Origin of the sequence: Pseudomonas laurylsulfatiphila (assembly GCF_002934665.1) — a bacterium.
Lineage (GTDB): Bacteria > Pseudomonadota > Gammaproteobacteria > Pseudomonadales > Pseudomonadaceae > Aquipseudomonas > Aquipseudomonas laurylsulfatiphila.
Genome location: NZ_NIRS01000003.1, coordinates 1 through 57,671, shown reverse-complemented (window position 1 = coordinate 57,671; position 57,671 = coordinate 1). Strand labels below are relative to the sequence as shown.

Below are 57,671 nucleotides of genomic sequence, written 5' to 3'. Positions count from 1 at the left end.
GAATGGCGGATACGTCACGAACTTTGGCCAGGGTTTCTTCCAGCGTGTCGCAGAGGACCGTGCATTGTCCCTGGAGCTCTTCGGGCATCCGGCGTTTGAGTCAGTCACTTTGCAATTTGGCGGCGGTCAGCAATTGACCGATGTCGTCATGCAGTTCGCGGCTCAGTCGGTGACGCTCGTTTTCCTGGACCTGCAACAGCCGGTCGGCCAGCTCCTGAGGCTGGAATTTGATCGATTTACGCGAGAGGCAGTACTGCACGGCAACACTGGTCAGCGCCGCAATGTTGAGCACCAGCAATGACAGGGGCAGCGGAATGGACAAGCCATGGACCAGCAAACTGCCGAGGGTCGAGCAGGCGCATACCAATAGCGTGAGTCTGCGAGCATTTTCTCGGGAGGGTGGCCACTTGGCGATTGACTTGAGGCTGGCGTACATAGCGGATGGAGCCAATGGATGTTCGCTGCGGGCTGACCGGTCATGCTGGCTGACAGGCCCCTGTTTTTTATGTGGAGCGCCGACGAGTTCGGCTGCGATCACACAGCCATTAATTGGCGTCAACTAACAGGCGGCATAGTAGCACTTAAGATACCGTGGGTCGCGTCCGTATGCATGTCCGAAAAGTCAGGAATCCAGTCGTTTAGAAGATGCTTCCATAATGGAGCAAGTTGGCTGTTTCCGTCGCAAAATGCCGTAGTCCCGGGGTTTTGCTTTTGATGCCAGGCAATACCTGATCAAGGCGGGCGCGCTATTGTCGTTGGACAATAGTGATTGTTTTAAGAATGTCGCTTATAGCTATGAAATGTTCATTTGCGACATATGCGCACTCAAGTAACAGTGCGGTACTGATAACCAAACCACGGGCATAGTTGGATTAGTTCAAGCCCGTCGTTCCGAATACGGCACGAGGGTGAGCGGCCTGGAATTGACCGGTGGCTGAAACCGGCTTTGCCCGACCTGGAAGGCAAAGGCTTCGATAAGGGTGACCTGCTCGCTGTCGTCGAGGCTGAGCTGCCCGGTGGTCTGGTCGATGAGTTCGAGTTGCCAAGCAACCAGGGTCAGACAGTCTTTCAGGGCGCTCAACGCCTCGTCGTGCAGGCTCATGGTGTTCTGTGCGTGGTTTAGCAAACCATGAATATGCAGTGAAAACTCCGACACGGCCGCCAACGCCAGGGCATCGGCCTTGTTGGCCAGCTTGAGCAGCGTGCTGAGCATGCAGTCGATGGCGTCCTTGTCATTGCTGATCAACTGCAGATGACTCAGGCATTCCTCTGTCTTGGCCAGGAGTGTTTCAGCCTCGACGAGAAACTCCGGGAGCCGCTGGGCCCACTCTTTACGGTCGTTCGGCATACTTATCTCCACAACGTCATGTCAAATGAGGGGATATCGTGTGTGTCGACGAGGGCGTTCGGAACCCCGGCATTGCCGAGTCGTCGGGTGAACGAACGACGGCTGACCCGGAGGCAGGCTGGGGAACACGAGAGGGTGGTTGGCCACTGGCTTGCGATCGCACACAAAAGCCTGACTCCGTTCATGCAATGAGAATGGCGTCACATTAATGGCTATTGGATATTGCGAATATCAGGTTTCACCTGATTGTTGATAGGGGAATCCCTTACGCAGCGGAACCTTTCACGAGAACCAGGGTCGCGCGGCGCAGAAGTGCAGCGGATGTAATCACAGCATCAGTAAAGCATGATGTTAATGTGACATCAATGCCTGTGCGTGGCATTTTAGAGAGGGTCAAGCTTCGGCAAAAACAGCCGATAACCTTCTCTAAGTGAATTCATCCGAACAAGACCAGGAGTCATTGATGGCCGGCATTCTCGACACGGTAGACCAACGCACGCAACTGGTGGGTGAGAATCGCCTGGAAATTCTCATGTTCCGGCTCGCCGGACGGCAATTGTTCGCGATCAACGTCTTTAAAGTACAGGAAGTCCTGCAGTTGCCCAAGTTGACGCTGATGCCGCAGCGCCATCCTTTTGTCTGCGGCGTGGTCAACCTGCGCGGCCAGACCCTGCCGGTGATCGACCTGTCCCAGGCCATCGGCATGCGCCCGCTGGTGCCGGGGCCTGGCAGCACGATTATCGTCACCGAATACAACCGTTCGGTTCAGGCCTTCCTGGTCGGTGGTGTGGACCGGATCGTCAACATGAACTGGGAAGCCATCCTGCCGCCCCCGAGCAGTGCCGGTCGCCAGCATTACCTGACTGCTATCAGCAAGGTCGATGATCAACTGGTGGAAATCATCGACGTCGAAAAGGTCCTGGCCGAAATCGTTCCGTACAACGCCAAGGTCTCCCGTGACAAGCTCGAAGATCCGGTACTGGAACGCGCCCGTGGCCGTGAGGTGCTGCTGGTGGATGACTCGAACGTGGCCCTGGCGCAATTGCGCGATACCCTGGGACAGCTGGGCGTGAAGATGCACATCGCCAGCGACGGATTGAAAGCCTTGAACATGCTCAAGGCCTGGGCCGACACCGGCGTGGACATGACCGAAAAACTGCTGATGGTCTTCACCGATGCGGAAATGCCGGAAATGGATGGCTATCGCCTGACCACCGAAATTCGCAACGATCCGCGCCTGCGTGGCTTGTACGTGGTGCTGCACACTTCTTTGTCAGGCAGCTTCAACGACTCGATGGTGAAAAAGGTCGGCTGCGACAATTTCCTCTCCAAATTCCAGCCGGACAAACTCGTCGACGTGGTGCGTCAGCGCCTGATGCTTGACGAAGTACCGGCCTGAATAAAACAGCGGACAACCTGTGGGAGCGAGCCTGCTCGCGAAGGCGGTGTGACAGTTGGCTTGGTTATCGACTGACACTCCCGCTTCGCGAGCAGGCTCGCTCCCACAGGGGGGGAGTGTTTGATCGTCACTCTTTGATTCGGCGTTCAAGCTCGTATAGGGTGGCGTTTTGCCTAACAGGGAGCTGGCCATGTTGCGTCTGAGCGCGCTGTATCGTTATCCATTGAAGTCCGCCAAGGGCGAGACGCTGCAACAGATCGGTCTCGATAAACTCGGTCTGGACGGCGATCGCCGCTGGATGCTGGTGGATGAAGCCAGCGGTCGTTTCCTGACCCAGCGTGCGGTGGCGCAGATGAGCCAGTTGTCGGCGTTGTGGAATGCCGAAGGCGGCTTGACCCTCAGTGCGCCTGGTCATTCGCCGATCGACGTAGCCTTGCCCGGCCTCGATGCAGAACTGCGTGGCGTGACGATCTGGCGCGATACCTTGCGGGTCCCCGATGCAGGGGATGCAGCCGGAGCCTGGGTCAGCCAGTTCATTGGTAAACCGACACGTCTGGTGCAAGTGCCGCTGGATCGGGCGCGGATGACGGAGGCGGGCTACGGCAAGGATGACGACCAGGTGGCGTTCGCCGATGGCTATCCGCTGTTGCTGATTGGACAGGCCTCCCTCGAGGACTTGTCGAAACGGGTCGGGCGTCCGTTGGAGATGCTGCGTTTCCGGCCCAACCTGGTGATCGAAGGCAGTGAAGCTTTCGCCGAGGACGGCTGGAAGCGTATCCGCATCGGCGATGTCGAGTTCCGCGTGGTCAAGTCCTGCTCACGCTGCATCCTGACGACCATCGACCCGCAAACCGGCGAGCGCAGCGACGACCGCGAACCCCTGGCAACCCTGCAGAAATATCGTTCGCAGGCGGACGGCGCGATGTTTGGCCAGAACCTGGTCAACGACGGCAACGGTCGACTCGAAGTCGGTATGCCGGTGGAGATCCTCGAATAATTTTGCGCAGAACAAAAAAATGCCCGTGTCGAAAAACACGGGCATTTTCATTGCGCTGACCTTTATTTCGGCAAAGCCTGCGGGTTTAGCCGCGGTATTCACACAGGTAAGCGGTGTCGACGGCGACTTTCAACTGGAACTTGCTGTTGGCCGGCACGTTGAACTGGCTGCCGGCGGCGAAGGTTTCCCAGTCGCTGCTGTCTGGCAGTTTGACGGTCAATGCGCCGCTGACCACGTGCATGATTTCACGCTGGCTGGTGCCGAATTCGTATTCGCCCGGAGCCATGACGCCGATGGTCGCTGGACCTTCTGCGGTGCCAAAGGCGATCGACTTGACGGTGCCGTCGAAGTACTCGTTGACTTTAAACATGGGCGATTCCTCGAAAAGGGCTAAAAAGGGCCGGCCAGTATGCACAAGGCCCTGAGTGTCGTCACCTGTCTAAAGCGGAAGAACCAGTGGCAGCAGGCGTGCGGTATTGCGCGCATCTTCCAGCGCCCGGTGTTGCTGGCCGGTGAACTGCAGGCCGGCCAGTTGCAGGGCGCCGTTGAGCCCCAGCGGGCGTTCCAGGCGTCGGGCCTTGGCAAAGCGCTGTTTGAGGTTCATGTGGGGCACGTTGGCCAGCACACTGACGAGTCCCATTTGCTGCCAATCCTGAAGCAGTTGTTTGCGATCGTAGTCGCCCCAACTGGCCCAGCCTTCAAGTCGCGTGTGGTGGTGGCCGAGCCAGCGTTCAAACGCCGGCCAGACTTCGCCCAGCGGTTGCGCGGCATCGATGTTGGCTTGGGTGATGTGCGTCAGCTCGCGGCAAAACGGCGTCAGCAACGGCCGCCGCAAGGGGCGGACGAAGCGCTGGAACTGGTCCAGTTCACGTCCCTTGCGGTCCACCAGGGTGGCGCCGATTTCAATGATTTCCATATCCGTTACGGGCCATCCACCCTCATCGGTGGTGGCCTCCAGATCAATGACCAGCCAATGAGGCATTGCAGGGTTCCTGGTATCCGCGTCCTGTAGGGTTTGAGCGTAGCCAAACCCGGCGGTTCCGCCTAGCGCCTTATTCGACCTCCAACAGTATCTGCCGGTTTTTCACCTGATCCCCGACTTTGACCTGCAAGCGTTTCAGGACACCGTCGATGCCTGATTTCAAGGGGTGCTCCATTTTCATCGCTTCCAGTACCACCAGCAGCTGGCCCTTGGTGACCGGGCTGCCCTCATTGACCAGGACGTCGACAATCGCACCGTCCATCGGGGCCTTGAGGGTGCCGGAACTGACACTGGCCCGGCTGGAAACCTGCGCCTGAGTGCGATCGGAAAACTGCAAGCTGCCTGGCCGGCTGAACAGCCAGAGTTGCCCTGCCTCCAGGCGATAGGCGTGGCGCTGGCGGATGCCATCGATTTCGAGGGTGGCCTGGCGCCCGTCGCAGTGGAGGACCTTCAGCTCGAGGCAGCGTTCGGCGACCTGAATGCGCAATGGTTCACCCGGGATTGCCTGCAACGTCACCACCCAGTCCTGATCCTCAAGGCCGATGCGATAGTGCAGGGGCACGCTGGCATTGTTGCGCCAACCGCCCAGCGGGGCGGGATGAGCCTGTGCCGAAGCCTGATAGAAGAGGGCGGTTGCGATGGCCAGGTGTTGCGCGCCCGGGGCATGGGACTGTAGGCAGGCATGGTCGGCAAAGTGCTGCGCGATGAACCCGGTACTGAAGTCACCGCTGGCGAACTGCGGGTGCTCCAGCAGGCTTTCGAGCAAACGCTGATTGCTCTGCACGCCCAGCAGCACGCTGTCCTGTACCGCCCGCAGCAATTTGCGCCGGGCCTCCTCGCGGGTGGCGCCATGGGCGATGAGCTTGCCGAGCATCGGGTCGTAGAAGGGACTGATGAGCTGACCTTCGATCAGGCCGTGGTCGATCCGCACGCCCTCCTGCAATCCCGGTTCCCAGGCCACGACGCGACCGGTTTGCGGCAGGAAACCCTGGGCCGGGTCTTCGGCATACAGGCGCACTTCCATGGCGTGGCCCGTGAGATGCACCTGGTCCTGGCGCAAGGGCAGTGGTTGCCCTTCGGCGATGTTGAGTTGCCAGGCCACCAGGTCTAGCCCGGTGATCAATTCGGTCACCGGGTGCTCGACTTGCAGTCGGGTATTCATCTCCAGGAAATAGAACTGCCCGCGGGCATCCAGCAGAAACTCCACGGTGCCCGCGCCGACGTAATGCACCGCTAGGCCGGCCTTGAGCGCTGCTTCGCCCATGGCCTGCCGCAGTTCAGGGGTCATCACCGGGCAAGGTGCTTCCTCGATGACTTTCTGATGCCGGCGCTGCACCGAACAATCGCGCTCGCCGAGGTAAATCAGGTTGCCATGCCGGTCACCGAACAGCTGAACCTCGACATGACGGGGTTCGATCAATGCCTGTTCGAGAATCAGTTCGCCGCTGCCAAACCCGTTCAGGGCTTCGGAGCGCGCAGTGCGAATCTGTTCCAGCAGATTGCCGGCTTCGTGCACCAGGCGCATGCCGCGTCCACCGCCGCCAGCGCTGGCCTTGATCATCAACGGATAACCGATGCGCGCGGCTTCGCGGCTCAGGGTCTCGTCATCTTGCTCGGCACCTTGATAACCGTCGATGCAGGGCACACCGGCTTTGATCATGGCGATCTTCGACAGGCGCTTGCTGCCCATCAGTTCGATGGCCTCGGGGCTGGGGCCGATGAAGGTGATGCCAGCGTCCTGGCAAGCGCGGGCAAACTCTGCGTTTTCCGAGAGGAAACCGTAGCCCGGATGGATCGCATCCGCCCCCGTTCGCCGGGCGGCGTCGAGGATTGCCGGGATGTTCAAATAAGACTGTTGCACCGTGGCCGGACCGATGTTGACTGCCTCGTCGGCCATCTGCACGTGCAATGCATCGGCGTCGGCGTCGCTGAACACGGCTACCGTGCGATAGCCCAGTGCTTGGGCCGTGCGCTGGATGCGGCAGGCGATTTCACCGCGGTTGGCGATGAGGATTTTCTTGAGTCCGGGCATGGGCGGTGTCTCTCAGATTGTGCGGTGTCTGTTCGGGCTTCATCGCTGGCAAGCCAGCTCCTACAGTGGATTCATGTCACACACAAACCCTGTAGGAGCTGGCTTGCCAGCGAAGCTTTTAAATGGCCCAACCCGGTTTGCGTTTTTGTACGAAGGCCATCGTTCCCTCGACGCCTTCTGCTCCGGTCACCGCTTCGCTGAACCATTCGGCAGCCTGATCCAGCAGGGCATCCGACGGTTGTCCGGCACTCGCCAGCAGGAGTTTCTTGGTTGCCGCATTCGCCCCCGGCGCACAACACAAGACATGGGCCAACACCTCATCGAGACGCTCGGCCAGGGCCTGCGGATCATGCTCGACAAAATGCACCAGCCCCATGCGCCGTGCCTGGTGGCCATCAAAACGCGCCGCGGTCAGGGCCAGCCGCCGGGCCTCGGTCAGGCCTATGCGCTGGACGACGAATGGCGCGATTTGCGCCGGCAGCAGACCCAGGCTGGTTTCCGGCAGGCCGAATTGCGCCTGGTGATCAGCCAGGGCGATATCGCTGACGCAGGCCAGGCCGAGACCTCCGCCGAGTACCGCGCCTTGCAACACCGTGATCACCACTTGCGGTGCGTGTTGCACCTCTTGCAGCAGCGCGCCGAACACCCGGTTCAGGTCCCGATGCGCAGTTGGGCCCTGAGCGCGGGCGTTGGCCATGTCCTTGATGTCGCCGCCAGCACAGAAGTGCCCGCCGACGCCACCGATCACCAGTGCGCGTACCCCTGGTTTATCGCGTACCGCCGCCAGCACCGCGCGCAACTCGGCGACCATCTGCAAGCTCATCGCATTGCGGCATTCCGGGCGGTTGAGGGTGACGTGCAACACGCCGTTGTGCAGTTCCAGCAGCAAGGTCTGGCAAACCGGCAGGTTGTTCATTTCTTTTTCCCCGGCAGGATGCCCATCAACTTGCAGATGATCCCCAGCATGATTTCGTCGGCGCCGCCGCCAATCGACACCAGCCGCACATCGCGGTAAGCGCGGGCCACCGGGTTGTCCCACATGAAGCCCATGCCACCCCAATATTGCAGGCAGCTGTCGCTGACTTCGCGGCCTAGCCGCCCGGCCTTGAGCTTGGCCATCGAGGCCAGGCGCGTGACGTCCTGGCCTTTGACGTATTGCTCGGTGGCCTGATAGACCAGCGCCCGCAGGCATTCAATCTCGGTTTGCAGTTCAGCGAGACGGAAGTGGATGACCTGATTGTCGATCAGCGCATTGCCGAAGGTTTTGCGTTCCTTGCAGTATTCGATGGTGCTGTCGACGCAATATTCCAGGCCCTTGATCATGTTGGCCGCGCCGAACAGACGCTCCTCCTGGAACTGCAGCATCTGCATCATGAACCCCGCGCCCTCATGGCCGATGCGGTTGCGCTGCGGCACGCGCACGTTGTCGAAAAACACCTGGGCGGTTTCCGAACTGCGCATGCCGAGCTTGTCCAGGTGCGAGCTCAAGCTGATGCCGGGCGTCTTCATCGGCACCATGATCAGCGACTTGTTGATGTGCGGCTTGTCGTCCGACGTATTGGCCAGCAGGCAGATGAAGTCGGCGCTCGGCGAGTTGGTGATCCACATCTTGCTGCCGTTGATCACATAATCGTCGCCGTCCTTGCGCGCAGTGGTTTTCAGCCCGGCGACGTCGGAACCTGCACCGACTTCGGAAACACCGATGCAGCCGACCTGCTCGCCGCTGATGGCCGGGCGCAGGAATTCGTCGCGCAATTCATCGGAGCCGAAACGGGCCAGTGCCGGTGTGCACATGTCGGTCTGCACGCCGATGGACATCGGGATGCCGCCGCAATGGATGGTGCCGAATTCTTCCGCGGCGACGATCGAATAGCTGTAGTCGAGCCCCATTCCACCGAATTTTTCCGGTTTGGATATCCCCAGCAAGCCGAGATCACCGGCCTTGCGGAAGATGTCGTGGATGGGGAAGCGCCCGGCCTTTTCCCACTCCTCGACGTGCGGGTTGATCTCGTGCTCGACGAATTGGCGCACGGTGCGGCGCAGTGCTTCGTGTTCCTGGGTGAAGATCATTTTTATTGTTCTCCTTGAGCCGGCCTAGAGCCGGGCTACGCCAAAACTGTTGGCTTGCAATGGCCGCACCTCGGCCTCGTGACAAATGTCCAGCAAGTAACCGAGCAAGGTCCGGGTATCGCGCGGGTCGATCAAACCGTCGTCCCACAGATTGGCGCTGCCGTAGAGCGCCGTGGACTGGCTGTCGAGTTTCTGCGCGGTGACCTGTTCGAGCATGTCGAGCATTTTCGGATCGGGCACCAGGCCGTCCTTGGCCTGTTTGGCCTCGGTGACGATGCGCAGCACCTTGCCCGCTTGCGCGCCGCCCATCACGGCGGTGCGGCTGTTGGGCCAGGCGAAGATGAAGCGCGGGTCGAGGCCGCGCCCGCACATTGCATAGTTGCCGGCACCGTAGGAGCCGCCGACGACTATGGTGAGCTTCGGCACTCGTGCGTTGGCCACCGCTTGAATCATCTTCGCGCCGTGTTTGATCACGCCCTGCTGTTCGGATTCGGTGCCAACCATGAACCCGGTGGTGTTGTGGAAAAACAGCAAAGGCGTCTGGCTCTGGTCGCACAGCTGGATGAACTGCGCGGCCTTGCTCGCGCCCTTGGGCGTGATCGGGCCGTTGTTGCCGATGAAGCCACAGGCGCGTCCCTGAATTTTCAGGTGACCGCAGACGGTCTGCTGATCGAACTCGCCCTTGAACTCAAGAAAGTTCGAAGCGTCGGCAATCCTGGCGATGATTTCGCGCACGTCGTAGGGTTTTTTCGGGTCATCCGGGATCAGGCCGAGCAGTTCGTCGATGGGGTACAGCGGCTCCTCCCAGCGTCGTTCGGGCGGTTGGGGCAACTGCTCGTTCCACGGCAGCAGGCTGACGATCTCTCGTACCTGTCGCACACCGTCGGCGTCGTTTTCAGCCAGGTATTCGGCGGTGCCGGCGATTTGTGCGTGCATCTCGGCGCCGCCCAGTTCTTCATCGGTCGCGACTTCGCCGGTGGCGGCCTTGAGCAGTGGCGGCCCGGCGAGAAACAGCTTGGCCTTGCCGCGCACCACCACCACGTAATCCGACAAGCCCGGCTGATAGGCACCGCCCGCCGTGGCCGAGCCGTGCACCACAGTCACCTGCGGCAAGCCCATGGCCGACATCCGTGCCTGATTGGCAAAGCTGCGCGCGCCTTCGACGAAAATCTCCGCCGCGTAATTGAGGTTGGCGCCGCCGCTTTCGGCGAGGGTGATCACCGGCAGTTTGTTTTCCATGGCGATCTGTTGCAGGCGCAGGGATTTCTTCAAGCCGGTGGGGGAGATGGTCCCGCCCCTGATCGCGCTGTTGTTCGCCACCACCAGCACGCGCACGCCAGACACATAGCCGATGCCGGCGATCAAGCCGCCACCGGCGGAGCTGCCGTCCTTGTCGTCGTGCAGCTTGTAGCCGGCCAGGCTCGCCAGTTCGAGAAACGGCGCACCGGGGTCGAGCAGCAGATTGAGGCGCTCGCGGGGCAATAACTGACCGCGTTTTTCAAACCTGGGTTTGGCTTCTGCGGCCTTGTCCAGCAGGTTCTGTTCGAGTGCGCAGACTTGTTCGATGGCGCTCAGCATCGCCGTACGGTTCTGGACGAACGACTCGCTGTGGGGGTCGAGTTGCGACTGAATCACCGGCATGGGTTATTCCTTGTCCTTCAACACGTCGGGTATGTAGGCGCGGTGGAAACCGTTGTACGACTCACTGTTGGTCGCTTTATGGATCGGCCAGGCACGCCCGCCGAGGCTGGCGGCGCCGTCGATGCGCAGGGTGCTGCCGCTGACGAACGCCGCTGCCGGGCTGAGCAGGAAAACGATCGCCGCGCTGACTTCTGATTCGGTGCCGATGCGCTTGAGCGGTACGTGTTCGCGCAACGTCGGGATCACGGCCTTGAAGGCGCCTTCGTAGGTGTCCATGCCGCTGGAGGCAACCCAGCCGGGCGCCACGGCGTTGACCCGCACGCCGGCATGACCCCATTCGTACGCGGCGGTCTTGGTCAGGTTGTCCATGCCCGAACGTGCCGCGCCGGAGTGGCCCATGCCGGGCATGCCGCCCCACATGTCGGCGAGCATGTTGACGATGGCGCCGCCGTGCTGGCTCATGGACTGGTTGAACACTTCCCGGGCCATCAGGAAGCCGCCCACCAGATTGGTGCGCATCACGGTTTCGAAACCCTTCTGGTTGATCGAGGCCAAGGGCGACGGGTACTGCCCACCGGCATTGTTGACCAAGCCATGGATCGGACCATGCTTGCGAATGAGCTCGCTGACCAGATGCGTCACCGCTTCTTCCTCGCGGATATCGCAAACGGCCCAGTCGGCCTTGCCACCGTCTTCGGCGATCTCGGCCGCAACGGTTTTGAGCTTGTCGGCCTTGCGCCCGACCAGCAGCACATGGGCGCCGAGGGCCGCCAGTTCGTGGGCGGTGCAGCGGCCGATGCCACTGCCGCCACCGGTGACGATGATGTTTTGGCCGGCAAACAAATCGGCTTTGAAAATCGAATCGTAGGCCATGGCGGCAATCCTCTAGTTGAACTGGTCGGCGATGCGCTGCGGCACCGGGATCTGGATTTCCAGCAGTTGCTGGGCGAAGGCTTTGCCTTGCGGGTCGATGCGCAGGCTGGCGACACCGCCGCCGCCGAGGGCGTTTTCCAGCAGGAAATTCAGGCTGTGGCTGGCGGGCAAGTACCAGCGTTCGACCCGCCCGTGGATGGGATCGAGGACGTGGCCCATCCAGTCGACGATCACTTCCGGGGTCAGGGCTTCGGCGATCCATGGCAGGAATTCGGGATCGCGGGCCATGACGCCGATGTTGCTGTGGTTGCCCTTGTCGCCGGAGCGGGCGACCGCGAGTTTGACCAGAGCCACGCTGGCGTCGGCCTGGCCGGTCGGCTTCGGCGCAACGAACGGGGCTGGCAGGTCCAGCGGGTCAAGCGTATCGAGGGCGGGCAGGGCACACGGGTGGCGCTGGCCCATGAAATCAATGTCCAGCGTGCAGGCGGTTTTGTCGATGAGGAACGAGAACAGTCGGATCAGCGGATACACCGTCGGCCGACCACCGACAATGCCGGTCAGCCCTGGCGCCATGCCGGTGGCCGCCTGGGCAATCTCCCGGGAGAACACAATCAAGGCCTGCTTGTCCGGATGGCGCACAGCGAGTTTGATCACCACTTCGCGGCTGTCCTGCCGCTGGCCGTGGGGGCCATAGGTGGCCTCGCTGCCCAGCAACTCGATATTCACCTCGCTGTACGGCGCCCAGCCGCGCTGGCTGAACATTTCCGAGGTCTTGTTGATGATCGCCGCGCTGACTCGGCGCGCCTTGTCGACGGCATCGATGCCGGCAATCAGGCAACTGGCGGTACAGCGAAAACCATCGGGGTACGTGGCGCTGACCTTGTATTGAGCCGTCGGCGGCAGGCCTTTGGCGCCGTGTACCTGCACCGCGTTCTTGCCTTGTTGCAGCAGTTTGACCTGAGTGAAATCGCACACCACATCGGGCAGCAGATACGCACGCGGGTCACCGATTTCATACAGCATCTGTTCACCCACCGTCAGTGGCGTGACCAGCCCGCCGGTACCTTGCGGTTTGCTGACGATGAACTGGCTGTCGGCGCTGACTTCGACGATGGGAAAACCGATGTGTTCGTAGTCGGGCACGTCGCGCCAATCGGTGAAGTTGCCGCCCGTGCACTGGGCGCCGCATTCGATGATGTGCCCGGCCAATGCCGCCTGGGCAAGCTTGTCGTAGTCGTGCCACGACCAGCCGAACTCATGCACCAGCGCGGCGCTGACCACGGCACTGTCGACCACGCGCCCGGTGATCACGATGTCCGCGCCCAGACGCAGGGCTTCGACGATGCCGGGTGCGCCGAGGTAGGCATTGGTCGAGACGCACCTCGATGGCAGGGGCGCACCGCTGAACATTTCATGAATGCCTTGGCTGCCCAGCTGTTTGAATTGCGGTTGCAGGTCATCACCCAGCAGCACGGCGATTTTCAGCGCCACCCCGGCCTTGTCACAGGCCGCTTGCAGGGCGGCGGCGCAGGCTTGGGGATTGACCCCGCCGGCATTGCTGATGACCCGGATGTTGTGTTGTGCGAGCTGCGGCAGCAAGGGAGCGAGCACTTCGATGAAGTCGCCCGCATACCCGGCCTGGGGATCTTTCATCCGTGCGCCGGCCATGATCGACAAGGTGATCTCGGCCAGGTAGTCGAAGACCAGATAGTCCAGATGCCCGTGTTCCACGAGTTGCGCGGCAGCGGTCGAGGTATCGCCCCAGAAGGCGCTGGCGCAACCGATGCGAATTGATTTTGGCGCAGTCCGTTCCATAGCTACCTCCAACTCAAGTGCGTCGACATTACCAAGCAAGCGCTTGGTTTGTAAATGACTGGATTATCTTCTGCCAAGCGCTTGCTTGGTTGCATCCTTGAGCTTAAATTGCCGGCGCAACCCCGCTGTTTTCGGGGTGATCGGCGTTATTGATTGATCGACTGTAGGAGAGAACGGGTGGACGAGCAAAAAGCCCTGAGGGTCATGCGTGAATTGGTGGACGACGGCCAATTGACCGACCCGGACAGCGCCCGTGGCAAGCTGCTGCAAGTGGCGGCCCACCTGTTCCGCAATAAAGGCTATGAGCGCACCACCGTGCGCGATCTGGCCGGCGCCGTGGGCATTCAGTCCGGGAGTATTTTCCATCACTTCAAAAGCAAGGACGAAATCCTGCGCGCCGTGATGGAGGAAACCATCCGCTACAACACCGCGTTGATGCGTGCGGCCATTGCCGAGGCCGGCAATGTGCGCGAACGGGTGCTGGCGCTGATCCGCTGTGAATTGCAGTCGATCATGGGCGGCAGCGGCGAGGCCATGGCCGTGCTGGTCTACGAATGGCGCTCGCTGTCCGAAGAGGGCCAGGCCAAGGTCCTGGCGCTGCGCGAAATCTACGAAGACATCTGGCTGCAAGTACTGGGCGAAGCCAAGAGCGCCGGGTTTATCCGCGGCGATGTGTTCATCACCCGTCGCTTCCTGACCGGCGCATTGTCCTGGACCACCACCTGGTTTCGCGCCGGCGGTAGCATGAGCCTTGATCAGTTGGCCGATGAAGCGTTGATTCTGGTGCTGGAAGACCGGCAATAAACTTGTGTTGGCCAGCATTAAACTGGCTAACTTGACGAAAACGCCTAGCTTGAAGTCATCGATGCCGTTTTATTGGGAGTGAGCTTGTTTTGAGGGGGTCGCCAATTCGGACAGCTTCGCGGTTTTTGCTCGCGACGCTTGCGGTGTTAACGATGCTGCCATCCCAGGCTGCGCAACTGGTGCGCATTGGTGCCGCGCATTTTCCGCCCTACACCGTGCGTCCGGAATCCGGGGCCGATACCGGGTTGCTGCCGCAGTTGGTCGAGGCCCTGAACGCAGCGCAAAGTGACTATCAGTTTGTCCTGGTGCCCACGTCCATTCCACGGCGTTTCGGTGACTTGAAGCAGGGCCGGGTCGACATGGCCATCTTCGAAAATCCGGCCTGGGGTTGGGAAGACATTCCCCATACCGCCGTCGACATGGGGCTGGAAGACGCCGAGATTTTTGTCGCGCAACGCCTACCCGATCGGCAGCAAGGCTATTTTGCCGACCTGAGCGGCAAGCGCCTGGCACTCTTCAGCGGTTATCACTACGAGTTTGCCAACTTCAATGCCGAGCCCCAGTACCTGGCGAAAAACTACAACGCCACGCTGACCTATTCCCATGACAGCAATCTGCTGATGGTGTTACGCGGTCGCGCCGACATCGCCCTGGTCACGCGCTCTTACCTGAACGACTATTTTTTGCGCAATCCGAATGTCGCCAAGGAGTTGTTGGCGTCCGATCGCATCGATCAGGTCTATCACCATTACGCCATCCTGCGCCCGGCGGCCCCCATCAGTGGTGAGGCCTTCGGCAAGTTGTTGCAAGGCTTGCGGGACAGTGGCCAGATGCTGAGGATTTTCGATCCGTACAAGATTGCGGTGGTGCCGGTCCCGCACAACGAACCGGCACCTCAAGTCGTCAATTGACGTTCTTTTCCTAAATTTCCCGCCGTGGCTGACGTCACCTCGTTGAACTGTCGACGATTATCGTGAGCCCGCCCCCATGTCCAATCTGAATGACCTGACTGCCCTGTGCCTGCCGACCGGCAGTCGTCTTGCCGCTGATGAAACGCCAGGCCGCCTGAGCCTCAGCCTGGAAGGGCAGCCTTTGCTCACCCTGCGGCTCAATCGTGGCCCCGAGTTGCACGTGCAATTGCTTGAGCGCTTCAGTCACCCCGAAGGGCAAGCGATATGGGCGGCCTGTTACTGGCTGTTCGCTCGCGACCCCGACTGTCAGCGCCTGGTCTGGCAACTGCAAGAGGTGCCGCACGAAGCTGTGCTCAGTGGTTTGCTGATTCCGACTCCCGTCAACGGCCAGTATTGCTGCGAGCGCACCTTGTTCTGGCAGTTGCCGCAGCCATGGCTGGGGCATTCCATGACCGGCAGCTACCCACAGCAAATGGTCATCACCGGTGGCAAGCGTCATCCGCTGCGAGCGGTGAAACCCCGGGATGAGGTGTATCGACGATTCGATGCGCGGCTGGGCGCCTGGGTTTCCCTGCGTACCCTGGAAATCGAGCAGGACCTGGCCCGTTTCAATCGTTGGCAGAACAGTCCGCGTGTCGCCAGCTTCTGGCAGGAGGAGGGCAGTCTCGAACAGCATCGCCAATACCTGAGCAAACTCGAGGCCGATCCGCACACCCTGACGCTGATCGGGTGTTTCGACGATAAGCCGTTCGCTTACTTCGAAGCCTACTGGGCCAAGGAGGATCGCATCGCACCCTTCTATGATGCCGGCGATTACGACCGTGGCATTCACATGCTGGTGGGTGAGGAAAGCCATCGCGGTCCACACAAGGTGGCGAGCTGGTTATCGGCGCTGGTGCATTACCTGTTTCTCGATGATCCGCGCACGCAGCGCGTAGTGGCCGAGCCGCGTGCCGATAACGCGAAGATGATCGGGTACATGCACAACCAGTGCTTTCACTGCGAGAAGGAATTCGACTTCCCGCACAAGCGCGCGGCCTTGATGGTGTTGGGGCGGGAGCGGTTTTTCGATCGGTGCGCACTGGCCTGAGGCTCAAAGCTCAAGATCTTTGGCGGTATTGAGTGCCCCATCGCGAGCAGGCTCGCTCCCACAGGGTCCTGGGAACACAGGGCAAATGTGGGAGCGAGCCTGCTCGCGATGAAGGCGCTGAACTATCAGATCTTAGTGGCGAGCGACCGTATCGCCACGATTCCCCGACACCTTGCGGCAGTGCACCAGCGCATCGCGAATCATGAAGTTCACCAGGGTCGGCGAGACGCCGAGTTCCTTGGCGATGTCTTTTTGCGGTACGCCGTGCAGGCGATACATCTCGAAGGCGTAGCGGGTGCGGCTGGGCAATTCGGTCAACGCATCGGCAATGTGCTCCAGCGTCGAGAAATTGATGTGCGAGGTTTCCGGTGACGCACCCTGGATCACCACATTCAGCCCTTCCTCTTCAGGGCCGGAATACTTCTGCTCCAGCGCCTGCTTGCGGTAGTGGTCGATCGCCAGGTTGCGCACGATCTGGAACAGGTAGCTGAGCTGGGCCTTGATCGAACTGGTGATGGGCGGGGCCGATTGCAACCGGAAGAACGCGTCCTGCACAACATCTTCGGCACGTGAGCGGCAACCGGTAATACGGGCTGCGATCTTCACCAGAATCAGTCGATTATCGACGAATGCCTGAAGTAGCGGTGTATCGCACCTGCTTGTGGATACTGGTTCCATCATGGAAATCACCCTGCTGCCAAAAGGTTAGTGGGACGGGGATAAACCGGGGGGCCGTCCTGCACAATCGAGCGACAAATTAGGCTTAATGATAATGATTGTCAAATGAGAAAAAGAATTACTGCACGGCAAAAGTGCAGAGTGCGAACTGCGACACGTTGACGCCCCCTTCAGTCCGCCTGGCGTTGCAACCCGGCGACTAATTATTTCAAGACGTCATCCGTTCTCATTGGTGAATTGCACAGCGCAACCCTCATCACCCCGTAGGAGCGAGCTCGCTCGCGATGGTCGTCAACGATGACGATGGGCGCCTGACACCCCGCGGTGTTCTCCGGATTTTCGCGAGCAGGCTCGCTCCTACCAAGCCGAAATCAGGCAGGAAACCTCATGACCGACGCGTTCGAACTCCCCAGCACAATGGTCCAAGCCCTTCAGCGCCGCGCGGCCCTGACGCCGGATCGGGTGGCCCTGCGTTTTCTTGCCGAGACCCCGGAACAGGCTGTGGTGCTCAGTTATCGCGAGCTGGATCAGCGGGCGCGGACGATTGCCGGCGCCTTGCAGGCTCAAGCGGATGTTGGCGACCGCGCCGTGTTGTTGTTCCCCAGCGGCCCGGATTACGTCGCGGCGTTCTTCGGTTGCCTGTACGCCGGGGTGATCGCGGTGCCGGCCTACCCGCCGGAGTCGACGCGTCGTCATCACCAGGAACGCCTGCTGTCGATCATCAGCGATGCCCAACCGCGCCTGCTGCTGACCAGCGCCGGGCTGCGCGATGCATTGCAGCCAATCGAAGGGGCGCCGCCGTTGCTGTGTGTCGACACCCTCGACGGTGCGCTGGCCGACCGCTGGGTCGCGGCGGATTTGCAGGACGATCACATCGCCTTCCTGCAATACACCTCCGGCTCTACTGCGCTGCCCAAGGGCGTGCAGGTCAGCCACGGTAATCTGGTGGCCAACGAATTGCTGATTCGTCACGGCTTCGGCATCGACCTCAACCCCGACGACGTGATCGTCAGTTGGCTGCCGCTGTACCACGACATGGGCCTGATCGGCGGCTTGCTGCAGCCGATTTTCAGCGGCGTACCTTGCGTGTTGATGTCGCCGGCGTACTTCCTCGGCCGGCCGTTGCGCTGGCTGGAAGCGATCAGCGAATACGGCGGCACCATCAGCGGCGGGCCGGATTTTGCTTATCGCCTGTGCAGCGAGCGGGTCAGCGAATCGGCCCTGGAACGGCTGGACCTGAGTGGCTGGCGCGTGGCGTATTCCGGTTCCGAACCGATTCGCCTCGACACCCTGGAACGCTTCGCCGAGAAGTTCGCGACCTGCGGTTTCACCGCGGACAGCTTCATGGCCTCTTACGGTCTGGCCGAAGCCACCTTGTTTGTGGCCGGCACAGTGCGCGGCGAAGGCATCGGCAACCTGCAGGTGGACGATCAGGCCCTGGCGCAGAACCGGGTGGAAGCGGGCGAGGGCAGCCCGATCATGAGTTGTGGCATCAGCCAGCCGGCTCACGCGGTGCTGATCGTCGACCCGGTCTCGCTCAGCGAACAGGCCGACAACGCCGTCGGCGAAGTCTGGGCCAGCGGGCCGAGCATCGCCCTCGGTTATTGGCGCAACCCTGAGGCGTCCGCCAGGACGTTCGTCCGGCACGCCGGCCAGACCTGGCTGCGAACCGGTGACCTGGGTTTCATGCGCAACGGTGAACTGTTCATCACCGGCCGCCTGAAGGACATGCTGATCGTGCGCGGGCACAACCTGTACCCGCAGGACATCGAACAGACCGTCGAGCGCGAAGTGGAAGTGGTGCGCAAGGGCCGCGTTGCCGCCTTTGCCGTCACGGTCGATGGTCAGGAGGGCATCGGCATCGTCGCCGAAATCAGCCGCAGCGTGCAGAAAATCCTGCCGCCCGAGTCCTTGATCAAGGCCATTCGCCAGGCCGTCGCCGAGGCGTACCAGGAAGCACCGAGCGTGGTGGTGCTGCTCAATCCGGGTGCGCTGCCCAAGACGTCCAGCGGTAAATTGCAACGCTCGGCGTGCCGCAGTCGACTGGCGGGCGGCAGCCTCGACAGCTACGCGGTGTTCCCGTCGGCCAGCACCGAAAGTGCAAGCCAGGTCGAGTCGGGCTCTGAGCTGCAAAACCTGATCGGCCGGATCTGGTGCGAGCAATTGCAGGTCGGGCAGGTGGGCGCCGACGATCATTTCTTCCTGCTCGGCGGCAACTCCATTGCAGCGACGCAAGTGGTGGCGCGCCTGCGTGAAGCGCTGGGACTGGAGTTGAACCTGCGCCTGCTGTTCGAAGCCCCGACCCTCGGCGCATTCGCCGATGCCGTGGCCCGTCAGCAACAGGACGGTGGCCTGGCCCAGGGTGCGATCACGGCGCTGTCGCGCCAGCAACCGATGCCGCAATCGCTGGCACAAAACCGTTTGTGGATCACCTGGCAACTCGACCCCCACAGCAGCGCCTACAATATTCCGGGTGCCTTGCGCTTGCGTGGCGAGCTGGACGAGGACGCATTGCGCGCCAGTTTCCAGCAGTTGATCGAGCGCCACGAATCCTTGCGCACGCGCTTCTTCGAGCGTGATGGCGTGGCGTTGCAACAGGTCGTTGCGGCCTCCGGGTTCAACCTGCAAATGATCGACATCAGCGATCTGCCAGCTGCCGAGCGTGAAGCCCGCGCGCAGCAAATCCGCGAGGATGAAGCGCGGACCCGGTTCGATCTGGAGAAAGGCCCGCTGCTGTGGGTGACGCTGGTTCGCCTCGACGACGAAGACCATCAGTTGTTGGTGACGATGCACCACATCATTGCGGACGGCTGGTCGCTGAATGTGCTGATCGACGAGTTCTCACGCCTGTATGCGGCGGCCTCCCGAGGCCAGCAAGCGCTGCTGGCGCCATTGCCGACGCAGTACGCCGATTACGCCAGCTGGCAGCGCCAATGGCTGGCGCAAGGGGAGGGCGAGCGGCAACTGGCCTACTGGAAAGCCCGTTTGGGCGATGAGCATCCGACCCTGAGCCTGGCCACCGATCATCCACGCTGCGCACAACAACTGCACAGCGCCGCCCGCCATACCGTGCGTCTGGGCGCAGCCCTCAGCGATGGGATTCGCCAGACCGCCCAGGCCCACGAATCGACCTCCTTCATGCTGCTGCTCGCCGCGTTCCAGGCCTTATTGCATCGCTACAGCGGTCAGCGTGACATCCGCATCGGCGTGCCGAACGCCAACCGTCCGCGCCTGGAAACCCAGGGCCTGATGGGTTTTTTCATCAACACCCAGGTGCTGCGCGCCGAGGTGGATTCACGGCTGCCGTTCACCGAACTGCTGGGGCAAACCCGTCAGGCAGCGCTGGGTGCGCAGGCGCATCAGGACTTGCCGTTCGAACAACTGCTTGAAGCCTTCCCGCAGGCCCGTGAACAGGGTTTGTTCCAGGTCATGTTCAACCACCAGCAGCGCGACCTCAGTGCCTTGAAACGCCTGCCGGGGTTGCTGGCCGATGAGCTGCCGTGGCACAGCCGCGAAGCCAAGTTCGATCTGCAATTGCACAGTGAGGAAGATCGCAACGGTCGCCTGAGCCTGTCCTTCGACTATGCCAGCGAGTTGTTCGATGCGGCGACCATCGAGCGTCTGTCCGGGCATTACGCCAACCTGTTGCGTGAAGTCTGCGAGCGTCCGCAAACGGCCCTCGGCGATCTGCAACTGCTCACAGAGCCTGAGCACCATCAACAAGCGAACTGGTCCGTTGCACCCTGCACACCGGCCAGTCAATGGCTGCCGGAACTGCTTGACGAACAAGCCCGGCTGACCCCGCAGCGCACGGCGCTGCTGTGGGACGGCGGTCAGTTGGACTTCGCCGGACTGCACACCCAGGTCAACCGCCTGGCCCACTACCTGCGCGACAAGGGCGTCGGTCCGGACGTGTGCGTGGCCATTGCCTGCGAGCGTTCGCCGCAACTGCTGATCGGCCTGCTGGCGATCATCAAGGCCGGTGGTGCCTATGTACCGCTGGATCCGGACTACCCGGCCGAGCGCCTGTCCTACATGCTCAGCGACAGCGGTGTCGAATTGCTGCTGACGCAAACCTGCTTGCTCGATCGCTTGCCGGCCAGCCAGGGCGTCAGTGTGATCGCCATGGATACCTTGCACCTGGACAGCTGGCCAAGCCAGGCGCCGGGCCTGCATCTGCAGGGCGACAACCTCGCCTATGTGATTTACACCTCGGGATCGACCGGTCAACCCAAAGGCGTCGGCAATACCCACGCGGCGTTGGCCGAGCGCCTGCAATGGATGCAGCAGACCTATCAGTTGAACGAAACCGACGTGCTGATGCAAAAGGCGCCGATCAGTTTCGACGTGTCGGTGTGGGAGGGCTTCTGGCCGCTGATCACCGGTAGTCGCCTGTTGATTGCCGGCCCCGGCGAACACCGCGATCCGCATCGCATCGCGCAGCTTGTGCAAGCGTACGGGGTGACCACGCTGCACTTCGTGCCGCCGCTGCTTTCGTTGTTCATTGACGAACCGCTCAGCGCGCAATGCACGAGCCTGCGCCGCGTATTCTCCGGCGGCGAAGCCTTGCCTGCGGAGCTGCGCAACCGCGTGCTGGCGCAACTGCCGGCCGTACAGTTGCACAACCGCTACGGCCCGACCGAAACCGCAATCAACGTCACCCATTGGCAGTGCTCCAGCGCCGATGGTGAACGCTCGCCGATTGGCCGGCCACTGGGCAATGTGATCTGCCGTGTGCTCGACAGCGAGCTCAATCCGGTTCCGGCCGGTGTGCCGGGGGAGTTGTGCATCAGTGGCAGCGGTCTGGCGCGTGGCTACTTGGGCCGTCCGGGCCTGACTGCCGAACGCTTTGTCGTCGACCCGTTGGGCGAGCACGGCGCGCGTCTGTACCGTACCGGTGATCGTGCACGCTGGACTGGCGATGGCGTGATCGAGTATCTCGGTCGCCTCGATCAGCAGGTCAAGCTGCGCGGCTTCCGCGTCGAGCCGCAAGAAGTCGAAGCCCGTCTGCTGGCGCAGGCGGGTGTCGCCCAAGCGGTGGTGCTGGTGCGCGAAACGGCGGCGGGTGGACAACTGATCGGTTACTTCACCACCACCGATACTGCTGAATCCATCGATGCTCAATCGACTCGCCTGAAAGCGGCGCTGACGGCTCAGCTGCCGGAATACATGGTCCCGGCCCAGCTGATGCGGCTGGACCAAATGCCCCTCGGCCCGAGTGGCAAACTCGACCGTCGTGCCTTGCCGGAACCGCAGTGGCAGGTTCGCGAACACGTTGAGCCCGTGACCGAACTGGAGCAACAGATCGCCGGCATCTGGCGCGAAGTGCTGGGTCTGACGCCAGTCGGCCTGCGCGATGATTTCTTTGCCCTCGGCGGCCACTCGCTGCTGGCCACGCAAATCATCTCCCGCACCCGTCAGGCCTGTGACGTCGAGTTGCCGCTGCGGGCGCTGTTCGAACACAGCGAGCTGGGTGCATTTGCCGAACAGGTCCGCTTGATCCAGGCCAGCGGCAGCACCAACAAACAGCCGCCGATTGATACAATCGACCGTCGCCAGGCGGTGCCGCTGTCCTATTCTCAGCAGCGCATGTGGTTCCTCTGGCTGATGGAGCCGGACAGCCCGGCCTATAACGTGGGCGGCATGGCGCGGCTACGCGGCGTGCTGGATGTCGCGCGTTTCGAAGCGGCCCTGCAAGCCTTGATCATGCGCCATGAAACCCTGCGCACGACATTCCCGAGCGTTGACGGCGTCGCTCGCCAACAGGTGCACATGGAGACCGGCGTGCGCATGGCGTGGAAGGATTTCACCGCACTGGATGCCGAAGGCCGGGAGTGGCAGGTCCAGCAACTGGCCGACGACGAAGCGCACCAGCCGTTCAATCTGGAAACCGGACCGCTGCTGCGTGCGTGCCTGGTCAAGACTGCCGAGCAGGAACACTACTTCGTTCTGACCCTGCACCACATCGTCACCGAAGGCTGGGCGATGGACATCTTTGCCCGGGAACTCAGCGCGCTGTACGAAGCCTTTGTCGACGACCGTGAGTCGCCGCTGGCGCCGTTGCCGGTGCAGTACCTGGATTACAGCGTGTGGCAACGGCAGTGGCTGGAGTCGGGTGAGCGTCAGCGTCAGCTCGATTACTGGACCACGCAACTGGGCCATGAGCATCCGCTGCTGGAGTTGCCGGCTGATCGTCCGCGTCCGCCGGTACAAAGCCATCAGGGTGAGCTGTATCGCTTTGACCTGAGCGACGAGCTCGCGGCCCGGGTCCGTGCCTTCAATGCACAACACGGCCTGACCCTGTTCATGACCATGACCGCCGCACTGGCGACCCTGCTGTACCGCTATAGCGGCCAGACCGACTTGCGCATCGGCGCGCCTGTGGCCAACCGCATTCGTCCGGAAAGCGAAGGGCTGATCGGCGCATTCCTCAACACCCAGGTGCTGCGCTGCCAGCTCGACGGGCAGATGTCTGTCGGCGAGCTGTTCGAGCAGGTGCGGCACACGGTGATCGAAGGCCAGTCCCATCAGGACCTGCCGTTCGATCATCTGGTGGAAGCCTTGCAACCGCCGCGCAGTGCGGCCTACAACCCGTTGTTCCAGGTGATGTGCAACGTGCAGCGCTGGGAGTTCCAGCAAAGCCGCACCCTGGCTGGCATGACGGTCGAGTACCTGGCCAACGATGCCCGCGCGACCAAGTTCGACCTCAACCTGGAAGTCACCGACCTCGACCATCGCCTCGGCTGCTGCCTGACCTACAGCACCGATCTGTTCGACGAACCGCGCATCGCCCGCATGGCCGGGCATTGGCGCAACCTGCTGGAGGCGCTGATTGCCGATCCGCAACAACGCTTGAGCGAACTGCCGCTGCTGGCGTCCGGCGAGCAACAACGTCTGCTCGACAGCCTCGGCGTCGAGGCGGGCGAACATCGGCTGGATCAGTGCATCCATTACCTGTTCGCCGAGCAAGCCCTGGTGCGCCAGGACGCGCCGGCACTGACCTTCGCCGGGCAGACCCTGAGCTACGCCGAACTCGATAGCCGCGCCAATCGCCTGGCCTGGATGCTGCGCGAACGTGGTGTCGGCCCCCAGGTTCGTGTGGGCCTGGCACTCGAGCGTTCGCTGGAAATGGTGGTCGGCCTGTTGGCGATCCTCAAGGCGGGCGGCGCCTATGTGCCGCTGGATCCGGAATACCCGCTGGACCGCTTGCACTACATGATCGAAGACAGCGGCATCGGTTTGCTGCTCAGCGATGCGGCGATGTTCAAGGCCCTGGGCGAGTTGCCAGCGACCGTCGGCCGCTGGTGTCTTGAAGAAGACGCCGCTGCGCTGGCCAACTTCCCTGCCAGCGAGCTGCCGTCGATCAGTCTGGCGCAACATCAGGCCTACCTGATCTACACCTCGGGCTCGACCGGGAAACCGAAAGGCGTGGTGGTGTCCCACGGTGAAATCGCCATGCATTGCCGCGCGGTGATCGAGCGTTTCGGCATGCGCCCCGACGACTGCGAGCTGCACTTCTATTCGATCAACTTCGACGCCGCCACCGAGCGGTTGCTGGTGCCGTTGCTCAGTGGCGCGCACGTGGTGTTGCGAGCGCAAGGGCAGTGGGATGCGGAAGAAATCTGCGGCCTGATCCGTCGTCATCAGATCAACGTACTCGGTTTCACGCCGAGCTACGGCAGCCAGTTGGCGCAATGGCTGGCGACCCAGGACCAGACCCTGCCGGTGCGCATGATCATCACCGGCGGCGAAGCGCTGACCGGTGAGCACCTGGCGCGTATTCGTGCAGCGTTCAAGCCGAGCCGGTTCTTCAACGCCTACGGCCCGACCGAGACCGTGGTCATGCCGCTGGCCAGTCTTGCTCCGCAAGTGCTGGAAGAGGGCGCCGGCAGCGTGCCGATCGGCAGTGTGATCGGCGACCGCGTGGCCTACATTCTCGACGCCGACCTGGCGTTGGTGCCGCAAGGCGCGACGGGCGAGTTGTACGTCGGTGGCGCGGGCCTGGCCCTGGGTTATCACCAGCGTCCGGGCATGACAGCGGAGCGCTTTGTGGCCGATCCGTTTGCCGCCGATGGCGGGCGTATCTACCGCACCGGTGACCTGGTGCGCCAGGGTGCCGATGGCCTGGTGGAATACCTTGGACGCATCGACCACCAAGTGAAGATTCGCGGATTCCGCATCGAGCTCGGTGAAATCGAAACCCGCCTGCTGGACCATGATGCAGTCCGTGAGGCGGTCGTGCTGGCGCTTGACGCACCGAGCGGCAAGCAACTGGTCGGCTATCTGGTGACGGATGTCGCCGAACAGGACGAAGCGCAGCAATCGATGTTGCGCGAAGCCCTCAAGGTGCATCTGAAATCGCAACTGCCGGATTATATGGTGCCCACGCACCTGATCCTGCTGGCAAGTATGCCGTTGACCGGCAACGGTAAACTCGACCGCCGTGCGCTCCCGGCACCGGACCCGGAGTGGAATCGCCAAGACTACTTGGCGCCGACCAACGAGCTCGAAGTCACGCTGGCGCAGATCTGGTGCGAAGTGCTGAACGTCGAGCAGGTCGGTCTCAACGATAACTTCTTCGAACTGGGCGGCGACTCGATCCTGTCGATCCAGGTGGTCAGCCGGGCGCGGCAGCAGGGTATTCACTTCAGCCCTCGCGACCTGTTCCAGCACCAGACCGTGCAGACCCTCGCCGCCGTGGCCACCCGCAGCGAGCAGGTCAACGCCGAGCAGGGCTTGATCATGGGCGAGTCGCGCCTGACACCCATCCAGCACTGGTTCTTCGACACCGATATCGCGCAACGCCAACACTGGAACCAGGCGTTGTTGTTGCAACCGACGGTGGTGCTGGAATCTCATCGCCTGGAGCAGGCGTTGCTGGCGGTGATCGAACAGCACGACGCCTTGCGCCTGCGCTTTGGCAAGGATGCCGGCCAGTGGCAGGCCTTGCACCAGCCGGTCTCCGATGCGCCGGTGTTGTGGCAAGTGCGTGTTTCGTCCATGGATAAATGCGCGGCCTTGTTCGCCGATGCCCAGCGCAGTCTCGACCTTGAACAGGGACCCTTGCTGCGCGTGTTGCTGGTCGATGGCCCTGAAGGCCAGCAACGCTTGTTTATCGCCATTCACCACTTGGTGGTGGACGGTGTGTCGTGGCGGGTGCTGCTCGATGACCTGCAAACCGTATATCGCCAACTGGAAGCACGGCAGTCGGTGAAACTGCCGGCGAAAACCAGCGCCTTCAAGGACTGGGCCGCACGCTTGCAGGCCTACGCCGGCAGCGAGTCCCTGCGCGAAGAGCTGGGCTGGTGGCAGGCGCAACTGGCCGGTCCATGTGCCGATCTGCCCTGCGATCACCCTGAAGGCGGGCGGCAAAACCGTCATGCGCAAACCGTCAGCGTGCGTCTCGACAGCGAGCGTACACGGCAGTTGCTGCAGCAGGCGCCAAGTGCCTATCGCACCCAGGTCAACGACTTGCTGTTGACCGCCTTGGCCCGCGTGCTGTGCCGCTGGAACGGTCAACCATCGGCGCTGATCCAGCTGGAAGGCCACGGCCGCGAAGCGCTGTTCGACGACATCGACCTGACCCGCACGGTGGGCTGGTTCACCAGTGCCTACCCGTTGCGCCTGACGCCGTCGAACATCGAAGAAGCCGCTGGGCAGGGGGCCTCGATCAAGGCGATCAAGGAGCAGCTGCGTGCCGTGCCGCACAAGGGCCTGGGTTATGGCGTGCTGCGTTACCTCGCCGATGAGCCGAGTCGCCACAGCATGGCGGCGTTGCCGCAGGCACCGATTACCTTCAACTACCTTGGCCAGTTCGACCAGAGCTTCGGTGCGGACGCGCTGTTCCATCCACTGGATGAAGCCGTCGGCGCGGCCCACGATGCCAATGCACCGCTACCCAACGAGCTGAGCGTCGACAGTCAGGTGTATGGCGGTGAACTGGTATTGCGCTGGACGTTCAGCGCCGAACGCTTCGATCCGTCAACCATCGGCGAGTTGGCCGATGCCTACCTCGGTGAGTTGAGCAGTCTGATCGAGCATTGCCTGCGCGACGACGCCGGTGGCCTGACGCCGTCGGACTTCCCGCTGGCGCAGCTCAATCAGACGCAACTGGATGCGCTGCCGGTGCCGGCCGCCGCTATCGAAGACGTCTACCCGTTGACCCCGATGCAGGAAGGCATGCTGTTGCACACCTTGCTGGAGCCGGGCACCGGCCTGTACTACATGCAGGACCGCTACCGCATCAACAGCGAGCTGGATCCGCAGCGTTTCGCCCAGGCCTGGCAAGCCGTCGTCGCCCGCCACGAAGCATTGCGCGCGTCGTTCTGCTGGAACGTCGGCGCGGACATGCTGCAGGTGATCCACAAGCCGGGCAGCACACCGATCGAGTACCTCGACTGGCGTGATATCGCCGAGGCCGAGCAAGAGCCGAAGCTGCAAACCTTGCTCAAGACCGAACGCGAGGCGGGTTTCGATCTGCTCAACCAGGCGCCGTTCCACTTGCGTCTGATCCGGGTCGGCGCGGCGCGCTACTGGTTCATGATGAGCAACCACCACATCCTCATCGATGCCTGGTGCCGCTCGCTGCTGATGAACGATTTCTTCGAGATCTACAGCGCCCTCGGCGAAGGCCGGGAAGCGCAGCTTGGGCCTGTGTCGCGTTATCGCGACTACATTGGCTGGCTGCAACGCCAGAGCCTGGACGAAGCGCGGCAATGGTGGAAAACCAACCTGCAGGGGTTTGAGCGGACCACGCCGATCCCGAGCGACCGGCCGTTCCTGCGTGAACATGCCGGCGACAGTGGCGGCATGATCGTCGGCGACCGCTACACCAGGCTCGATGCCCGTGACGGTGCGCAACTGCGCGAACTGGCCCAGGCCCATCAGTTGACCATCAACACCTTCGCCCAGGCGGCGTGGGCGCTGGTGCTGCGACGCTTGAGCGGTGATCGCGACGTGCTGTTCGGCGTCACCGTGGCCGGGCGTCCGGTGGAGATGCCGCAGATGCAGCGCACCGTCGGCCTGTTCATCAACAGCATCGCGCTGCGGGTGAAAATGCCCGAGGACGGCCAGCGATGCAGCGTGCGCCAGTGGCTCAGCGGTCTGCTCGACAGCAACATGCAACTGCGTGAATACGAATACCTGCCGTTGGTGAGCATCCAGGAGCAAAGCGAGCTGCCCAAGGGGCAGCCACTGTTCGACAGCCTGTTCGTGTTCGAAAACGCCCCGGTGGAAGTCTCGGTGCTGGACCGTGCGCAGAGCCTCAACGCGACCTCGGATTCGGGCCGGACCCACACCAACTTCCCGCTGACGGCCGTGTGCTATCCGGGGGATGACCTGGGCTTGCACCTGTCCTACGACCAGCGCTACTTCGATGAAGCCACGGTCGAGCGCATGCTTGGCGAGTTCAAGCGTTTGCTGCTGGCGCTGGTGGAAGGTTTCCATGGCGACATGGCCGACCTGCCGTTGCTGGGGGCCGAGGAGCAGGACTTCCTCCTCCATGGTTGCAACCAGAGCGAACACGAGTATCCGCTGGAGCAGAGCTACGTTTCATTGTTTGAGACGCAGGTCGCCCGCCACCCTCAGCGGATTGCCGCCACCGGTCTTGACCGGCAGTACAGTTATCTGGAGCTGAACCAGCGCAGTAACCGTCTCGGTCATGCATTGATCGCCGCCGGCGTCGGGCGCGATCAACCGGTGGCATTGCTGGCCGAACGCAGCCTCGATCTGCTGGGCATGATCATCGGCAGCTTCAAGGCCGGCGCGGGTTACCTGCCGCTGGACCCGGGCCTGCCCAGCCAGCGTCTGAGCCGGATCATCGAACTGAGCCGCACGCCACTGCTGGTGTGCACGCAAGCGTGCCGTGAACAGGCGCAGGCCTTGCTTGACGAGTTCGGCTGCGCCAGCCGGCCACGGCTGCTGGTCTGGGAGGAGGTCCAGGCCCTTGCGCTGTCGGCGGACAACCCAGGCATCTACAGCGGCCCGGACAACCTCGCTTATGTGATCTACACCTCCGGTTCCACCGGTTTGCCCAAAGGCGTGATGGTCGAGCAGCGCGGCATGCTCAATAACCAATTGAGCAAAGTGCCGTACCTGAACCTGAGCGACGCCGACGTGATCGCCCAGACCGCCTCGCAAAGCTTCGACATTTCCGTGTGGCAGTTCCTCGCCGCGCCACTGTTCGGCGCGCGGGTGGACATCGTGCCGAACACCATCGCCCACGATCCGCAGGGTTTGCTGGCGCATGTTGCGGCCCAGGGCATCACCGTGCTGGAAAGCGTGCCATCGCTGATCCAGGGCATGCTCGCCCAGGAGCGCATGAGCCTCGACGGCCTGCGCTGGATGCTGCCGACCGGTGAGGCGATGCCGCCGGAACTGGCGCATCAATGGTTGCTGCGCTATCCGCAGATCGGCCTGGTGAATGCCTACGGTCCGGCGGAGTGCTCGGATGATGTGGCGTTCTTCCGTGTCGACCTGGCCTCGAGCCGCGGCAGCTATTTGCCGATCGGTACGCCGACTGACAATAACCTGTTGTATGTGCTCGATGGCGCACTGGAACTGGTGCCGCTGGGTGCCGTGGGTGAACTGTGCGTCGCCGGCACCGGGGTCGGGCGCGGTTATGTCAGCGACCCGCTGCGCACGGCTCCGGTATTTGTGCCGAACCCGTTCGGCGCGCCGGGCGAGCGCCTGTATCGCACCGGCGACCTGGCCCGCCGTCGCAGTGACGGCGTGCTGGAGTACGTGGGGCGCATCGACCATCAGGTGAAGATTCGCGGCTACCGCATCGAGTTGGGTGAAATCGAGGCGCGCCTGCATGAACAACCGGAAGTTCGCGATGCGGCGGTGGGTGTGCAGGAAGGGGCGAACGGCAAGCATCTGGTGGGCTATCTGGTCGCGGCGGAGGTTGCGTTGAGTTCGGCCGAGGGATTGGAGCGAATCAACCAACGCCTGCGCGCCGACCTGCCGGAATACATGGTGCCGCTGCATTGGCTGTGGCTGGACAAGATGCCGCTGAACGCCAACGGCAAACTGGACCGCAAGGCCCTGCCGGCGCTGGAGATCGGCCAGATGCAGAGCCAGGATTACCAGGCGCCGCGCAATGACCTGGAGCAGACCCTGGCGGACATTTGGGCTGAGGTACTGAAGGTCGAGAAGGTGGGTGTTCGCGACAACTTCTTCGAACTGGGCGGGCATTCGCTGCTGGCCACGCAGATCGCCTCACGGGTGCAGAAAACCCTGCAACGGGACGTGCCGTTGCGGGCGATGTTCGAGTGCAGCACGGTGGAGGCGTTGGCCGGGTACATCGACGGATTGGCGGCCAGCGAGATCACCGAGGAGAAGGTGGATCGCCTGAATGACCTGATGGCGGAGCTGGAGGGGTTGTAGATCTCCATCACCGTTAAACGGGTCACGCTGACAGTACGTCGATGCAGACTGCATCGACGTACTGTCGGATGCTCAGACGGGATTGGGTTCTCCCTGGTGCCAGATGGTCAGGTTATCGATAGATCCGTGCTTTAAACTTTCCACTTCGATGTAATGGAGCAGGTGACCTTGCGGGGTCTGAAAATTAACCCATGTCCGGCTTTCAACCCAGCGCTCCTCTAGCAATAAATCACCCTCGCCCATGAACTTGAAGGTCGCACCTTCGCCGGTTGTCGCGTAGGCAAACCTGATGCGGCTGCACTTCCATTTGAGCAGTAAGCGTGCTCGCCGCAATTGCTCTGGTGCGCCTCCGCAGCAAAGCGCCAACGCCTGCCCCTTAAGCATTTCTGGATAGTTTTCGGGGGGAGTTCGCACGACATGCAGCCCGATGCCCGTGTGAGAGTCTTGAGGCAATCCAAACTTCAAAAGACGTGTGTCGATAGTGCTGCCAGGTCCGAGGAACTCTTTTTTCGGATAGCTTTCAAAGTCGTCGAACTCCTCAATTTCAGTCACCCGTAGCTTGGCCGTGGTGTGAAGCAGCTCATGGCCGTTTTCCGGCAAGAGGGAGACCGAAGGGTCTACCGGCGGTGTTCCGGGTGCACCGTCGAACGTCACGGCCACATTCAAGGTGACAGAGGAGTAGTCCTCACAACCGGCCAGCCAGGTGCGCGAGAGCTCCAGTTCAAATTCACCTCCAGACTCGGCTTCCTGAGTTGTCACGACGTGGTTTTCCACTACCCACGCGAAACGGTAGTTGCCAATCAGGTGTTCATTGCCTACAGACAGGATCCACAAGCGCTGTCCGGCGGCAATGAGGGGCCACTTTGGCAGGGCGATCCGGGCATTGCCGGGAAACCAACGCATGTCCAGCCACCAATCGCCTTCAACCAATTCCAGATCACAAAATTCAGGTGCTGGCAGGTCCTCAGGTTCAATCATTTCGACTGTCAGTTCCAGTCGGTAAGACTCTTGCGTCTGATCGTCCAGTGTCGCGGTGTACCAAACGGGAATGGTTTTACCGACACAGGCACCGATGACTGACGCATCGATCGGAATCACCACACTGCCACTGGCACGTCCATCGACAACCGGCAGTGTGGGCGTGCCTGCACCTGGTGGCCCGTCCCAATGCAATTGAATCCGGTGTCTTTTGCTCATGCCTTCAAAGGCAACGGTGACCTTGGTGCCATTCATGGCATCCAGGGGATAGAGCAGATTCTCACTGGTTGCGTACTTGACTTTGGGGTACGGCAATTCCGGCGATTTTTTTTTAGCCACGGTAACCACTCCTGTCGCTATATCGGCGATTTTGGCAGTGGTTAGATATGCTCTCGAAACAGGGGGGCGGCTACTGTCAGACTTGACAGTTTTACTGGCGAAAAAGGTGATTCCGACCGATGGCTCCGAGCGCCTGCCCACGATGGCGCTTATACAAACACATACATTCTGGCGATTGACTGCGACCGGTCAGCCGCTCAGTCTTCCGGTTCAATTTTTCCCGCGGAGACAGTCGATGCCCTTCGTAACGATAGATGGACAAGCCCTTCACTACATCGATCAAGGCACAGGCCCGGCGGTGCTGCTGGCCGGCAGTTACCTGTGGGACCAGGGCATGTGGGCGCCGCAGATTGCCGCGCTGGCGCAACAGTATCGTGTGATAGCCCTGGACCTGTGGGGGCTCGGTCAATCCGGGCCGTTGCCTGTCGGCACTGTATCGCTGGATGACCTGGCGCGTCAGGCATTGGTCTTGCTCGATCATCTGGACATCGAGCGGGTCACGCTGGTCGGTTTGTCGGTCGGTGGCATGTGGGGAACGCGCCTGGCCTTATCGGCTGCACACCGGATCAACGGTCTGGTGCTGATGGACACCTATGTCGGCGCGGAACCTGAGCCGACCCGCCAGTATTACTTTTCACTGTTGAAGCAGATCGAAGAGGCGGGTGTCATCACTCCTGCGCTGCTGGACATTGTGGTGCCGATCTTCTTTCGCCCCGGTATCGACCCGCAATCGGCGCTGTATCGGAACTTCCGTGCTGCGTTGGCTGCCTTGCCCGCCGATCGCCTGCGTGAAAGCATCGTGCCGATGGGGCGCATTACCTTTGGTCGTGATGACTGTATGAACCGGCTGGGCGAGCTGGACGCTGCCTGCACTCTGGTGATGTGCGGTGATCAGGACATTCCGCGTCCGCCGGAGGAAGCCCGTGAAATGGCGGAGTTGATCGGTTGCCCGTGGGTGCTGGTGCCGGAGGCGGGGCATATTTCCAGTCTGGAGAATCCGCAGTTCGTGACCGAAACCCTGCTGGCATTTTTGGCCGAGAGAGTTTAGTCGGTTGTGCTGGCCTCATCGCGGGCAAGCCCGCTCCCACAAGGGCAGGTGGCGAACACAGATTTTGTGAACACCATAGTCTCCTGTAGGAGCGGGCTTGCCCGCGATGGCGTCAGTGTGATCACCGTGAATCCGACGGCGGGCTACTTACTTCGGCCCGAGAATCTTCACCAGTTTGTCCGGTGACGGCGCGCCTTGCTGTTGTTGCAGATTACCCTTGTCGTCCATGTAGAAAATCGCCGGGGTCGCCTGCAACTCCAGCTCTTCCATCAATTGCATGTTGGCCGCGAACTTTGCCTGAATCGCTGGCGGTACTTCCTTCAAGGCCTTGAGCGAGCTGCCCTTGCCGGCGGCTTCGTGGTCCTGCAGGGCTTTTTCCGGGTCTTTGGCGGCAAGCAGTGCGGCGGATTTCCCCGGGCTGTCTTCGCGGATGATGCCCACCATGATGTGGCGCAACTGCACCTTGCCGGCCTTGACCCACGGCCGCGCCTGTTCCCAGAACATGTTGCAGTACGGGCAGTTCGGGTCACTGAACAGGTACACCACGCGCGGCGCATCCTTCTTGCCGTCGCCGATCCAGTTGCTGGTTTCGAACTTGGCCCAGACTTCCTTGGCCATCGGCGCGTACACCAGTTTCTGCAATGGCGCGCTGCTCAGGTCATTACCCTCGGCGTCATACAGGTTGCCCAGCAACACGTGTTTGCCATCCGGGGTCAGGTACAGCGCCATACCGCGGCCCTGGTATTGCGCGGCATACCCGCGCAAGCCGTCAGGGGCGTCGAACTGGCCGACGATTTTCGCGCCCTTGGCCTCGATTTTCCTGATCGCATCGGGCAACTCTTCGGCCTGCACCGATGGCAGGTGCAGCAGGGCAGCACCGAGGCTCAGGGTCAGCAGGTGGCGGAGGCGGGGCATGGCAGTTTCCTTGAAGAGGTGGCGGATAGGGTGTCGAAGTTTTCCAGTGCGCGAGCCAGGCTGGCGTTTGACAGCTCACCCAGATGGCTGCCCAGCAGGCGACCTTCGGGGCTGTAGAACAGCGTAGTCGGCAATGCCATGGAACCGACGGCCTGGCCCAGTCGCCCGCCGCCGTCGAACAGCACATTGGACAGGCTCAGGCCCTGGGTCTCCAGAAAGGTCGCGACGCTTTGCATGCTTTCCGCCTGATTGACGAACAGGAACGTCAGGTCCGGACGTTGTTGCTGGGCGCTTTCCAGCACCGGCATTTCCCGGCGGCACGGCGGGCACCAGGTGGCCCAGAGATTGATGACCAACGGGCCGCCCTTGTAGTCGGCCAGTTGCACGGTTTCGCCGGCGGCGTTGCGCAGGGCGATTTCCGGCAGGCGTGTGCCTTGTTCATAAATCGACAGGGAGAACGTTGCGAGCATCCAGAACGCCAGGCCGCTGGCCGCGCCAAAGCCCAGTGGGCGGCGCAGACCCGGGCGACGCCAGCCGCGATACAGCGTGGCGAGCAGCACGACAATCACCCCCGGCCAGGCGAGAAAACCGCCATCGCGCAGGTCGATGATCTGCCACGGATCATTGCGGTAGTGCGCCCAATAGATCGCAACGAAACCGATCCGGGCCGCCAGCATGCCCAGCAGAAACAGGCTGAACAGCGCGGACTCGGGGTTATCTCCGCCACGCTTGGCCACCCGCCAGCCGACAAAAGTGGCCAGTGCCAGCGCACTGATCAGCAGCAGGTGATTGAGCGCGATGGCAAAGGTGCCGAGGGTGAAGGTCAGCATTAACGGGCGTCTCGGGTGGTAATCCAGCGTTGCAGGAAAGTGTCGGCATCGACCTCGCCGGTGATGCGCTGGCTGCGCCGTTCTTCACCGTCAGCGCCAATCCACAGCAGGCTCGGTGGCCCTGGCACTTTGTAACGGCCGAGCAACTCGCGGCTGGCGGCATTGTCGGCGGTGACGTCCAGGCGGAGCAAGCGCACATCGCTCAAGGCTTGCAGGACATTGGTGTTGCCGAAGACCTGTTTTTCCATGACCTTGCACGACACACACCAGTCAGCGTAGTAGTCCAGCAGCACCCACTGGCCCTGCGCCTGCGCGGCGTCGAGCTCCCGTTGCAATGCCTGCGGATCCTTGATGGTGGTGAAGGCATCGTGGCCAACCGGCACGGCGGCCACCGCCTGGTTCGAGGCGCGGAAAACCTGCAACGGCTTGAACGGATCGTCACTGCCACCGGCCGCCCCGATCACCAGCAGGCTGCCCCACAAACCGAGCAGCAATGAACTGGCGCCAAACAGGTGGGCAATGCGGCCGAAACCTTCCGACTGTTTCCAGGCACTGTACGCCGTGATCAACAGCAGCGCACCGCACAAGCCGACCCACAGGGATTCGTCCAGCACCGGGCGCAACATCAGCAACGCGGTGGCGAGGAACAGAAAGCCGAAAATGCCTTTGACCAGGTTCATCCAGGCGCCCGGCTTGGGCATGAAGCGATTGCCCACGGTCACCAGCAACAGCAGCGGTACGCCGATGCCGATGCCCATGGCAAACAGAATCAATCCGCCATGCAACGCGTTACCGCTTTGCGCGATGTAGAGCAGGGCACCGGCCAGTGGTGCAGTCATGCAAGGCCCGACCAGCAGACCGGACAGGGCGCCCAGCACCCCGGCGCCGATCAGGCTGCCGCCGCGTTGATTGCGCGAGACGTTTTCCAGGCGATCACGCACGGCCACCGGCAGTTGCAGCTCGAAGTAGCCGAACATCGGCAGCGCCAGCAACACGAAAATCGCCGCGAAACTGCCCAGCAGCCAGGGGTTTTGCAACCAGGCTTGCAGGTTCGCCCCCAGGGAGGCGGCCAGGACACCCATCGCCGCATACACCAGCGCCATGCTGACCACGTAACTGCCGGCCAGGGCAAAACCGCGCTTGGGCGTGGCGCCGCTGCCGACGATCAATCCCGCCAGAATCGGCAGCATCGGCAATGAACAGGGGGTGAAGGCCAGCAACAGGCCCAGGCCGAAGAACAGCACAAGGCTCCAGCCCAGCGCCCGTTGCTGCAGGCCGCTGGCCAGCGCCTGGTCCGGTGCTTCAGTGAGGGTGTTCGCCACACGGGCATCGCCCAGATCGACGATTCTGGTTTGCGGTGGATAACACAAACCCGCATCGGCGCAACCCTGGTAACTGACTTTCACCTGACCACTGGCCCCGGCTGGAATCTTCAGTTCCAGGGCCTGGCGATAGACCTGTTGCTGACCGAAGAACTCATCGCTGTGATCTTCGCCTTGGGGCAAAGCGGGATGCTGCTCGACGGGTAAACCGTCGAACTTCAAACGTTTTTGATACAGGTAATAGCCGTCGGTAATTTGCCAGAACAGCTGAGTCTCACCGGATTCCAGGCGTTCGGAAGTAAAGGCAAAGGCCTTGTCGACTGGAAGAAATTCAGGTTTTGTTTCAAATGGATTGTTGCCGGCCTGGGCCTGCCCCAGGCCGGCAAACAATGCCAGCAGCAAGAAAACGAAGTAACGCATCGACAACACCTGGCTTATATAATCCGTCCACGATGATGGCCATCGATTAACCGGGTGTTAACGCAGTCAAGTCGAGCGTTTGCAGTGACAGATGCCGCGTGGTGTCGTTGTCCAGGTCCGATCATCTGACCGAGCTGTAGGTCAGCCTGTACTCGGACATTGGCGGATGATCGGCTTCCCACTGCCGGCGCCGCATCGATCTGAGCGGTTGTCATGTCTTTCGCAATGGTCTGCAGGTCCTGCGCGGCCAGGGCGTGTACGGACAACTCCCGGGTGGTTTCGGTGATCAGCCAGAACAAACCGTAACTTTTGACCAGATCCTCCGTGAAGCCATATTCGTCAGCGCCATCTTCAGCGGTGTAGAAACCACCGAGGGCACGGCCATAGTTCAGTAATCCGTAGACATCATTGCGCTGTGCACGTTTTTCAACCCATTGACGCCTGACCGGGAGATCCCAGAGGATTGGCGGTCGATTGGCGCACCAGTGCATGGCCCTGGAAAAACCACTGGCGGCGGCTTTTTTCAGTAAACCGTCGATGGCGATATCCCGCTCGGCTTTGTCGACAATGAGCGTCTCGTCCTCCTCATATTTGATCGCGAGAATGTACTGGGCCTCCATCGATCCGGCATCGGCCGCTTTTTTTAGCGTCGCAATGTCCTGGTCCAGTTCGTACAGCGCCAGCATGGCGTCGGCATTGCCTTTATCCGCCTCTGCCTGAGCCAGTTCCCTGGCCTTTTTCAGGGAGTCATCGTCGCCCAGCCGCATCAGGGCATACACATGATTTTGCGCCGCGGCCAGTCCATACCACTTTTTGGCATCATCGCTCAGGCCCTTTGCCCGGCGCCTGAAGACTTCGCCCAAGGCATATTGCGCATCCCGATTGCCAGCTGTTGCGCCAATGGTCAGGTAGGTTTGCGAATGGGTGAACTCGCCCAGGTTGTACTATGCCAGTCCCTTGGTCGTGGCTTGTATTTGCAGTTCGGTCACCTGGGTGGTTTGCATGACCAACCCGTCACGCAGGTTAAAAAGTGTCGTGAGCGCAGATTCGTGGGTATACATGGTGTGTGCCTGTGTTGAATTGAATTTGAGTGCTACCCGACACAGACTATTGAGATGGGGAGGGATGGATGCGGTACATATGTATTGCATTCAATCAATCCTGGGGCGCCATTGTCCCACTCCGGGTCGCAGGCATAATCCGGAGTTAATCGACGGTGTATTCAATCGTCATATTTGCGAAGGTTTCACCATGCACGTACTGGTTTGCGAAGACGATGAACTGATCGCCAGTGGCATCGTCGCCGGTCTGACCGCCCAGGGCCTGACCGTGGAACATGTGGCCACGGCGTCTTCCGCCCGGGCGATGCTCAAGGTGGCGGAGTTCGATGTCATGGTGCTCGACCTCGGGCTGCCGGACGAAGACGGCCTCAAGCTGCTGCAGCAATTGCGCCATCAGGGCCTGGAGTTGCCGGTTTTGATCCTCACCGCGCGTGATTCGGTCACCGACCGCGTCGATGGCCTGCAAGCCGGTGCCGATGATTACCTGCTCAAACCCTTCGACCTGCGCGAACTCGCTGCGCGCCTGCACACGCTGTTGCGACGGGTGGCGGGGCGCAGCGTCAACCTGATCGAGCACGGCGCCCTGACCTACGACCCGAGCAGCCGCGAAACCACACTCGCCGGCCAGCCGGTGGACCTCTCGCGTCGCGAGCAGTCGCTGCTGCAAGCCTTGTTGCATAACCGTGGCCGGGTGCTGTCCACCGAGCAGCTGAAGGACAGCGTCTACGGTTTCAATGACGAACTGGAAAGCAACGCCCTCAACGTCCATATCCATCACCTGCGGCGCAAGCTCGGCAATGGCATTGTCGAGACCGTACGCGGCCTGGGTTATCGCCTGGGGCCGGCTGATGGCGGAGAAGAATCGAAGTGATGAGTCTGCGTTTGCGCCTGAGCCTGACGCTTGGCGCCGCGTTTGCGCTGATCTGGGCCCTGGCCGCGGCCTGGATGCTCAGCGATTTGCGCAATCAAATGATGTTTTCCCTCGACCAGCGCCTGGTGGCGTCGGCGCGCATGGTCGCCGGCCTGATGGAGCAACTGCCGCCCGTGCCGAGCAAGGGCGAGGGCACCCACTTCAGCGCCGAACAATTGAACATACCGGGTGGCATGGCGTGCCAGGTCAGCTCGTTGCGCGGTGAAATCCTGGCCCGCAGCCACACCGATCCGCAGCAGACTCTGGAGGCCGAGAAGCTGGGTTTTCACGATCAGATGATCGACGGCGCGCCGTGGCGCAGTTTCACACTGGCCCGGGGCGATCTGCGCATCACCACCGCCGACCGGCAGATTGAGCGTGAGGCGTTGAACATGTCGATCCTGCTGGCCGCTTCGGTACCGGTGGGCGTGGCACTGCTCGGTTGCCTGTGCCTGCTCTGGCTGGGCATCGGCCAGGGGCTGGCGCCGCTCAACCGCATGCGCGACGCCTTGATGCGCCGCAGCGCCGACTCCCTGGAACCCTTGCAGATCCAGCCATTGCCCAGCGAGCTGCAACCCTTGCTGGAAACCCAGAACCAGTTGCTCCAGCGCATCGGCAAGACCATCGAGCGCGAACGTCGCCTGACTGGTGACGCGGCCCACGAGTTGCGCAGCCCGCTGACCGCCATCAAGACCCACCTGCAAGTGGCGCGCATGACCGACGGTAGTGCCCGGGACCAATCCCTGGCGCGCGCCGAAGAAGGGGCGGATCGCATGCACCGCACCCTCGAGCAATTGCTGCTGTTGGCGCGAGTCGAGGGCAGCCTGTCGTTTGACGACGGTGTGCAGTGCAACGCCGAGCAAGTGGCAAAACTGGCGATCCAGGATGCGGCGAGCGGTGATCGCCAGCGCATCAGGTTTCAGGCGCCGGGCAAGGTCTCTGCTGCGCCAGTACAAATGCCCGCGGTGCTGTCGATCGCCGCGCTGCGCAATTTGCTCGACAACGCACTGCGCCACACTCCCGCCGACAAAGCGGTGGAGTTGAGCCTGGAAACCACCGGCAATCGTGTGCAGTTCGTGGTGCGCGACCATGGGCCGGGGATTGCCGAAGAGGATTTGCAACACTTGACCCAACGCTTCTGGCGCAACGGCCAGAGCACGGGTTGTGGCCTGGGGCTGGCGATTGTCCAGGCGATCGTTCAGCGTTGCGGTTGTACGCTGCTTTTCGATAGCCGACCGGACGGCTTGCGGGTCGAACTGACGATGCCGCTGCAACCGGTCTGAAAAACACCGCAGAACCCCTGTAGGAGCGAGCCTGCTCGCGAAGGCGCAGTGTCAGTCGACATAAATGTTGACTGACCCAGCGCCTTCGCGAGCAGGCTCGCTCCCACAGTTTTTCCGGGGGGCTCAAGAAAGCGGCTTGAAAGTCTAAATCCTCACCCCGCTGATGCGTTTCCAGAACAGGAAAACCGTATTGAGGGGTCGAGAGATGTCAGTCGCTACCAGCCTTATCGAAGATCAGCCGGCCCGGGTCGCTCCGACGTCCGCCGAGACGCTTTATCAATTTAACGAATCACCGTTGCTGGCCCGCCAGAGCCAGCAAGAATCAAACGCCCGCAGTTATCCACGACGCATTCCCCTGGCGCTCAAGCGCGCCAAGGGTATTCATGTCGAAGACGTCGAAGGCCGCACGTTCATCGACTGCCTGGCCGGTGCCGGGACCCTGGCACTGGGGCACAACCACCCGGTGGTGATCCAGGCCATCCAGCAGGTGCTGACCGATGAACTGCCGTTGCACACCCTGGACCTGACCACCCCGGTCAAGGATCAGTTCGTCCAGGACCTGTTCGGCCTGCTGCCGCCTGCCCTGGCCGCTGAAGCGAAGATCCAGTTCTGCGGTCCTACGGGCACCGATGCCGTGGAAGCCGCCCTGAAGCTGGTGCGTACCGCCACTGGCCGCAGCACTGTGATCTCGTTCCAGGGCGGGTATCACGGCATGAGCCAGGGCGCGCTGAGCCTGATGGGCAGCCTCGGGCCGAAAAAGCCGCTGGGCGCCTTGCTCGGCAGCGGCGTGCAGTTCATGCCGTACCCTTACGATTACCGCTGCCCGTTCGGGTTGGGCGGTGCGCCAGGGGTGAAAGCCAACCTGAGTTATCTGGAAAACCTGCTCAACGATCCCGAGGCCGGCGTGCAATTGCCAGCGGCGGTGATCGTGGAGGTGGTGCAGGGCGAGGGTGGGGTGATCCCGGCCGACCTGGACTGGTTGCGCGGTGTGCGGCGGATCACCGAAAAGGCGGGCGTTGCCCTGATCGTCGATGAAATCCAGAGCGGATTCGCCCGTACCGGCAAGATGTTTGCCTTCGAGCACGCCGGGATCATTCCCGATGTCGTGGTGATGTCCAAGGCCATCGGCGGCAGCCTGCCGCTGGCGGTGGTGGTCTACCGCGAGTGGCTCGACACCTGGCTGCCGGGCGCCCACGCCGGGACCTTCCGTGGCAACCAGATGGCCATGGCCGCCGGTTCCGCAGTGATACGTTATCTGGTCGAACACAAGGTCTGCGAGCATGCCGCCGCCATGGGCGAGCGCCTGGCAGAGCACCTGCGCATCCTGCAACGGGACTTCCCGCAACTGGGTGATATTCGTGGGCGTGGCTTGATGCTCGGTGTCGAACTGGTCGATCCGACGGGCGCACCGGATGCCCAGGGTCACCCGCCGGCGTTCGCCCGCCTGGCACCCCTGGTACAGCGCGAATGCCTCAAGCGTGGCTTGATCCTGGAACTCGGCGGCCGTCATGGCGCGGTGGTGCGCTTCCTGCCGCCACTGGTGATCAGCGCTGCGGAAATCGATCAGGTGGCCGGGATTTTCGGCCGGGCCCTGGCTGCTGCCACCCACGATCTGTAAATTTTTCGCGCCGCGCAACGTTCCTTCTACATAACGGCTGCGCACACGGCGCAGCCCGCTCAACATCGATGGAGAGACAGCATGACTTCAGTATTCGACCGCGAGGACATCCTCTTTCAGGTCGTGGTCAACCATGAAGAGCAATACTCGATCTGGCCCGATTACAAAGCCGTGCCGCAGGGCTGGCGCACCGTGGGCAAAAGCGGGCTGAAAAAGGAATGCCTGGCCTATATCGAAGAGACCTGGACCGACATGCGTCCGTTGAGCCTTCGCCAGAAGATGGATGAGCAGGCGGCTGTGGCGCACTGAGTCGTCGCGCATAAAAGAGCCCGCTGAGCCGGTAAGGTCAGCGGGCTTTTTCATCTCTGGCAGCAAATTTGTGCGCATCGCAGAACCTGTAGGAGCTGGCTTGTCGGGTCGCCGCATCGCAGCGATGGGCGTTAACGAAGACGAGTACTCAATGGATGAGCGCGGTGCCTTTGAGTCCATCGCTGGCAAGCCAGCTCCTACAGGACTACGCGCCGCTCAACCCCTTGATCAGCAAGTCCACATTCCCCTCCAGCTCCGCCACCGGATCCCCGGCATCGGTGCTCAACACCACCAACCGGCTACCCGATTCGGCAATCACCGCTTTCACAGCATCCGAAGGCTGCCGGTGATGCAGTACCACCGCCACATCATTGTCCTTGAGCATCGCGCTCAACGCCTTGAGCGCTTCCGCTGTCCATTGCGCATCCGGTCGCGCATCCAGCCCCACCAGCTCCAGATTGAGCCCACCGATCAGGTAGCCGAAATGATCGCTGAGGCTCATCACACTGAGGTTATCGGCCGCAGCAAGCCGCGCTTCGCTGTCAGCGCTGAGCTTGAGCAAACGCTGCTTCAACACCGCCAGGTTGCCTTCGATCCTGGGCTTGGCCTCGGGGGCCAGGCGTACCAGGTCCGCCGCCATCACGTCGGCCATGCGGCCCATGTTGTTGCTGGAAAACCACGGCTGGCTGTTGAGGCCGTCGACGCTGTTGCCCGGCTGCACGGCGATGCCGGGCAGGGCGCCGTCCACCGGGCGGGCGGCATCGACTTCGACGATACGGATATTGCTGCGCCGGGAGATCGGGTACAGCGGGTCATCTGGCCATAGTGAGCGAAGGCCGATCACCGCATCGGCATCCTTCGCCAGTTGGGCCAGCGCCGGAGCACCTCGGCCGGTGAAGTAGGCTGTCTGGCGGCTGCCGGGTAGATTGGCCGGCGCGGCGCGTTCGAGGCTGACATCGGTGCCCTTGAGCAGCACTTCACCGAGACCATAAGTAATCGGCAAAGCGGCCAGCACGCGCAGCGGTTTGCCGTTGTTTGCGGCGAAGGTCGTGGCGGTCAGCCCGCACAGGGCCACCGCGAGGGTCAGTTGGCGCAGAGAAACAATCATTTATCCAAGGTTCCCTTTCAGGCTGGGGACGATGCCGCGCGCAATGGCGGCCAGGGCGAAGGCGATACCGGCCACGAGGATGATCGCGGCGCCGGACGGAATCGGCAGGTCGAAGACGATCGGTGCGAGAATCCCGCACAGCGTGCTGACGGTGGCGATCAGCACCGAACACCAGAAAAAGCCCTTCAGCGATTGGCTGAGCAAACGCGCCGCCGCTGCCGGAATCACCAGCAGCGCGCCGACCAGAATCGCACCGATGACCTTCACCGCAGCGACGGTGATCAGCGTCACCAGAATCACGAACAGATAATCCAGGGCCTTCACCGCCACCCCGCGCACCGCCGCCAGTTGCGGATTGAAGCTGGCGAGCATGATGCGGTTGTACAAAGGCAAAGCCAGGGCCATCACCAGCGAACCGACAATGGCCAGCACCAGCAAGTCATTGCCGTTGACCGTCAGCACCGAACCGAACAGCACGTTTTCCAGGATGTGCACGTTGATCTTGCCCGCCAGAATCAACAGCAGGCTGGCGCCCAAGGCGAGCGATACCGAGAGGAACACGCCGATCAAGGTGTCAGGCGCCAGGCCGGTGCGGTTGCGCAGGTAGTTGAGCAGAATGCCGAACAGCAGGCAGTAGCCGAACAGGCTGCCGTAGGGGCCGGTGTAGGGTTCGCCGAGCAAAATGCCGATGGCCACGCCGGTCAACGCGGCATGGCCGACGGCTTCGGAGAAAAACGCGAAGCGCTTGACCACCACCAGCGTACCCAGGCCGCCCAGCACCGGGCCGATCAGCAGGCCGGCGAGCAGCGCATTGACCACAAATCCATAGGCCAGCGCCTCGGGCAGATAACCCGACGATGCCCAACCCTGGACCATCAGGCGAAAAGCTTCGTAACTCATCAGGCAAGGCTCCGTGGGTGAGTCGAGAACAGCGTCAGCAGGCGCTCCGGCGTCAGTGCCTGTTGCGGCGTGGCGTCGAACAGCACGCGGCGATTGAGGCCGGTGACGTGATCGGCCAGGCGCCCGACCGCTTCCAGGTCGTGCTCGATCCACAGCACGGTGATGCCCGCCGCTCGCCAGTCGCCGAGCAGGCGTTCGAACACCCGGATCCCGGCCTCATCGAGGGCCGACATCGGCTCGTCGAGCACCAGCAGTTGCGGAGGCGGGATCAGCCCCTGGGCCAGCAATACCCGCTGGCGTTCGCCACCGGACAATGCACCCATGCGGCGCTTGCGCTTGTCCTGCATGCCGACCCGCTCAAGGGCCTCGCCAATCGCCGCCGCGTAATGTTTGCTCAAACCGAGAAAGGCCGGGCGACGCTGGCACATGGCAGCCATGAAATCGTCGACGGTCATCGGCAAACCCCGGTCGAACTCCAGCGCCTGTGGCACATAGCCGATGGTTCCCGGCCCGGCCGACCACTGCAGGCACAAGCGGCCCTGATGCGGCATTTGCCCGAGCAGGGTCTTGATCAGCGAGCTCTTGCCGCCGCCGTTGGGGCCGACCAGCGCATGCACGCTGCCGGGGCGGACCTGGAAGGTCACCCTGTCGAGGATCGTCGTGCGGCCCAGCGTCAGGCTGACGTTGGCGAAATCCAGGGCCGGGCCGGGAACCTGTGGGAGCAGCATTGTGTCATTCAACGATGATGTTGACTGACTGGGCGCCTTCGCGAGCAGGCTCGCTCCCACAGGGGACTCTGCATCGGCCAGGATGGTTTCTTTCGACGTCATGCCCCTGACTCCTGAATCGCCCGCACCACGGTGTCGAGGTTGCCGGTCATTTCCTTTTCGTACTTGTCGGCGGTGTATTCGCCGTAGGAAATATGCGACAGCGGATGCAGCTTCACGCCGGATTCGCGCTGGATGGTGTCGACATAAGTGGAGGGAAAATCCATCTCCGAGAAGATCACCTTCACGTCCAGCTCACGCAGTTGGTCGATGGTCTTTTTCAACTGGCTCGGGCTCGGCTCGATGCCGTGGGCCGGCTCGACTACGGCTGTCACTTCCAGGCCGAATTCGCGCAGCAGGTAGTCGTAGGCGGCGTGCACCGTGGCCACGCGCAACTCGGCGTTCGGCGCCTGGGTCAGTTTGGCCAGGGCATCGGCGCGCATCTTGCGCAGGCGCTTGCCGTAGGCGCGGGCGTTCTCGGTGTAGGTTTTGGCATTGGCCGGATCGAGCTTGCCCAGTTCCCGGGCGATGTTGTTGACCTGGGCGATCGAGGCGCTGATCGACAGGAAGGTATGCGGGTTCACCACTTTGCCGGCACCCCGGGCGGCAACACCGGTGGCGGCGAGCAGCGGCACGTTTTCATTGGCTTCGATCACCGGCACGTTCGGGGTTTCGCTGGCGGCGATCATGCGGTCGGCGAAATCATCATGGCCTACGCCGTTAAGCACGATCACGTCCAGCCCGCTGATGCGCTTGATGTCTTCGGCGCGGGGTTCGTAGGCATGCGGGTTGAAACCGGCCGGAATCAGCGGCACCACTTCGGCCTTGTCGCCGACGATGTTCGCCACGTAGCTGTAATACGGGTGCAGGGTGATGCCGATGCGCAGGCGCTTGGCTGCGTCGGCACTGGCGAAGGATGGCAGCAGGCAGGCCAGCAGGCCGATCAGCAGCACGCGCAAGATAGAACGTTGAGATGAAATGGGCATGGGAAAGCGGTCTTCTCTCGGGTGAGGGCGAGGGTTCAATGCCGGTGCTGGCGGGTTACGCCGGCATCGAATTGCGCGACGATCTGTTGCCAGCCGGCGCTTTCGAGCGCGCTGTCGCTGAGGTCGGCCGGGGCGGTGAGCGTGCTGGCGCGGTTGAGCCAGATGTCCGGAGCGTCATCGGTGGCGGTCAGGCGCATCAGGAATGAACCGGCGACCGTCGGCGTCTGGCTCTGGCCGAAGTAGGCCTTGGAGTTGAGCAATTGCCAGGCATGGCTGCCACGGCTGACGGAGCTGGCATCCCGGGCAAACGGGGCAAAACCCTCGTCGGCGAGGGCCGCGGGAGTCGGCAGGGTTTGTTGTTCCTGGCGCAGCAAATGAATCTCGTCCAGGGTCACCCGCAAATCGGCGTAGATGCCTTGCTCGGCAGCGCTGAGGTCGCGACGCGCATCCAGTTGGTGGCTGTTGACGCTGCTCACCTCATGGGATTCCCCGCGCCAGAGCACCACCGAACCGGCGACCGCAAGGATCATCAGGCACAGCAGCAGGACGTAGAGGGTTTCGTGGCCGGCACCGGCCGGGCGCACCACTTGGGTCGTTGAAGTATTCATGGCGCCTGGATGTCCGCCTGGTCGATTTCCACCACGTGACCGGGGCCTGCGTCGAACAGCACGTAGAACTCGGCGCCGGGTTTCTTGAACGTCAGGGTCGAGTCGGCTCCGAGTTTGCCAGGCACCAGAATGGTTTCGTCGTAGCCGATCACATCGAGGGTCACGCCCGGAGCGCCGCTGCCGTCGGAAAAACCACCGGTGCATTTGATCTGCTCGGCGTCGATGGCCTTGCATTCGCACATCGGATTGTGGGCCAGGGCGCTGGCGCTGAAGCCGGCGCAGAGCAGCAGCAACAGGGTGTTGAGGGGACGAAGCGGGTTGATCATGGTTTGCCTCCTTGTTTGTTCAGCCAGGCGATGGTGGCGGGAGAGGCCTGGCTCAAAGGAATGGATGCCTGATGCATGGCGCCGTCCCAGCCTTCCATGGTGATCCACAGCTCGGCGTCGGCCGTGGTCTTTTCCGGGACGGGCAGTGAAGCGCCCATGCGGTACGGCGTGCCGAAGAAAATCACGCCGGCGGCGCGCAGGCTGCGGGGTTTGCCGATGCGCAGGTAGGTGGCCTTGACCTGTCCGATACAGGCCTCGCACAGCGCTGCGTTGAAACCCTTCATGTAGCCGGCCGGGCCATCGAGCGTGGGGGCGGCGTTGCGCAACTCCGCCAGGCGCAGGCTCCAGGGGCCGACCTGGACTTCGCCGACTTCGCGTTCGCCCAGGCCACTGTCGCCACGCATCAATGCTTCATCTGCGAAGTACTTGGGCATGAAGCCGAGTGGAATCAGCAGCAACAGGACATTCAGGTGAAAGCGCCATTTGTGCCAGAACAGGTTCAGGCGCGAGGGTTGTGAGACCGCAATGTCTTTGCTCACAGGTTGGCCTCCGATGTTTCCTTGCGGGTGGCCGGTTGCGCCGTGGCGCTGCGCGGTGTCCTGTTGCTGCGCTTGAAGGCATTGGCCGTGGCCAGTGCCGTGCGCTTGGTCCAGATCAGCAAGCCGCTGAGCACCATCATGCTCAGCAACAGGCCGAAGAACGCCCAGATCAGCTTGATCCACAGGCCACCGAAGTCGCCGGTGTGCAGCGGGCGCATGGACTCGGTGACGAACTCCAGGGCCGAACGGTCGGAAATCAGGCGCGAGGCGGCGATTTCGCCGGTGTACGGATTGAGGGTCGCGGTCTGGAACATCAGTGGATACCAGCCGCGTCCCCCGACATCCAGATGGCTGTAGGCATTGCCCGGCAGGCTGACGAAGCTGGCTTCCAGCCCGGAGATTCTCTGCGTGGCAATTTCAATCGCGCGATCAAGGTCGATGCGCGGCGGGGGCGACCCATCGGGCGACAGCGGTACCGCTTCGCGGGACATCGCCGGAATGATCTTTTCCGTGGAGATGGAAATCTGGTTATCGAACAGCAAGGCCTGGATCAGGAACCAGGTGCCGGTGATGGAAATCACCGCGATGAACCAGATTGACCAGATGCCGCTCAAGCGATGGAAGTCGCCCCAGAAAATCCGCGCTCCGTGGCGAATCCGCAGGGTCGGGCGGAAAAAGCCTTTCCAGAAACGTTTGTAGACCACCAGCCCGGTGACCAGCGAAGCCAGCAGCGGCAAGCCGAGAAACGACACAAGGTACCAGCCCCAGCTGTAGCCGTTGGTGAACGGCACCAGCCACCAACCGTGCAGCGCCCGGGTGAAGGCGCGGAAGTTGAACTCCGGCGCGACGCCCTGGATCACGCCGCTGTATGGATTGACATAAATCACCACCGAGCGTCCGTCGGGATAGCTGACTTCGACATCCAGCGCGAAGTGCGACTCGTCGGGCCGACTGATGCTCTGCACCACGGTCTGCGGCTCGGCCTTGTTGATGGCCTCGATGACCTGCTGATAGCTGAGCAGTGGTGCATCGTCCGAGGGCTGGCTGGCGCGCATGGGCGGGTTGGCCAGCCAGACGATTTCCTGGCTGATCACCGCCAGGGTGCCGGTCACGCAGACGATCAGCACGAAAAACCAGATCGGCAGCGCCAGCCAGCTATGGACCAGGAACCAGATTTTTGAACGGGATTTCTTTGACATATTGAAGGTCTTGCCTGGATGAGAGGCAGCTCGGCTGCGGGCTTCGCAGGGATGAGCGCCCTGAAGGTCCAGTCGTGGCTTTTGCCTACGCGACAGGACTGCATCTAGATAAGACGGATGAGCAAAGAAAATCCCGAAAGGGAAAATGAAAGTAAATGTTTCGCATTAGCGAGACGGTGGGAGGGGGCGGGGCCCCTGTGGGAGCGAGCCTGCTCGCGAAGAGGCCCGCTCCGACATCGAAGATTTCAACCCTGCTGAAACATTTCCTTCGCCCGTTGTTCAATCTGTTCCTGAGTCAGGTCTTCCTTGCGCGTCGCCAGGAACCACAGGTGCCCGTAGGGATCCTTCAAGGTCCCCGAGCGATCGCCGTAAAACTGATCCTTGACCTCCGATACAACGGTGGCACCGGCATCGATGGCCTGTTTGTAGGACTTGTCGACATCCGTCACATACAAATGCAGACCCACGGACGGCGAATTGTCCGGATTGCTCAGCGGTCCTTGATCGCACGGTGTGCCCAGCATGATCGGGCAATCGCCGATGCGCAGTTCGGCGTGACCGATGCCACCATCGGGCATGGCCAGGCGCATGACCTCAATGGCACCGAAAGCTTTCTTGTAGAAATCGATGGCTTCGGCAGCTTTGTGGATGCCCAGATAGGGGGTGATGCTGTGATACCCCTCCGGAATGGGTTTGACACTCATGATGGATCTCCCTGTTCTTGTTGTGTGAATGGAAAGTACCTGCTTCGTTGTACAGCCGAGTAAATATAGGTCAGCCGCTTTCGCCTCACCGAGCGCCCGACGAGCAGCAACGCCACACAAGTGCCATCAGGTCGGCTCCAGCCAGTGCGCTCCCGGCCCGCGCTCTCCCAGCACATCGCCTGCGTTGCGCAGTGGACAAGCCTCCATCGACAGGCAACCACAACCGATGCAGCCGTTGAGCCGATCGCGCAGCAGGGTCAGTTGGTTGATGCGCTCATCCAGATCCCGGCTCCATTGCGCCGACAGGATTTTCCAGTCCGCCGCCGTCGGCGCCCGGTTGTCGGGCAGTGATTTGAGCGCTTCGCCGATCTCCGCCAAAGGAATCCCCAGGCGCTGGGCAACCTTGATCAATGCCACCCGCCGCAGCACTTCCCTGGGGTAGCGGCGCTGGTTGCCCTGATTGCGGTTGCTCTTGATCAGCCCTTTGGACTCATAGAAATGCAGCGCCGTGACCGCCACACCGCTGCGTGCCGCGACCTGGCCGACGGTGAGTTCCTTATGCAGGTTTTCCGGGGTGATCATTTAAAAATTGCCTCTTGACCTCTAGTTAACTAGAGGTTTTAGCCTGCACGCCTTCGGATCGCAAGATTCGCCTTACCTGTGAGTGGGGACATTTCATGCAAACCTCAGCGAAGAATCGCAGCTTTACCCAACTGATCGAGTTCCAGATCGAGCCGCATCAACAACCCGCGCTGGTGTTGGCCTTGTCGGCACAGACCGAACATATGGCCCGACACCTCCGCGGTTTTCTCAGTGCCAGCATCCAGGCCAGTGACGATGGCCGGCGCGTACTCAACTATCTGCAATGGCAAACCCGCGAAGCAGGGGAGGCCGCGTTCCAGGCCTTTGAAAACGGCGAGCAGGATTTCTGGCAGTTGATCCGCGTCCATCAGGCGAAGTCAGTGACCTTCGGATCGTTCCAGGTGCTGCACAGCCTGGAGCGCAGCCACGACAACGCACTGCATTGCAGTCTGGTGGGCGAGCGTTGATAAGGACAATGATCGTCATTTCCTGATAGCCACTATTGAAAGCGTTGATTTCTGCTGTCCGGAAGGCGCGGGTAGCCTGTGTTCATTGCCTCGAACCCAGTTGCCAGGACGCCAGAAATGAAACCGATGATCGCCACTTTGCTGATGCTCGCTGTCTCCGTACTCGCCGGATGTGCCAGCCATGTTTCCCCGGAGCTTCGGCCTTACACGGCTGAAGAAAGCAAGGAACTGGCGCTGGAGGCGCTGAACCGGCGCGGATTGTCCTTCGACGAATACCACGCGAAAAAAGCCGAACTGCTCGGCCAGCCGCAAAAGTCGTTCAGCTACGACAACCAGGGGGAAATGAACGCCGGGCGATCTGTACAGCTTCACGGACGTCCAAGCTGAGGCAAAACTGTACTGCTCCAAGTTTCGCGTAACTGTCCATGGGTTTCGCCCAAGGTGTGCGATAGGGTCTACACCTGACCGACCCTGACGGACTGCCACCCATGACGCTCTCACTCGATCTGCTGCTGGGCTTTGCCCTGTTCGCCCTCGTCACCTCGATCACTCCCGGTCCGAACAACACCATGTTGCTGGCATCCGGGGTGAACTTTGGCTTCAACCGCACGATTCCGCACATGCTCGGCATCACTTGTGGCTTCTTTGTACTGGTGGTGGCGGTCGGCTTCGGCCTTGGTGCGGTATTCCAGGCTTACCCTTTGCTCTACACCGTGCTGCGTTACGTGGGGGCGGCGTATCTGCTGTATCTGGCGTGGAAAATCGCTCATTCCGGGCCCATGTCGGAGAGTCAGCAGAGCGAGGCGAAACCGATCAGCTATCTGGGCGCCGCCGCGTTCCAGTGGGTCAACCCCAAGGCCTGGATCATGGCCATTGGCGCCATCAGCACCTACACGCCGATGCAGGGTTACTTCACCAATGTGATCGTGATTGCGGCCGTCTTTGCCATCATCAACCTGCCGAGCGTTGGTGTCTGGGCCGCTTGCGGCACGCTGTTGCGCAACGTTCTGAAGGATCGCCGCTGGCTGCGCCTGTTCAATTGGGGCATGGCCGCGCTGCTCGTGGGGTCGTTGTATCCGCTGTTGCTCGAAAGCTTTAGCTGACGCATTGCTTCAACCGGTTGCCCGATGCCTGTTAAGCTGACTTTTCAGGAGCGTTCCTACGCACTATTAAATGAAGTAGTCCTTCTTTAACGGCATCCGATCAGGTATTGGTAACGTTCTGAAAACAGCGCGCAGCTCACAAGGCTGCGCTTTGCCGTTTACAGTCACGAGCTTCCTGATCCCGGAACACGCTCTGCGAGTCTTTTATGAACAAACGTCCGTTGTATTTCGATTACGCCGCCACCACGCCGGTGGATGAGCGGGTCATCAAGGTGATGGTCGAGTGTCTGGGTTTTACCGGCAATTTCGGCAACCCGGCCTCAAGCTCTCATGTTTTCGGCCAACAGGCCCGGCAATCGGTGGAGCAGGCGCGACGCCAGGTCGCCGAACTGGTCGGCGCGACACCTGAACAGATCGTCTGGACCTCAGGCGCCACCGAATCCAACAACCTCGCGCTCAAAGGCGTAGCCCAGGGCCGCGGCACTGGCGGTGGCCACATCATCACCAGCCAGATCGAACACAAGGCCATTCTCGATACCGCCAGGCAACTGCAGGATGCCGGTGTCGCCGTGACGTACCTGGTGCCGGATGCCGATGGGCTGATCACTGCGCAAGCGGTCAGCGAAGCCATGCGCGAAGACACCTTCCTGGTGTCGCTGATGCTGGTCAACAACGAACTGGGGACGCTCAACGATATTCCCGCCATCGGTCAGGTTGTGCGTGAACGCGGGGCGTTGTTCCATGTCGACGCCGCACAGGGCGCGGGCAAAGTGGCGATCGACCTCGGGCAGTGGACGGTGGACCTGATGTCGTTTTCCGCGCATAAACTGTACGGCCCCAAAGGCATCGGTGCGTTGTACGTCGGTCCGCGTGCCCAACAACGATTGCAGGCACAGATCCATGGCGGCGGGCATGAGGGCGGTCTACGTTCCGGTACCCTGGCGACCCATCAGATCGTGGCCATGGGCTCGGCCTTTGCGCTGGCGGCGGCTGCGTTCGATGAAGAGAAAGCCACCATCGTGCGATTGCGTGAACGCTTGCTCGAGCAATTGCAGGACATTCCCGGCGTGCGTCTCAACGGCAGCCCGATCCGGCGCATTCCCCATACCCTTAGCCTGACCTTCGCAGAAGGCGAATTCAACCCGGCGGCGTTGCTGGCCTCGATCGCGTTTTCCGCGACCTCGGCCTGCAACTCCGCGAGCAATACTCCATCCCATGTGCTGCTGGCCCTGGGGCACGATGCCCGCTCGGCCAGCCGCACCATCCGCTTGAGCCTCGGGCGTTTTACCACCGAGCAGGACATCGACCAGGCGGTTCAACTGATCAAGGCAGCCTGCGCCAGTGCTCCGGCATTCTGGCAATAGGGCGACGAAGCGCCGACGTTGATCGGCACTCAACAATAATGATGAAGTGGTTAGCAGGAGACACGATGAATACGCAGCTTTCGATCAATGGATCGGTGCCCCGGCGCCTGGCGCAAACCCGCGAACTGATGAGCCGGGAGGGCATACACGCCTTGCTGGTGCCGTCGGCCGACCCACACCTGTCCGAATACCTGCCGGGTTACTGGCAGGGGCGCCAGTGGTTGTCGGGTTTCCATGGCTCGGTCGGCACCCTGATCGTGACCCCGGATTTTGCCGGCGTCTGGGCCGACAGCCGTTACTGGGAGCAGGCGACCAAGGAACTCAAGGGCAGCGGCATTGACCTGGTCAAGCTGCAACCGGGTCAACCCGGGCCACTGGAATGGCTGGCCGAGCAAACCCCCGAGGGTGGCGTTGTCGCGGTCGATGGCGCGGTCATGGCCGTGGCGTCTGCACGGACCCTGGGCGCTAAACTTGAAGAGCGTGGCGCCCGTCTGCGCACCGACATCGACCTGCTTGGCGGAGTCTGGAGCGACCGCCCAAGCCTGCCGAACGAACCGATCTATCAGCACTTGCCTCCACAGGCGACCGTCAGCCGTGGCGAAAAACTCGCCAAACTGCGTGAAACCCTTCAGGCCCGCGGTGCCGACTGGCATTTCATCGCTACCCTCGATGACATCGCCTGGCTGTTCAACCTGCGTGGCGGCGACGTGTCGTTCAACCCGGTATTCGTTTCCTTCGCCTTGATCAATCAGCAACAGGCCACGCTGTTTGTCGCCCTGAGCAAAGTCAGTGCCGAACTGCGCGCCATCCTTGAACAGGACGGCGTGACCTTGCGCGATTACAGCGAAGTCGCCGCCGCACTGCGCGCCGTGCCGAGCGGCGCGAGCCTGCAAGTCGACCCGGCGCGGGTCACGGCGGGGTTGCTGGACAACCTCGACAGCGGGGTGAAACTGATCGAAGGCCTGAACCCGACCACCCTGGCCAAATCGCAAAAAAGCCTGGCCGACGCCGAACACATCCGCCAGGCCATGGAGCAGGACGGCGCAGCGCTGTGCGAATTCTTCGCCTGGCTGGACTCGGCGCTGGGCCGTGAGCGCATCACCGAACTGACCATCGACGAAAAACTCACCGCCGCCCGTGAGCGCCGTCCGGATTACGTGTCGCTGAGCTTCAATACCATTGCCGCCTACAACGCCAATGGCGCGATGCCGCACTACCACGCCACTGAAGAGGAACACGCGGTCATCGAAGGGGACGGTCTGCTGTTGATCGACTCCGGCGGCCAGTACCTGGGCGGCACCACTGACATCACGCGGATGGTTGCGGTGGGCACCCCGACCGATGAGCAAAAGCGCGATTGCACCCGTGTGCTCAAGGGCGTGATTGCCTTGTCCCGCGCGCAGTTCCCGAAAGGCATTCTGTCGCCGCTGCTCGATGCCATCGCCCGTGCGCCGATCTGGGCGGAAAGTGTCGACTACGGTCACGGCACCGGTCATGGCGTCGGTTACTTCCTCAACGTTCATGAAGGTCCGCAAGTCATCGCCTATCAGGCTGCACCTGCCCCGCAAACGGCGATGCAACCGGGCATGATCACGTCCATTGAGCCGGGCACCTATCGTCCGGGCCGTTGGGGTGTGCGGATCGAGAACCTGGCGATGAACCGTGAAGCAGGCAAAAGCGAATTCGGTGAGTTCCTGAAGTTCGAAACGCTGACCCTGTGCCCGATCGACACTCGTTGCCTGGAAACCACGCTGCTGACCGAAGACGAAAAGCAGTGGTTCAACGCCTACCACGCCGAAGTGCGCGAACGCCTGAGCCCATTGGTCGAGGGTGCGGCCCTTGAATGGCTGAACACTCGTACCGCGGCTATTTGATTGCTTTCAGTTCGGGCGCTGTCTCCAGCGCCCGGCTCATGTAGTCGACAAAGGCTTTGACCCTGGCGGATTGGCGACGATTCGCCGGGGACACGGCATGAATCGGTAGCGACTGTGCTGTGTAGTCCTGAAGAATCGCCGTCACTCTCCCGGCTTTCAGATCCTCGCTGAACAACCACACCGGCGACAGCGCAATCCCCAATCCCCCCAGCACCAGTTCGCGGATCGCCTCGGAACTGTTGCTCTGCGCATTGCCCTTGATCCGCACCTGGTGACGCTGGAATCGGCAGAAACCGCCCATGCACTGCTCTTGTCGGGAGCGGCAAAGGGGCGGTTGGTCATCGAGGTCTAACTCAGGGCTTCGAGCACGAAGTCCAGTCGATCCTGGCCGAAGTACAGCTGGTTGTCGACAAACATGCTCGGAGCTCCGAATACGCCTCGCTGTACGGCTTTTTCGGTGTTGTCCTTGAGCGCCGTCTTGATTTCTTCATCGGCGGTCAGGGCCAGCACTTCCTGTGGGTTGAAGCCGTTTTCGCTGAGCACTGCCGCGACGGTTGCCGGTTCGTCCAGGTTGCGGCCCTCTACCCAGATGGCCTTGAACAGGCAATCGAGGAAGGCGGCAAAGCGTTCCGGGTGGCGCAATTGCATGCCCGTTACGGCGCGCATGAGCATCAAGGTGTTGATCGGGAAGTGCGGATTGAATTTGAGGGGCACGCCGTAGCGTTTGGCGTAGCGGTCCAGGTCCTGAAACATGTAGCGGCCCTTGGCCGGAATAGTCGCCGGAGAAGCATTGCCGGTGGCTTTGAATACGCCGCCCAGCAAGAACGGAATGTAGACCAGCCGGGTATCGGTCTGTGCGCAAATCTTCGGTAGCTGGGTATAGGCCAGATAGGTGGCGGGGCTGCCGAGGTCGAAGTAGAACTCCACGGTTTTGCTCATGTTCAAGGCGCTCGTCTTATTGTTGTGTGTGGGCGATTACCAGCGTTCGCTCCAGGGGCGAAGGTCCAGCTCGAAGGTCCAGGCATCGCGGGGCTGGCTGTGCAGGTACCAATAGTTTTCAGCGATATGCTCGGGATTGAGGATGCCATCCTGATCCTTGGTAGCGTATTTCTCGGGGAAACTTTCACGGATGAAATCAGTATCGATGGCGCCATCGACGATGACATGGGCAACGTGAATGTTCATCGGCCCGAGTTCCCGGGCCATGCTTTGCGCCAATGCCCGAATGCCATGCTTGGCACCCGCAAATGCGGCGAACCCGGCAGCACCACGCATGCCGGCAGTGGCACCGGTGAACAGGATCGTGCCGCGCTGGCGCCTGGCCATGCGCTTGGCCACTTCACGGGCATTGAGAAAACCGGAAAAACAGGCCATTTCCCAGATCTTGAAATACTTGCGGGCGGTTTCTTCGAGAATGCTGCACGGCACGTTGGCGCCGATGTTGAAGACAAATGCTTCGATGGGGCCGAGCTGGCTTTCGATCTGCTCGACCAGCGCGATCACGTCTTCTTCTTTACGTGCATCGCAGGCAAACCCGTGGGCCTCGCCGCCATCAGCCTTGATGGCCTCCACCAGTGGCTGGAGCTTGTCCGCGCTGCGGCGAGTGACGCAGGCGACAAACCCTTCCTGGGCAAACCGCTTGGCAATGGCGCCGCCCGTGGCATCACCTGCACCGACGACCAATACGACCTTCTTGTTATTCATGGGTGGATCCCTTTGGTAAACGATCGTTAACTAAACGAACGTTATGCTATGATTTGACGGACGTCAAGGTGAGCAATTCAGGGGGAAGGGCAATGCGTTATTCGGCCAGTCACAAGCTGGAAACCAGGCAAAAGCTGCTGGAAAGCAGCGCGTTGTCGGCCAAGAAGTCCGGTTTTTCCACGGTGGGTGTAGACGGCCTGATGAAAGCCATTGGCTTGAGTGGTGGGGCCTTCTACAGTCACTTCTCGTCGAAAGACGAGTTGTTCGCAACCATTGTCGAACGTGAATTGGGTCAAAGTCTGGCGCGACTGGGCGAAGGGCAGGACCGTGACAAGCTTGAGCGCTGCCTGAAAATGTACCTGAGCATGTCTCACGTCGAGAATGCGGAAACTGGTTGTGCGTTACCGGCATTGGGGGCGGAAATTGCCCGTTCCGATGTGAGTGTCCGCCAACAGGCAGAGCACTGGATTTGTCGCCTTCAGGAAAGTTGGGCGGGTGTGCTGCAAAGCGACAGCCTGGCGTGGGCAATTCTGTCGCAATGCATTGGCGCGTTGGTCGTGGCACGCATGTTGGCTAGCCCGGATGTCCAGCGCACGGTGCTGAAGTCCAGCTACGAGGAGATCGGCCGTCAGATCGCAAGTTCGGGAACCTGACGCGACGGCCCTGCCTATTTGCAGATGACAATCATGCTGCGGCTGGTATAGCCCGCGGGGTTGAGGCCAAACGGATAATCACCGGGCTCTTCCACGGCGTCTCCCGACTTGGCGATGACCTTGTACCCCTTGGGTGCGCAGGAGTTGGCAGCGCTGGCGTAGCATTTGTCCCAGGACGAAGACAGTCCGGAACAGTTGATGTGTAGGCCTTTCCTGCCGTGCTTGATCTGTGTGTCGGATGTCGCTGCGCAGCCCGCAATTGCAAGTACGGCGACCAGCATCAAAAATCGTTTCATTACTGTCCTTATAGCGTCCCCGGATCTTGTGCCCGGGTCTGGCTGCATTCGCTTTCGCTTGAAGCGTAGCGATATCCCTATCTGAAATTGTCCATGGCATGACTCTGGGTGCGGGGCTAAACATGGCTTAATTGAGCGGCAAATACCAGACCTGCGTCATATCGGCTATCAATCTGTCGCGACTGCTGGCCTGGTGGCATTGCCCATGGTCATGGTTGCACCGACGGAGGCCAGGATGATGCACATGATTGCCATCCACTGCGACAGCGAGAGGTATTCATGTAGGAACAGTAAGCCTGATAACGCGCCGAAGGCGGGCTCGATGCTCATCAGCGTACCGAAGGTTCTGGCAGGCATGCGGGTCAGGGCGACCATCTCCAGGGTGTAGGGGAGGGCGGTGGACAAGACGGCGACGCCGAGGGCTACAGGGATCAATGATAGGGTCAGCAAAGCGGAACCCGCATGGACAATACCGATAGGGGCTACGAAGAGTGCTGCGATCATTACCCCTAGGGCGGCGGTTTGCACGCCATTATCGGCCCCCGCTTTTTGCCCGAACAGAATGTACAGTGCCCAGCAGACCCCCGCCCCCAAGGCATAACCGGCGCCTACCAGATCAATTCCTGCGCTCGCTTCTCCAGTCGGTATCAGCAGCAGCAAGCCGACGGCGGCCAGGGCGATCCACAAAAAGTCGATCGCGCGACGCGAGGCGTAGATCGCCACGGCCAATGGGCCGGTGAACTCAAGCGCCACCGCGATGCCCAGCGGTACGGTTTGCAATGACATATAGAAGAGGAAGTTCATGCCGCCCAGTGCCATCCCGTAGACGATGACGGTGCGCAGGGACCTTGCGGTGAGCTTTGCCCGCCATGGACGCAGTATCAGCATCATGATCACACTGGCAAAAATCAGCCGTAATGTTGTCGTCCCCTGGGGGCCGACAACGGAGAACATGCTTTTGGCCAGGGAAGCTCCGGACTGGATCGACGCCATGGCTATGAGCAGCAGCCCAACCGAGAACAGGGTAGAGGCCAGGCTGCGAGGCTGATCATTCATTACGTGGCATCGTCCGAAATATGGGAATCAAGGGTGTTTCTGTTTGTGTTGGGCAATATACTGCGCATTCCCCGCAGGCGCGTCTATATATAAGCAGTGTTTTTGCACATATCGGTAGAAAACCTGAATCAGTGCTTGACGGCAGATTCTGGAGGCCTATAATTCGCCCCACTTCCGGCGCAGTCGAAACGGAAAACTCCTTGGTAAACAAAGAGTTACGCAGTTTTCGACAGCGGGTTGCTTCAGGTCATCGAAGCGTAAAGGAAGTTGAAAAAGAGGTGTTGACAGCAGCGAGTAACGCTGTAGAATTCGCCTCCCGCTGACGAGAGATCGAAAGCGCAAGTGGTTGAAGTTGTTAAGGATTCCTTGAAAACTT

47 protein-coding genes and 1 pseudogene (1 of these 48 running past the window's edge) are annotated in these 57,671 nt (G+C 61.5%); 17 read left to right on the top strand and 31 right to left on the bottom strand.

Features of this window, described 5'->3' with window-relative positions; translation table 11 throughout:
- Both CD175_RS10650 and CD175_RS10645 read right to left on the bottom strand, forming a co-directional pair.
- A pseudogene (locus CD175_RS10650) lies at positions 1-436 on the bottom strand (sensor histidine kinase); it reaches 458 nt to the left of the window's first position.
- Positions 437-877: 441 nt separating this feature from the next.
- Entirely contained in the window at positions 878-1,348 is a 471-nt protein-coding gene (locus tag CD175_RS10645; RefSeq protein WP_104448895.1) for a hypothetical protein, read from the bottom strand.
- A 463-nt stretch (positions 1,349-1,811) separates the two neighbouring features.
- Here CD175_RS10645 and CD175_RS10640 point away from each other — a divergent pair, with 463 nt between their 5' ends.
- The gene (locus tag CD175_RS10640) at positions 1,812-2,747 is read left to right on the top strand and encodes a chemotaxis protein CheV (RefSeq protein ID WP_007973464.1); all 936 of its coding nucleotides are present in this window, start codon (positions 1,812-1,814) and stop codon (positions 2,745-2,747) included.
- A 190-nt stretch (positions 2,748-2,937) separates the two neighbouring features.
- Positions 2,938-3,744 carry an MOSC domain-containing protein gene (locus tag CD175_RS10635; RefSeq protein ID WP_104448894.1) on the top strand — a complete coding sequence of 269 codons (807 nt, stop codon included), beginning with the start codon at positions 2,938-2,940 and terminating at the stop codon, positions 3,742-3,744.
- Positions 3,745-3,829: 85 nt separating this feature from the next.
- Here CD175_RS10635 and ppnP read toward each other — a convergent pair whose 3' ends face one another.
- The 8 genes from ppnP to CD175_RS10595 all read right to left on the bottom strand — a co-directional run bounded on the left by ppnP (position 3,830) and on the right by CD175_RS10595 (position 13,157).
- Positions 3,830-4,114, bottom strand: a complete 285-nt coding sequence (ppnP, locus tag CD175_RS10630) for a pyrimidine/purine nucleoside phosphorylase (protein ID WP_007940055.1) — start codon at positions 4,112-4,114, stop codon at positions 3,830-3,832.
- Between the two features lie 69 nt (positions 4,115-4,183).
- Positions 4,184-4,726, bottom strand: a complete 543-nt coding sequence (locus CD175_RS10625; RefSeq protein WP_104448893.1) for a 3'-5' exonuclease — start codon at positions 4,724-4,726, stop codon at positions 4,184-4,186.
- Between the two features lie 70 nt (positions 4,727-4,796).
- Positions 4,797-6,758: an acetyl/propionyl/methylcrotonyl-CoA carboxylase subunit alpha gene (locus tag CD175_RS10620; RefSeq protein WP_104448892.1), complete on the bottom strand. Its 1,962-nt coding sequence runs from the start codon at positions 6,756-6,758 to the stop codon at positions 4,797-4,799.
- A gap of 118 nt (positions 6,759-6,876) precedes the next feature.
- Complete coding sequence (locus CD175_RS10615; protein ID WP_104448891.1) at positions 6,877-7,674, bottom strand: enoyl-CoA hydratase/isomerase family protein; 798 nt, start codon at positions 7,672-7,674, stop codon at positions 6,877-6,879.
- The gene (gene atuD / locus CD175_RS10610) at positions 7,671-8,828 is read right to left on the bottom strand and encodes a citronellyl-CoA dehydrogenase (RefSeq protein WP_104448890.1); all 1,158 of its coding nucleotides are present in this window, start codon (positions 8,826-8,828) and stop codon (positions 7,671-7,673) included. The genes CD175_RS10615 and atuD overlap by 4 nt, the downstream gene beginning before the upstream one ends.
- A 24-nt stretch (positions 8,829-8,852) precedes the next feature.
- The gene (gene atuC, locus CD175_RS10605) at positions 8,853-10,469 is read right to left on the bottom strand and encodes a geranyl-CoA carboxylase subunit beta (protein ID WP_104448889.1); all 1,617 of its coding nucleotides are present in this window, start codon (positions 10,467-10,469) and stop codon (positions 8,853-8,855) included.
- A 3-nt stretch (positions 10,470-10,472) separates the two neighbouring features.
- On the bottom strand, positions 10,473-11,342 hold the full coding sequence (locus CD175_RS10600) for an SDR family oxidoreductase (RefSeq protein ID WP_007973449.1): 870 nt from the start codon (positions 11,340-11,342) through the stop codon (positions 10,473-10,475).
- Between the two features lie 12 nt (positions 11,343-11,354).
- A complete protein-coding gene (locus tag CD175_RS10595; protein WP_104448888.1) occupies positions 11,355-13,157 on the bottom strand; it encodes an acyclic terpene utilization AtuA family protein in 1,803 nt (600 codons plus the stop codon).
- 177 nt (positions 13,158-13,334) lie between these two features.
- On the opposite strand from CD175_RS10595, the gene CD175_RS10590 reads away from it, so the two are divergent.
- The 3 genes from CD175_RS10590 to CD175_RS10580 all read left to right on the top strand — a co-directional run bounded on the left by CD175_RS10590 (position 13,335) and on the right by CD175_RS10580 (position 15,962).
- Positions 13,335-13,961: a TetR/AcrR family transcriptional regulator gene (locus CD175_RS10590; RefSeq protein WP_007973446.1), complete on the top strand. Its 627-nt coding sequence runs from the start codon at positions 13,335-13,337 to the stop codon at positions 13,959-13,961.
- A gap of 152 nt (positions 13,962-14,113) precedes the next feature.
- Positions 14,114-14,872, top strand: a complete 759-nt coding sequence (locus tag CD175_RS10585; protein ID WP_104448887.1) for a substrate-binding periplasmic protein — start codon at positions 14,114-14,116, stop codon at positions 14,870-14,872.
- A 76-nt stretch (positions 14,873-14,948) separates the two neighbouring features.
- Positions 14,949-15,962 (top strand): GNAT family N-acetyltransferase, encoded by a 1,014-nt coding sequence (locus CD175_RS10580; protein WP_104448886.1) that lies wholly within the window; start codon positions 14,949-14,951, stop codon positions 15,960-15,962.
- A gap of 132 nt (positions 15,963-16,094) precedes the next feature.
- On the opposite strand, the gene CD175_RS10575 is transcribed toward CD175_RS10580, so the two are convergent.
- Positions 16,095-16,643, bottom strand: coding sequence for an RNA polymerase factor sigma-70 (locus tag CD175_RS10575; RefSeq protein WP_104448885.1), 549 nt, complete (start codon positions 16,641-16,643; stop codon positions 16,095-16,097).
- Positions 16,644-17,027: 384 nt separating this feature from the next.
- On the opposite strand from CD175_RS10575, the gene CD175_RS10570 reads away from it, so the two are divergent.
- The gene (locus CD175_RS10570; protein ID WP_104448884.1) at positions 17,028-30,026 is read left to right on the top strand and encodes a non-ribosomal peptide synthetase; all 12,999 of its coding nucleotides are present in this window, start codon (positions 17,028-17,030) and stop codon (positions 30,024-30,026) included.
- A 72-nt stretch (positions 30,027-30,098) separates the two neighbouring features.
- Here CD175_RS10570 and CD175_RS10565 read toward each other — a convergent pair whose 3' ends face one another.
- Positions 30,099-31,343: a hypothetical protein gene (locus CD175_RS10565; RefSeq protein WP_104448883.1), complete on the bottom strand. Its 1,245-nt coding sequence runs from the start codon at positions 31,341-31,343 to the stop codon at positions 30,099-30,101.
- Between the two features lie 235 nt (positions 31,344-31,578).
- On the opposite strand from CD175_RS10565, the gene CD175_RS10560 reads away from it, so the two are divergent.
- Complete coding sequence (locus tag CD175_RS10560) at positions 31,579-32,391, top strand: alpha/beta fold hydrolase (protein WP_104448882.1); 813 nt, start codon at positions 31,579-31,581, stop codon at positions 32,389-32,391.
- 147 nt (positions 32,392-32,538) lie between these two features.
- Here the strand turns inward: CD175_RS10560 and dsbG are convergent, their stop codons facing one another.
- From dsbG to CD175_RS10540, 4 genes are read right to left on the bottom strand one after another with little or no spacing between them, the layout of a single operon-like run.
- Positions 32,539-33,306, bottom strand: coding sequence for a thiol:disulfide interchange protein DsbG (dsbG, locus tag CD175_RS10555; RefSeq protein ID WP_102700840.1), 768 nt, complete (start codon positions 33,304-33,306; stop codon positions 32,539-32,541).
- Complete coding sequence (locus CD175_RS10550; protein WP_104448881.1) at positions 33,282-34,136, bottom strand: TlpA family protein disulfide reductase; 855 nt, start codon at positions 34,134-34,136, stop codon at positions 33,282-33,284. Before CD175_RS10550 ends, dsbG begins: the two co-directional genes overlap by 25 nt.
- Positions 34,136-35,878 carry a protein-disulfide reductase DsbD gene (dsbD, locus tag CD175_RS10545; protein WP_104448880.1) on the bottom strand — a complete coding sequence of 581 codons (1,743 nt, stop codon included), beginning with the start codon at positions 35,876-35,878 and terminating at the stop codon, positions 34,136-34,138. The genes CD175_RS10550 and dsbD overlap by 1 nt, the downstream gene beginning before the upstream one ends.
- 14 nt (positions 35,879-35,892) lie before the next feature.
- Positions 35,893-36,741, bottom strand: coding sequence for an SEL1-like repeat protein (locus CD175_RS10540; RefSeq protein ID WP_240628968.1), 849 nt, complete (start codon positions 36,739-36,741; stop codon positions 35,893-35,895).
- A 388-nt stretch (positions 36,742-37,129) separates the two neighbouring features.
- Between CD175_RS10540 and CD175_RS10535 the strand changes: the two genes are divergently transcribed.
- The 4 genes from CD175_RS10535 (at position 37,130) to CD175_RS10515 (ending at position 41,059) form a co-directional block, all read left to right on the top strand.
- On the top strand, positions 37,130-37,810 hold the full coding sequence (locus CD175_RS10535; protein WP_104448879.1) for a response regulator: 681 nt from the start codon (positions 37,130-37,132) through the stop codon (positions 37,808-37,810).
- Positions 37,807-39,132 carry an ATP-binding protein gene (locus tag CD175_RS10530; protein WP_104448878.1) on the top strand — a complete coding sequence of 442 codons (1,326 nt, stop codon included), beginning with the start codon at positions 37,807-37,809 and terminating at the stop codon, positions 39,130-39,132. The genes CD175_RS10535 and CD175_RS10530 overlap by 4 nt, the downstream gene beginning before the upstream one ends.
- Positions 39,133-39,337: 205 nt before the next feature.
- The gene (locus CD175_RS10520; protein ID WP_104448876.1) at positions 39,338-40,750 is read left to right on the top strand and encodes an aspartate aminotransferase family protein; all 1,413 of its coding nucleotides are present in this window, start codon (positions 39,338-39,340) and stop codon (positions 40,748-40,750) included.
- Positions 40,751-40,831: 81 nt separating this feature from the next.
- Positions 40,832-41,059 carry an MbtH family protein gene (locus CD175_RS10515; protein WP_057713869.1) on the top strand — a complete coding sequence of 76 codons (228 nt, stop codon included), beginning with the start codon at positions 40,832-40,834 and terminating at the stop codon, positions 41,057-41,059.
- A gap of 205 nt (positions 41,060-41,264) precedes the next feature.
- Here CD175_RS10515 and CD175_RS10510 read toward each other — a convergent pair whose 3' ends face one another.
- The 10 genes from CD175_RS10510 to soxR form a co-directional block, all read right to left on the bottom strand.
- On the bottom strand, positions 41,265-42,167 hold the full coding sequence (locus tag CD175_RS10510; protein WP_104448875.1) for a metal ABC transporter substrate-binding protein: 903 nt from the start codon (positions 42,165-42,167) through the stop codon (positions 41,265-41,267).
- A complete protein-coding gene (locus CD175_RS10505; protein ID WP_095968106.1) occupies positions 42,168-43,067 on the bottom strand; it encodes a metal ABC transporter permease in 900 nt (299 codons plus the stop codon).
- Entirely contained in the window at positions 43,067-43,795 is a 729-nt protein-coding gene (locus CD175_RS10500; protein WP_167399520.1) for a metal ABC transporter ATP-binding protein, read from the bottom strand. Before CD175_RS10500 ends, CD175_RS10505 begins: the two co-directional genes overlap by 1 nt.
- A 98-nt stretch (positions 43,796-43,893) precedes the next feature.
- A complete protein-coding gene (locus CD175_RS10495) occupies positions 43,894-44,820 on the bottom strand; it encodes a metal ABC transporter substrate-binding protein (protein ID WP_104448873.1) in 927 nt (308 codons plus the stop codon).
- Between the two features lie 35 nt (positions 44,821-44,855).
- Entirely contained in the window at positions 44,856-45,428 is a 573-nt protein-coding gene (locus tag CD175_RS10490; protein ID WP_104448872.1) for a DUF6162 family protein, read from the bottom strand.
- A complete protein-coding gene (locus tag CD175_RS10485) occupies positions 45,425-45,754 on the bottom strand; it encodes a hypothetical protein (RefSeq protein ID WP_095968110.1) in 330 nt (109 codons plus the stop codon). Before CD175_RS10485 ends, CD175_RS10490 begins: the two co-directional genes overlap by 4 nt.
- A complete protein-coding gene (locus tag CD175_RS10480; RefSeq protein WP_104448871.1) occupies positions 45,751-46,293 on the bottom strand; it encodes a PA2404 family protein in 543 nt (180 codons plus the stop codon). The genes CD175_RS10485 and CD175_RS10480 overlap by 4 nt, the downstream gene beginning before the upstream one ends.
- Positions 46,290-47,492 carry a PepSY-associated TM helix domain-containing protein gene (locus CD175_RS10475; protein ID WP_104448870.1) on the bottom strand — a complete coding sequence of 401 codons (1,203 nt, stop codon included), beginning with the start codon at positions 47,490-47,492 and terminating at the stop codon, positions 46,290-46,292. Before CD175_RS10475 ends, CD175_RS10480 begins: the two co-directional genes overlap by 4 nt.
- 245 nt (positions 47,493-47,737) lie before the next feature.
- Positions 47,738-48,196, bottom strand: a complete 459-nt coding sequence (locus CD175_RS10470) for a VOC family protein (protein WP_104448869.1) — start codon at positions 48,194-48,196, stop codon at positions 47,738-47,740.
- 126 nt (positions 48,197-48,322) lie between these two features.
- On the bottom strand, positions 48,323-48,778 hold the full coding sequence (soxR, locus tag CD175_RS10465; RefSeq protein ID WP_104448868.1) for a redox-sensitive transcriptional activator SoxR: 456 nt from the start codon (positions 48,776-48,778) through the stop codon (positions 48,323-48,325).
- A gap of 95 nt (positions 48,779-48,873) precedes the next feature.
- Here soxR and CD175_RS10460 point away from each other — a divergent pair, with 95 nt between their 5' ends.
- The 5 genes from CD175_RS10460 (at position 48,874) to CD175_RS10440 (ending at position 53,586) form a co-directional block, all read left to right on the top strand.
- Positions 48,874-49,245, top strand: a complete 372-nt coding sequence (locus CD175_RS10460; RefSeq protein WP_104448867.1) for an antibiotic biosynthesis monooxygenase — start codon at positions 48,874-48,876, stop codon at positions 49,243-49,245.
- 117 nt (positions 49,246-49,362) lie between these two features.
- Complete coding sequence (locus tag CD175_RS10455) at positions 49,363-49,632, top strand: hypothetical protein (protein WP_007973410.1); 270 nt, start codon at positions 49,363-49,365, stop codon at positions 49,630-49,632.
- A gap of 101 nt (positions 49,633-49,733) precedes the next feature.
- The gene (locus tag CD175_RS10450) at positions 49,734-50,348 is read left to right on the top strand and encodes a LysE family translocator (protein WP_104448866.1); all 615 of its coding nucleotides are present in this window, start codon (positions 49,734-49,736) and stop codon (positions 50,346-50,348) included.
- A gap of 206 nt (positions 50,349-50,554) precedes the next feature.
- Complete coding sequence (locus CD175_RS10445; RefSeq protein ID WP_104448865.1) at positions 50,555-51,712, top strand: cysteine desulfurase family protein; 1,158 nt, start codon at positions 50,555-50,557, stop codon at positions 51,710-51,712.
- 65 nt (positions 51,713-51,777) lie between these two features.
- Entirely contained in the window at positions 51,778-53,586 is a 1,809-nt protein-coding gene (locus CD175_RS10440) for an aminopeptidase P family protein (RefSeq protein WP_104448864.1), read from the top strand.
- Here CD175_RS10440 and CD175_RS10435 read toward each other — a convergent pair.
- From CD175_RS10435 to CD175_RS10425, 3 genes are read right to left on the bottom strand one after another with little or no spacing between them, the layout of a single operon-like run.
- Positions 53,579-54,019 carry a LysR substrate-binding domain-containing protein gene (locus CD175_RS10435; RefSeq protein WP_338066213.1) on the bottom strand — a complete coding sequence of 147 codons (441 nt, stop codon included), beginning with the start codon at positions 54,017-54,019 and terminating at the stop codon, positions 53,579-53,581. The two genes, CD175_RS10440 and CD175_RS10435, sit on opposite strands and share 8 nt — an antisense overlap.
- Complete coding sequence (locus CD175_RS10430) at positions 53,935-54,525, bottom strand: 2-hydroxychromene-2-carboxylate isomerase (RefSeq protein ID WP_104448863.1); 591 nt, start codon at positions 54,523-54,525, stop codon at positions 53,935-53,937. Before CD175_RS10430 ends, CD175_RS10435 begins: the two co-directional genes overlap by 85 nt.
- 36 nt (positions 54,526-54,561) lie before the next feature.
- Entirely contained in the window at positions 54,562-55,290 is a 729-nt protein-coding gene (locus CD175_RS10425; RefSeq protein WP_104448862.1) for an SDR family oxidoreductase, read from the bottom strand.
- A 92-nt stretch (positions 55,291-55,382) separates the two neighbouring features.
- Between CD175_RS10425 and CD175_RS10420 the strand changes: the two genes are divergently transcribed.
- Positions 55,383-55,943 (top strand): TetR/AcrR family transcriptional regulator, encoded by a 561-nt coding sequence (locus CD175_RS10420; protein WP_104448861.1) that lies wholly within the window; start codon positions 55,383-55,385, stop codon positions 55,941-55,943.
- A gap of 14 nt (positions 55,944-55,957) precedes the next feature.
- Here the strand turns inward: CD175_RS10420 and CD175_RS10415 are convergent, their stop codons facing one another.
- Together CD175_RS10415 and rhtA are read right to left on the bottom strand one after the other, a co-directional pair.
- A complete protein-coding gene (locus CD175_RS10415) occupies positions 55,958-56,239 on the bottom strand; it encodes a hypothetical protein (RefSeq protein WP_104448860.1) in 282 nt (93 codons plus the stop codon).
- Between the two features lie 168 nt (positions 56,240-56,407).
- Entirely contained in the window at positions 56,408-57,295 is an 888-nt protein-coding gene (gene rhtA / locus CD175_RS10410) for a threonine/homoserine exporter RhtA (RefSeq protein WP_104448859.1), read from the bottom strand.
- Positions 57,296-57,671 lie beyond the last annotated feature (376 nt).

Coding starts and splice junctions, on each gene's coding strand:
- CD175_RS10645 (WP_104448895.1), bottom strand. CDS start 1,348: ATGCCGAACGACCGTAAAGAGTGGGCCCAGCGGCTCCCGGAGTTTCTC.
- CD175_RS10640 (WP_007973464.1), top strand. CDS start 1,812: ATGGCCGGCATTCTCGACACGGTAGACCAACGCACGCAACTGGTGGGT.
- CD175_RS10635 (WP_104448894.1), top strand. CDS start 2,938: ATGTTGCGTCTGAGCGCGCTGTATCGTTATCCATTGAAGTCCGCCAAG.
- ppnP (WP_007940055.1), bottom strand. CDS start 4,114: ATGTTTAAAGTCAACGAGTACTTCGACGGCACCGTCAAGTCGATCGCC.
- CD175_RS10625 (WP_104448893.1), bottom strand. CDS start 4,726: ATGCCTCATTGGCTGGTCATTGATCTGGAGGCCACCACCGATGAGGGT.
- CD175_RS10620 (WP_104448892.1), bottom strand. CDS start 6,758: ATGCCCGGACTCAAGAAAATCCTCATCGCCAACCGCGGTGAAATCGCC.
- CD175_RS10615 (WP_104448891.1), bottom strand. CDS start 7,674: ATGAACAACCTGCCGGTTTGCCAGACCTTGCTGCTGGAACTGCACAAC.
- atuD (WP_104448890.1), bottom strand. CDS start 8,828: ATGATCTTCACCCAGGAACACGAAGCACTGCGCCGCACCGTGCGCCAA.
- atuC (WP_104448889.1), bottom strand. CDS start 10,469: ATGCCGGTGATTCAGTCGCAACTCGACCCCCACAGCGAGTCGTTCGTC.
- CD175_RS10600 (WP_007973449.1), bottom strand. CDS start 11,342: ATGGCCTACGATTCGATTTTCAAAGCCGATTTGTTTGCCGGCCAAAAC.
- CD175_RS10595 (WP_104448888.1), bottom strand. CDS start 13,157: ATGGAACGGACTGCGCCAAAATCAATTCGCATCGGTTGCGCCAGCGCC.
- CD175_RS10585 (WP_104448887.1), top strand. CDS start 14,114: ATGCTGCCATCCCAGGCTGCGCAACTGGTGCGCATTGGTGCCGCGCAT.
- CD175_RS10580 (WP_104448886.1), top strand. CDS start 14,949: ATGTCCAATCTGAATGACCTGACTGCCCTGTGCCTGCCGACCGGCAGT.
- CD175_RS10575 (WP_104448885.1), bottom strand. CDS start 16,643: ATGATGGAACCAGTATCCACAAGCAGGTGCGATACACCGCTACTTCAG.
- CD175_RS10570 (WP_104448884.1), top strand. CDS start 17,028: ATGACCGACGCGTTCGAACTCCCCAGCACAATGGTCCAAGCCCTTCAG.
- CD175_RS10560 (WP_104448882.1), top strand. CDS start 31,579: ATGCCCTTCGTAACGATAGATGGACAAGCCCTTCACTACATCGATCAA.
- dsbG (WP_102700840.1), bottom strand. CDS start 33,306: ATGCCCCGCCTCCGCCACCTGCTGACCCTGAGCCTCGGTGCTGCCCTG.
- CD175_RS10550 (WP_104448881.1), bottom strand. CDS start 34,136: ATGCTGACCTTCACCCTCGGCACCTTTGCCATCGCGCTCAATCACCTG.
- dsbD (WP_104448880.1), bottom strand. CDS start 35,878: ATGCGTTACTTCGTTTTCTTGCTGCTGGCATTGTTTGCCGGCCTGGGG.
- CD175_RS10535 (WP_104448879.1), top strand. CDS start 37,130: ATGCACGTACTGGTTTGCGAAGACGATGAACTGATCGCCAGTGGCATC.
- CD175_RS10520 (WP_104448876.1), top strand. CDS start 39,338: ATGTCAGTCGCTACCAGCCTTATCGAAGATCAGCCGGCCCGGGTCGCT.
- CD175_RS10515 (WP_057713869.1), top strand. CDS start 40,832: ATGACTTCAGTATTCGACCGCGAGGACATCCTCTTTCAGGTCGTGGTC.
- CD175_RS10510 (WP_104448875.1), bottom strand. CDS start 42,167: ATGATTGTTTCTCTGCGCCAACTGACCCTCGCGGTGGCCCTGTGCGGG.
- CD175_RS10505 (WP_095968106.1), bottom strand. CDS start 43,067: ATGAGTTACGAAGCTTTTCGCCTGATGGTCCAGGGTTGGGCATCGTCG.
- CD175_RS10500 (WP_167399520.1), bottom strand. CDS start 43,795: ATGCTGCTCCCACAGGTTCCCGGCCCGGCCCTGGATTTCGCCAACGTC.
- CD175_RS10495 (WP_104448873.1), bottom strand. CDS start 44,820: ATGCCCATTTCATCTCAACGTTCTATCTTGCGCGTGCTGCTGATCGGC.
- CD175_RS10490 (WP_104448872.1), bottom strand. CDS start 45,428: ATGAATACTTCAACGACCCAAGTGGTGCGCCCGGCCGGTGCCGGCCAC.
- CD175_RS10485 (WP_095968110.1), bottom strand. CDS start 45,754: ATGATCAACCCGCTTCGTCCCCTCAACACCCTGTTGCTGCTGCTCTGC.
- CD175_RS10475 (WP_104448870.1), bottom strand. CDS start 47,492: ATGTCAAAGAAATCCCGTTCAAAAATCTGGTTCCTGGTCCATAGCTGG.
- CD175_RS10470 (WP_104448869.1), bottom strand. CDS start 48,196: ATGAGTGTCAAACCCATTCCGGAGGGGTATCACAGCATCACCCCCTAT.
- soxR (WP_104448868.1), bottom strand. CDS start 48,778: ATGATCACCCCGGAAAACCTGCATAAGGAACTCACCGTCGGCCAGGTC.
- CD175_RS10460 (WP_104448867.1), top strand. CDS start 48,874: ATGCAAACCTCAGCGAAGAATCGCAGCTTTACCCAACTGATCGAGTTC.
- CD175_RS10455 (WP_007973410.1), top strand. CDS start 49,363: ATGAAACCGATGATCGCCACTTTGCTGATGCTCGCTGTCTCCGTACTC.
- CD175_RS10450 (WP_104448866.1), top strand. CDS start 49,734: ATGACGCTCTCACTCGATCTGCTGCTGGGCTTTGCCCTGTTCGCCCTC.
- CD175_RS10445 (WP_104448865.1), top strand. CDS start 50,555: ATGAACAAACGTCCGTTGTATTTCGATTACGCCGCCACCACGCCGGTG.
- CD175_RS10440 (WP_104448864.1), top strand. CDS start 51,778: ATGAATACGCAGCTTTCGATCAATGGATCGGTGCCCCGGCGCCTGGCG.
- CD175_RS10430 (WP_104448863.1), bottom strand. CDS start 54,525: ATGAGCAAAACCGTGGAGTTCTACTTCGACCTCGGCAGCCCCGCCACC.
- CD175_RS10425 (WP_104448862.1), bottom strand. CDS start 55,290: ATGAATAACAAGAAGGTCGTATTGGTCGTCGGTGCAGGTGATGCCACG.
- CD175_RS10420 (WP_104448861.1), top strand. CDS start 55,383: ATGCGTTATTCGGCCAGTCACAAGCTGGAAACCAGGCAAAAGCTGCTG.
- CD175_RS10415 (WP_104448860.1), bottom strand. CDS start 56,239: ATGAAACGATTTTTGATGCTGGTCGCCGTACTTGCAATTGCGGGCTGC.
- rhtA (WP_104448859.1), bottom strand. CDS start 57,295: ATGAATGATCAGCCTCGCAGCCTGGCCTCTACCCTGTTCTCGGTTGGG.